We start from the raw sequence: 43486 nt of genomic DNA, 5'->3' as shown, positions 1-43486 counted from the left end.
TCATGCCGGGCATGCCCCAGGTGGTGCTCCATCTCAGCTTCAAGGGCACGCTCAACCAATGCCTTCGTCAGTTGTTTGAGAAGTCCATTTTCGCCAATCAGGTCTTCCGGCTTTTTATAGTCGGATAGCAGCTCATCCAACAGTTCGGTGGGTAATTTTGAAACGGTCATACTCTCTCCTTTGAGTAGGGCGGAAGACTCCGCCGGTTTGACCGTTTACACAAAATTCAGGACACCCTCGGTTTGGGACTTGATCTAAATCTGTCCCACATAATAATCCGTAGTACAAACGATAATGAAGGCGAATACCCACAACCAGGTAATCACCCCCCATGAATCTGGATAAAGCTGCAACAGAATCCCTAATAAAAATCCGAAAGCCACATACGAATATACAGCCCAAACATACCACTCTCTTGTTTTTCTTTTCTGCACTTGAAAGTCCCAGAAATACAAACAAGCTGATAATAAAGTGAGTGCCAACAAGGCATCTATCCATTCACCTTTGATTGGAAACGTTGCGGGAAGCATTATCAGAGCGAATGAAAGTAAATGCTGTCTGTTTTTTGAATATTTTGTCATATGTTTTAGCTTATTGAGGAGGCAGGCAAAAACCCCCAGGCCATCGCTTACTCAGAAGTATGACCAAAGTGCCCCCCTCCGGAAGAAAGGTATACTCAATTTTGGGCAAAGGGTCGAACTGGCGGAGCCAGCATCCGCGATAATAAACGGACAAGCTGCATTTTATGGCAATATATCATCGTCAAAATACACACCCGATTAGATACCGTTACTGCTATCCATTTTTTAGATACCTGCTTTATAACCAAAGAGTATCGTAATCATAAAAACGCGCAATGCCGCTCTTTGCCCGGCCACCTCTTTCCCGCAGGGAAGAGTCATACCCCATGGTTGCGGGCTGCATTCACCAGCGCGCGGCAGAATCTGCTTACCCAAGACATCATAATCGAAGCTCCAGCTGTCCTGTGCCTCTACCGGAACAAACCACCCTCAACGTTTGCACACAGAGTTTTTCCTAATCGCATCATCAATAATGACCTTGCCGGGTTATTGCGCCAGTATGGCGGCCACACTACGCCGGATGCAGGAGTTCATATGGTCCAGATCAAATCAGCTGCGGATATCGAGGCAATGAAACCTGCATGCAGACATGCAGCTGATACGCTGGTCATGATTGAACCCTATATTCGTCCGGGCATCACCACGGATGAGATCAATGACCTTGTCCATGATTTTACCATCAAGGCCGGTGCCACACCTGCACCTCTGAATTATCACGGATTCCCGAAATCGGTCTGCACATCGGTGAACCATGTGGTCTGCCATGGCATCCCCTGCGACAAAAAGATTCAGGACGGGGATATCATCAACGTTGATGTCACCAGCATCATGAACGGCTGGCATGGCGATACCAGTAAAACATTTTATGTTGGCACTCCCAGGATTCAGGCCAGAAAGGTCACCGAGGTTGCCAGACAGGCACTGGAAATCGGCATTCAGGCCGTCCGTCCCGGTGCCACTCTCGGCGACATTGGCTATGCCATTCAAAGCTATGTCGAGAGTGAAAAATGTTCTGTTGTTCGTGAATACTGCGGCCATGGCATTGGCCGTGTATTCCATGAAGACCCGCAGGTCCTGCACTATGGCAAACCCGGCACAGGACTGGTGCTCAAGCCAGGCATGGTCTTTACCATTGAACCGATGGTGAATTTAGGTAAAGCCGCAGTAAAACTGTTATCTGATCGCTGGACTGTCGTTACCCGGGATAAATCCCTCTCGGCCCAGTTCGAGCATACCCTGGCTGTCACCGAAACCGGTTATGAAATACTGACACTGCCGAGCCGCTGATACATCCCCTCTTGATGGCTTGCGCCTGTCAGCGCAGACCATCCGGGCCGATATCATCAACCGGTTCAGCGGCATAGAAACCGGAGAGCATGTTCCATGCCTCGCTGACACACCTCCGTCCGGCTTTGTCACTTGCTCAGTCTCACTGTTCGGCACCCGCTTCATGCTGCAGGATTGTGGCGGCCGTCCATGGCTCGCCCGGAAGCACCGACACATCAGCGCTTCCCTTATTAAAAGCGCAGTAAAATCATTGATTACTCATCGACGACAGACTCCATTTGACCATTTGCATACAACATCCCGACGCTTGTATCAAGCAATCCGATGCCCTCTGCCGACAAACAATCCACCGCCACCCCCATAATGGCGTGACATCAGCACTCTGGCAGCCACGGCAACAATCAACATTAACCATATGGTATAACATAATGATTTATATCGATAAAATAATATGGCTAAAATTAAGGCAAAATACACTTTCGGCTCAACAGACCAATAAAACATTACCTTCTCACAGGTTTATCCACCGGGTTATCCACAGGCTTTGTGAAATTCAGCCGACAGCATTGAACAAGTCGCAGAAAATCATTCTCCCCGGCACGATATCCACAAAGCGATTGCTGCAGCCTTCCCTGATAATTAAGGATAGAGTTGGCCGATGAGCCGCACCTCCTCCACCTCCGGCATTGATCCGGCCATGCTGATCACAGCAAAGCCACGCTTTCGACCTGACCTTACGGCAGCAGAACAACTGCCGATGAGCCGGGCAGAAATGGACGCGCTCGGCTGGGATAGCTGCGATATCATTATCGTCACCGGTGATGCCTATGTAGACCACCCGAGCTTCGGTATGGCCGTAATCGGCAGGGTTCTGGAAGCACAGGGATTCCGGGTGGGGATTATCGCACAGCCGGACTGGCGATCGGCAGATGCGTTCCGCACACTTGGCAAACCGAATCTCTTTTTCGGCGTGACAGCCGGGAATATGGATTCGATGGTGAATCACTACACCTCCGAGCGCAGAATCCGCTCTGACGATGCCTATACACCGGATGGTGTTGCCGGCAAACGCCCGGATCGTGCCGTCACCGTCTATGCCCAGCGCTGCCGGGAAGCATTCAAGGGTGTTGCTGTTGTCATCGGCAGTATTGAGGCATCGCTGCGTCGCATCGCCCAGTACGACTACTGGTCGGACACCGTACGCCGCTCGGTTCTGCCCGACTCAAAGGCTGACATTCTGGTTTTTGGCAATGGTGAACGGCAGATCATTGATATTGCCCACCGCCTGGCAGCCGGCGAGCCCATCAAAAACATGACCGATATTCGCGGTACGGCCATCATGCGTAACGATATACCGGATGGCTGGCATGAAATTGATTCCACCGAGCTGGATACACCCGGCCAGCTGATCGAACACCCTGATCCATACGCCATCAAAACAAAACTTGCCGAGTCATGCGAAAGCAGCAGTCAAAACCCAGCTCCGGATCAGCCACAACCGGTGCGCCTGATGTCGCGCAGTCTGAATGCATCCCGTACGGTGATTCGCCTGCCCTCATTTGAAGCAGTCAAGGATGACCCGGTGCTCTACGCCCATGCCTCCCGCCTGCTGCATCTGGAAACCAATCCCGGCAATGCACGCGCTCTGGTGCAGCGCCATGGTAACCGGGAGGTGTGGCTTAATCCGCCGGCACAACCACTGACCATGGCCGAAATGGATGCGGTATTCGGACTTCCCTACTCGCGGATTCCGCACCGCAGCTACGGTAGCCGCCGCATCCCCGCCTACGACATGATCAAACATTCGGTGAACATCATGCGGGGCTGTTTTGGCGGCTGCACCTTCTGCTCAATCACCGAGCATGAAGGGCGCATCATTCAAAGCCGTTCAGAAAACTCGATTATTCATGAAATCGAACAGATCCGTGACAAAACCCCCGGCTTTGCCGGCATCATCTCGGACCTTGGCGGCCCGACTGCCAACATGTATCGGTTGTCCTGCAAATCAGCAGCCATTGAAGCGGCCTGCCGCAAACCATCCTGCGTATTTCCCGATATATGCAAAAACCTGAACACCGACCACACCCCGCTGATCCGGCTCTACCGCAGAGCCAGGGCCCTGCGCGGCATCAAACGCATTTTTATCGCATCGGGACTGCGCTATGACCTGGCTGTCACATCACCGGAATATATTGAGGAGCTGGCCACCTACCATGTCGGCGGCTACCTGAAAATTGCCCCTGAACATACGGAAACCGGCCCGCTCAATAAAATGATGAAACCGGGAATCGGCAGCTTCGACCGTTTCCGGAAGATGTTTGATGCAGCGTCGAAAAAAGCGGGCAAGAAACAGTACCTGATCCCCTACTTTATCGCTGCCCACCCGGGCACAACCGATGAGGATATGCTGCAGCTGGCCCTGTGGCTGAAAGCCAACAGCTTCAAGCCCGATCAGGTGCAGGCATTCCTGCCATCACCAATGGCTACAGCCTCGGCGATGTACTATTCGGGTAAAAACCCCCTGAAAAAAATCAGCCGCAAAAGTGAAACCGTGTTTACTCCGCTAAGGAAGAAACAGCGCGAACTGCATAAGGCTTTTTTACGCTATCACGATCCGGCCAACTGGCCGGTGTTGCGCGATGCACTGAAACAGATGGGCAGAAATGATCTGATCGGCAACACGCCCGAATGCCTCGTACCGGCTGCCCGTGGCGGCAGTACTCCCCATCAGAAACCGGCGATTGCCCGCCACCGGTCGAGCAAAGAAAAACGGAAGCGACCAGACAGAAAGTAAACGGATCGAGCCGCTGCCTTTATAACCACTCCTGAGAAGAGCGATCCGCTTCCGCCTGATCAGCACGGCAATAAGGGCAATAGGGAAACTCCGGAGCAATGGCTCTGCCGCACTCATGGCACTTCACACCATGGTGAATGGCACGGGCCACCTTGACCGACACCACTCCCGTCACGGCCGCAAACATACAGATGCCCACCACCATCAGACAAATCGCAATCGCCCGACCGGCAAGGGTATGAGGGACCATGTCGCCGTAACCAACTGTCGTCATCGTCACAATTCCCCACCATGCACCGTCATAAGCACTGGTAAAGGTTTCAGGCTCAAGCGAATAGATGACATTACCGGCCAGAATCGCTCCCAGCGCGATACTGCCAATCACCATCACCAGAATCTCCAGGGTATCCCTCATCGAGGCGATAAACAGCCGCATGGCCCTCAGGTAACGAACCAGCTTCAGCAAACGCACAATCCTGAGCAGCCGGATCGCCAGGTTCGGGTCACCGACCAGCAACATCGGCACAACCGCCAGCAGATCGACCATGCCATAAAAGCTGAACAGATATGCACGCATGCTGCGGGCAGCATAACAGCGACCTATCAGCTCAATGGTAAACAGGATGGTCACCCACATCTCCAGCGTCGAGATACGCCTGACCCACAGCTCATCCAGTCCTTTTAATGTGCCAGCCATCGATATCAGCACACTGATAATGATCATTGCTGTGATCGTCAGATTGGTGCGTCTGCCAAGCGGATCAGCAATATCAAACAGCATTCTGTTTAATTGCTGCTGCAACCGGCTGCGAAAAGCATAGCCGGCAAATGCATCTTCAACCCTGTGTCTGTCAGGCTCCATCCCCTGCCCCTTATGCCCAAAATCATGGTGGCGATACAAACCACCGCCGCTGCTGATTCACGATTCCTCAAGCAACTCCCGTGCCCCGTCATGGGCACTGTCAGCAACAGCGAATCGCATTCCGCATCAGCCTTTGTTATGGTTCGCTGATCAGAAAAGATACTGATCGGCCTGGCGATTTCAGCTGCTCTCCGGACGGGGCTCAGTTGATTGCCAGTATAGCAATAAACCAGCGAGCACTGAATACATCAGTGCTGCCTTCATCGTTTCAACAAGGGGTTCGAGTGAGTACGACAGATCATTCACAGGGTAAAGCCAAGCGTATTCTTTCCGGCATGCGGCCAACCGGCAAACTGCATCTGGGACATTACAAGGGTGTGCTTGAAAACTGGCTGAAGCTGCAGCAGGAGCATCAGTGCTATTTTTTTGCCGCTGACTGGCACGCACTGACCACCGATTATGCCAACCCGTCTATTGTGCAGGATACCATCTGGGACATGCTCATCGACTGGCTGGCCGTCGGTATCGACCCGGAAAAGGCTGTCGTTTTTATCCAGTCGGAAGTGCCCGAACATGCCGAGCTGCATCTGCTGTTTTCATTCATGACACCGCTCTCCTGGCTCGAGCGTGTGCCCACCTATAAAGATCAGATTGAACAACTGCGTGAAAAAGATCTCGGCACCTACGGTTTTCTCGGTTACCCGCTCCTGCAGTCGGCCGATATCCTGATTTACCGGGCCGATGGCGTACCGGTTGGTGAGGATCAGGTCCCGCATGTCGAACTGACCCGCGAAGTTGCCCGCCGCTTTAATCACCTCTATCGCCAGGGGATCCCGCCACTGTTTCCGGAACCTGAGTCGATGTTGATGCCGGCTTCAAAACTGCCCGGGCTTGATGGCCGCAAAATGAGCAAATCCTACGGCAACACCATCGAACTGGGTGAGGAGTGGAAAACAACGGACAAAAAAGTGCGTCAGATGCCAACCGATCCTGCTCGCGTACGCCGCACGGATCCGGGTACACCGGAAAACTGTCCGGTATGGGACTTCCACAAGGTCTATTCGACAGAAGAAGAGCGCAACTGGGTACGTGAAGGCTGCACGACTGCCTCCATCGGTTGTATCGAATGCAAACTGTGCATGCTCAAGCATCTTGAGGAGGAGTTGCAACCGATTCGCCAGCGCCGTATGGAAATCGCTTCCCGGCCGGATGATCTGCGTGATATCGTCAGACAGGGTAATGAGCGGGCACGCCATGAAGCATCCCGGACCATGGAGAAGGTACGTAAAACCCTGAAAATGGGCTATCGCGTCTAAAACTACGGGCCGGCAACAGATCTCAACCGTATCACCCGCCAAGGAAGCGCTGATTCATTCGGCGCTTCCGAGCGAGCCATGGACGGGCGCCACAATCCGGCAGGATAGCCGGATTGGACGGCTTTGCCGCCGCCAGGTAAGCTGCAGGATGCAGCGAGTCAAATCAGACGCGTAAATGCCTGATTTGTAAGCAAAGACAAAACCACGCTTTTGTCTTTGCGAACTGATTTCTGCCAGGATGGCAATAAATCAGCATCTCCCTAACAAGGCACTCCGGATGCCGGTCACATTCCGGCATACCCAGCCTGACAGGAATGAAGCATGAAGCAGGAACAGAAGAAGAAACCTCAGCAGAAAAGGGCTGCAAAAAAGCCGCCGCTAAAAGGGAAACCGGTCAAAAAGGCAAAGCCGGAGGCCACTCCGGCCGAGCCGGGCAGCTCGGAGCGTATCAATCGCTATCTGGCGCGCTGCGGACTCTGCTCACGGCGCGAGGCCGACCGCTGGATCCATGCCGGCCGGGTCACCATCAATGGTAAACTGATTGAAACACCGGGTGTCCCCGTAAGCCCCGGCGACACGGTGAAGGTTGACGGAAAACTCGCCGAGGCGCAGGAAGGACACACCTACATCCTCTATAACAAGCCAAAAGGACAGCTGTGCTCACGCAGTGACAAGCGGGGACGACCGCTTATTTATGACTTTATCGATGTCGCGGCAAATGTGCACTCAATCGGCCGTCTGGACATGGATACCGAGGGATTATTGCTGCTGACCGACGATGGTGCGCTGACTCGCGCCCTGACCCATCCGGCAGCCAAGGTGCCACGCGAATACCGGGCCCGGGTAGCCGGACAGGTTGCTCTGGAAACGCTGGAGAAGCTGCGTCGTGGCGGCATGGATATCGGGCGGGGAGACCTTAGCGATGCATGGGAGGTTTCGGTTGATTCCGAAAGTGCCGGCCATACCTGGCTGACGATCGTGATTCTGCGCGGCCGCTGGCGCGAGGTTCGCCGTACGCTTGAGAAATGCGGCCATCCTGTACGGCGACTGATGCGCACCCGATTTGGTCCGATGAAGCTGGATGAGGAGATGCCAAAGGGAAGCTACCGGAAACTTAACCGGGGCGAGATCCGCAAACTTCGTGACCGGGTTCAGGATCCGGAGGCAACGAATCAGCCCGATTGAAATTTACCAACAGCTGCTGAGGGCCTATGGCCCTCAGCACTGGTGGCCGGCAGACACCCCGTTTGAGATGATGGTCGGAGCTATCCTGACCCAGAATACCAGCTGGACTCAGGTTGAAGCGGCGATCACGCAACTGAAGAGGGCTGACCTGCTGGATGCAAAAGCGATGCTCGCCTGCCCGACGGATCAGCTGGAAATGATGATTCGAAGCACCGGTTTTTTTCGCCAGAAAGCACTGCGACTGCAAAGTTTCTGCCATTTCTACCTTTGCCATGGCGGCATCGATGCACTGCAGAAGCGGCCGGATGACGCCTTGCGAGCCCTGCTGCTGGCAGAGAAAGGAGTGGGGCCGGAGACGGCTGATTCGATCATGTTATACGCATTCGGACGGGCAATCTTTGTTGTGGATGCCTATACCCGGCGGATTTTTTCACGGCTGGGTCTGGTTTCAGATGCCATCAGCTACGCCCGGCTGCAATCCCTGTTTCATACACAACTTGAACACGATCCGGCTCTGTTCAATGAATATCATGCCCTGATCGTCTTCCACGCCAAACACCACTGCCGAACAAAACCGGATTGTCTGGCCTGCCCACTGCAGGAGGCTTGCCCTGCAGCTGTTGTGAATAAGGCCCCCGCCCCGTCACCATGTGGATAGAAGCGCCGCTTGATCTGACTACCCTGCCCCGTGAACCGGGGGTATACCGGATGCTCGACGGCAACCGCAAGGTGCTCTATGTCGGCAAGGCACGTAACCTGCGCAAACGGGTATCAAGCTACTTCCAGCGACGCCCCGAATCCTCGCGCACTATCGCCATGGTTCAGCAGATCAGGGATATTGCCTTCAGTATCACGGCATCCGAAGCTGAGGCACTGGTACTGGAACATAACCTGATCAAGCAACTCAAGCCTCGCTACAACGTGCTGATGAAGGACTCCAAAACCTATCCCTACATTCTGCTGACCATGGAAACGTGGCCACGCCTGCATATGTACCGGGGTAAACGTCATCTGCCGGGCGAATATTTCGGTCCCTTCCCCAATGCCGGTGCAGTCCATGCCACATTGCATGTGATGCAGTCGGCATTCCGCCTGCGCGACTGTGAAAATGCCGTGTTCAACAATCGCTCACGGCCATGTATGCAGTATCAGATCGGACGCTGCTCCGCCCCCTGCTGTCACGTGGTGTCACAGCAGGAGTACAATCAGCAGGTTGAAGAGGTGCGCAGCTTTTTAAAGGGGCGGGACGACGAACTGCTGAAAGAGTGGCAACAACAGATGCAACAGGCATCGGATGCGATGCGTTTCGAACAGGCTGCCATGTTGCGTGATCGTATTCGTGCCTTGCGCACCGTACTTGCCGGCTCTGAAAACAGTGAACTTCCCGATCATGCCGATGGCATTGTCCTGCTCCGCCATACCACTGCTGTGATGGCATGCATCGGCGTCCGCCGAAGCGGGCGCAATCTCGGCACCCACAATATCCGCATTGAGCAGGCGATTGATGCCGATGATCTTGAGATTCTGCAATCCCTGCTAACCGAGCGTTACAGCAATGAGCAACCACCGGCAGAGATCAGCCTGTCGACATCAGCTGAAAATATCGAAGAGCTCAACCGGCTGATCCGCATCATTGCGCCGGATAGTAAAACAATCATACATGCACCTAAACGGGGCCCGAAACTGCAATGGCTGCAGCAAATTGCCCATTCGGGTGAACAGATGATTGCCAGCCGCAAACATGACAATCAACAGCCGGCCTATGAGGCACTGGCGGAGCTGCTTTCACTGCCCGATACGCCTGAGAGAATTGCTGCTGTTGATAATGCTCACCTGGGCGGCAAACAAATGGTGGCAGCCATTACCTACGCCGGCTGGCAGGGCGCTGAAAAAGATTATTACCGCCGCTATAAACTCGATGGTATCGGCAGCAATATCACCGAGGGTGATGATTATGCAGCCATGCGGGCGGTACTGGATCGCTTTTTCCGGGCCATTCGGGAAAACAGTATCCCCTGCCCTGACCTCATGCTGATCGATGGCGGACGCGGCCAGCTGACCATCGCCCTGCAGTGCGCGGATGATGCCGGATTGCATGAGCTGAAACTGTTGGGCGTTGCCAAAGGAGATGGGCGCAGAATTGGCGAAGAGACGCTATGGCCGGGCTGGCTTGAACATGGCGGTGCCGGTATCGGCCAGCCGCTCAAGCCGGGGCGTCACTCGGCAGCGCTGCTGCTGATTGCCCGCGTCCGCGATGAGGCGCACCGTTTTGCCGGCTCCTATATGCGCAAACGCAAAAAACAGAGCATGTTCCAGTCGGCGCTGGACAGCATCGATGGCATCGGGCCGGCCAAACGCATGGCCCTGCTCACCCACTTCGGTGGCATTGAAGGGGTCAAAAAAGCAAGTCGGCAACAGCTGGAGCAAATTCCCGGCATCTCGGCCACCCTGGCGGAAAAAATCTTCACCTCATTGCACCGTTAAGAAGCCCCTGATTTATTGTCACCCTGGCAGAAATCACTCCGCTGCAGCGCTCCTGTGGCAAGAAATCAGCAACGCATGTAAGCGACCTCCGCCGCGACTCACATCCGCTGCTGTACAATCCACTGCAGCAGTTCTGTATGAATCTCGCTATAGAATGCCTGCCTGTGCTGTAGCAGGAAAAACTGACGCTCAAGCTGTACGTCGCGCATATGGACTACCTTCAGTTCGCCTCTGGCAATTTCGCCGGCAACGGTGAGTGCAGACAAGCAGGCAAGCATATCACCACTGGCGACCAGCTGCTTGATCGACGGCACATGTTTCAAGGTGGCCACAATATGAAAGGACGCCAGCACAGTGCGGAACACATGCTCAAAAATGGCCCGTGTACCGGAACCCTCTTCCCGCATCACCCAACGGCTATGGGACAGCTGCTGCACCGACAATGGCGTCTCCTGTGATTGCAGCACCAGCGGATGAGCCGGATGTGCAACAATGAGCAGCTGGTCGGTAAACCATGGCCTTGCAAGAATACGAGGGTGCTGACAGACACCTTCAACCAGCCCTATCTCGATCCTGCGAGCCAGCAAATGGTCAATAATCACACTGCTGTTACCTGTCTCCAGATAGAGTTCAAGATCCGGACACACACTGTACAAATGCATGGACATCGACGGGAACAGGGCATCTGCAATCGTGGTACTGGCACCTATGGCACACATTTTACGACCACTGCTGCCAAACTCACCGGCAATCGCCTCAACCTGAGCAAGCACATACTGTGCTCTTGGCAACAGCCAGTTTCCCTGCTGGTTCATGACCATCCGCTTGCCAACCCTGTCAAACAGGGTGGCTCCCAGCTGCTCCTCAAGTGCGGCAAGAGCCATACTGACTGCCGACTGACTCAGTGACATCTCCGCAGCAGCGTGTGAGACGTGCTCTCTGCGCGCAACAGCCACAAAAATTCGCAGCTGCTTCAATGTAACGTTCACACCCATATCAATTTTATCAATATATAAAATGTATTATATGAATTTCCATGATGCATTTGAGCATCCTAAGGTGCGTTCTTCTTTTGCCAACAGGAGACCACCGTGCCAAACCATACATGTACAGCAATGCTCCATGGTACCGGGCTCATCGCCGCCATCGTCATGACCGCCACTTATAGCTGCCGGATATTCTCGCTGGATCAATATGGCATCAGCACACTCTCCCTCTCCCTGCTTCTCGGCATCACACTCTCCAACATCTGTTCGCTACCGGGCAGCATCCAACCCGCCATCCATTTTTCACAACAAAAGCTGTTACGTGGCGGTGTGATACTGTTCGGCCTTCATATCAGCATACAGCAACTGCTGCACGTTGGAGCCGAGGCTGTTGCCATCGACCTGATCGTCATGGCAACCCTGCTGATTGGGGGCACCTGGCTTGGAATCAGCGTATTCGGACTCAAACGGGATCTGGCGGTGATGATTGCTTCCGGTAGTGCTATCTGTGGTGCCGCGGCAGTGATTGCAACCGAACCTGTCGTGCGCGGAGAGAGTGCCCATACAAGCATGGCTGTAGCCAGTGTCGTCATCTTCGGAAGCCTGGCCATGCTGATCTACCCGTTACTTTACCACCTGACGGGTGCAACCCCGGAATCCTTCGCCATTTATACCGGCTCAACGGTACATGAGGTCGCCCAGGTCATTGCCATTGGTCATGGCGTTGATGATAACGCAGCGCAAACAGCGGTCATTGTGAAAATGATTCGGGTCATGCTGCTGGCGCCTGCATTGCTGTTGATCAGCATATGGTGGCACAGAAACGGTCATGCGGATAAAAACAACGCATCACCCTCGCCCATCCCCCTCTTTGCGGTCGGATTTATTGCAGTTGTGATCATCAACTCAATATGGACCATGCCAGAGACACTACACCGGAATCTGTCGATGACTGGCTCGCAAATGCTTGCCGCCGGCATGGCTGCACTGGGGCTCGGCACCGACATCGGGCAATTGAAAAGCCTGGGGACACAACCATTGTGGTTTGCCGCAACCCTTTTTTTCCTGCTTATGGCAGGAGGTGCGATGCTGACTCTCATTTAGGTAGATGCTGATTTATTGCCCTCCTGGCAAAAATCAGTTCGCAAAGGCAAAAGCGCGGTTTTTCCTTTGCTTACAAATCAAACACTTACGCGTTTGATTTGGCGGCCCGTCCATGGCCCGCACGGAAGCACTGACACATCAGCACTTCCTTAGGGAGATGCTGATTTATTGCCCTCCTGGCAAAAATCAGTTCGCAAAGGCAAAAGCACGACAAAGAGGCAGGAAGCCGGCTGGACGGCCAACGGCCGCCCGCAGGGGCATGATGCCCGAGTCATTTTATCCTTACTTATAAATCAAGCACTTACGCGCCTGATCTGGCGAGCCATGAACGGACACCAGCATCCGGCAACGCAGCGGACGTATCTCAGCCCAGTCCGAGAATTTTGCGCATGGCAGCCATGTGATCTGCCGCTTCCTCCTTGGCTTCCTCGCTGTCGACCTCTTTATCGACCCAGCGCAACACCGATTGGTCCGGCTCTTTTAAAAATGGTGAGGGGGAACTCTTTTCCGTCGTACCAAAACGCTTGCGGGAGCGCGCATAACTTAGCGTCAAACGGAAACGGGCCCGGGTCATCGCCACATACATCAGGCGACGCTCCTCTTCCATTCTGTTTTCATCGAGTGCGTTTCGATGTGGAAAAATACCCTCTTCCATCCCGATCACATACACATTGTCGAATTCGAGTCCTTTAGCGGCATGCACCGTCATCAGACGCACCTGACCGGATGGATCATCATCCTGCTTTTCAGCCAGCAGGAAGATATGCTGCAAAAACTCATCCAGGTTACCGCCCCGCTCGGAGTGAATCATCCACCAGCGCCGCAACTCCAGCACGTTGCCCATCCGTCTTTCGGCAATCTCGGCATCATCCGCTTCAGCCCGGATCGCAGCCTCAAGACGGGTGATATCGAGCACCGCATCAAAAGCCTCATCCGGTTCACCATGTTTAAACTGATGCTCCAGCCCCACGATCATATCACCGAACTCGCGCAAGGCTTCGCCACGCTTGTGGTCCAGCCCTTCATGCAGGCAGGCCTCGAGCAATGAGCACCCCTCTGCCATGGCAAAAAAGCCGAGATCACCAAGCGCCTTGCTGCCGATTCCCCGTCGCGGACGGGCAACGGCGCGCATAAATGCCAGATCATCATTAAAGTTGGAGATCAAACGCAGGTAAGCGAGCGTGTCCTGAATTTCAGCCCGGTCAAAAAACGAGAGCCCCCCGCTGACATGATAGGGAATACCGGCCTCGCGCATGGCAAGCTCAACCGAACGCGCCTGAAATGAGGCACGATATAGTACGCAATAGCCATCCCACTGACTGTTGGATGAGGCATGATGGGAGCGGATATCGCCGGCAACGCGCCGAGCCTCCTCATCGGAATCGGCATTTTCCCAGACACGAACCGGCTTGCCCGGCCCCAGACTGGAGCGCAGCGTTTTGCCCAGTCGTTCGGCATTCCTGGCGATCAGAGTGTTGGATGCCTTGAGAATCGAACCGGTCGAGCGATAGTTCTCCTCCAGCCGGATCACTGTCAGGTCGGTATAGTCCCGCTCCAGCTGAAACAGGTTTTTCACCTCGGCACCACGCCAGCCGTAGATGGACTGATCATCATCACCCACCACCGTCAGGTTACCGTTTTCAGCCACCAGCAGACGCACAAGCTGATACTGCAGGCGACTGGAGTCCTGATACTCATCGACCAGAAAATGGCGCGCGCGCTCACGCCAAATGGCGCGCACCTCGGCATGATCACTCAACAACCGCACCGGTAAGACCAGCAGGTCATCAAAATCCACCGCATTCATTTTCTCAAGCAAGGCATCGTAACTGTCACGAATCATGGCCAGCTTGTTTTCATGCACCTCAACCAGGCCGCTCTTTAACGCGGATATACGCGCCACCATCCGGTCAACCTGATCAGTGTCGGCAGCAAGCTTCAGCTCCGTCAACACCGAACGCATCACTGTCTTCTGCTCGGAGCCGGCAAACACGGACACGTTGGCCTTGCGCCCGACCAGCTCGGCATGCTCACGTACCATGGCCAGTCCAAGCGCATGAAAGGTACAGATACGAAGCCCTTTGGCCCGATCCCCCAAACGCTGATGCAGACGCTCACGCATCTCCTTGGCAGCCTTGTTGGTAAAGGTCACCGCTGTAATCGCATGCTCAGGCACATCACGTTCCACCAAAGCAGCAATACGTTCGGTAATGACCCGGGTTTTGCCGGAGCCTGCACCTGCCAGCACCAGCAATGGTCCCTTGCGGTGGAATACCGCCTGATATTGTGCATCGTTCAATCCGGATGTCGTCGAGTTTGCCATAGCGTGGCAAGCTAAGTCCCGCCTTTCGTATCGCAAGCAGCGTGTTTATACTCGCCCACAGTCAAAAGCACTTTACCGCAAGGCAAACGAGCAATAACCCGGCAAACATTAAACCACCCAACAGGCTCAGCGGATATGTTTATGGCACAGAAAAGGGCTGATCACTCTTTTCTTTGAGCCGTTGCCGACCTGCTCAGCATCGCTGTGCGGTAAAAGATTATATAAGGGGTAGCTTTTGAAGCAGTTCCCACATCATGTATTTCGCGAATATGACATCCGTGGTATCGCAGACAGCGAAATCACCCCTGAATTCGCCTACCGCCTGGGCATGGCCTTTGCTGCCGCCATTCTGCCCGAAAATGAACAGCGTCCGGTTGTTGTCGGACGCGATGTCCGCTTAAGTGGCCCGGCTTTACAGCAGGCCGTCATGGAAGGACTGAATGATGCCGGTATCGATGTGCTTGATCTGGATATGGCGCCAACCCCGCTGGCATATTATGCGGTCTATCACTACAACGCTTCCGGCTGCATCCATGTGACGGCCAGCCATAATCCGGCCGGTTACAACGGTTTCAAGATGATGTGCGGCAGAAGCAGTCTGCATGGTCATGAGATCCAGACGCTGAAGAACACGATGTTGCAGCCACTTTCATCGGCATGGCCCAGTGGTCACCTCAAACATGCATCGGTACGCGATATATATCAGCGCTTTGTCGTAGCCGACTGCCCGATTGACCGCCCGTTAAAGGTCGTCATTGATGCCGGCAACGGACCGGCAGGTATCATTGCCGCTCCTATCTACCGCAGCCTGGGATGCGAGGTCATTGAGCTCTACTGTGAACCTGATGGTCATTTCCCCAACCATCATCCCGACCCCACCATCGAGGAAAACATGCGCGATCTCTCTGCCGCTGTACGCGCACACAAGGCCGATCTTGGCATCGGCTTCGATGGCGACGGGGACCGGATCGGCCTGGTCGATGAGCGGGGCACGATGGTTGCAGGCGATATGCTGCTGCTGTTGCTGGCCAGACGCCTGCTCATTCAGCACCCCGGTGCAACCATTATCTCTGAGGTTAAATCATCTCAGCACCTGTATGACAGTATTGCTACCGCAGGTGGCAAAGCCATTATGTGGCGTACAGGCCACTCTCTGATCAAGGCAAAAATGAAAGAAACCGGTGCACTGCTGGCCGGCGAGATGAACGGTCATCTTTTCTTTGCCGATCGTTTTTACGGTTTTGACGATGCCGTGTATGCCGGCGCGCGCATCATGCAGATGATTGCCGAAAACAACTGCCCGCTATCGGAGCTGGTGGCGGAGTTGCCGCCATCGGTGGTGACTCCCGAGATCAGAATCGAATATCCTGATGAGACAAAGTTCGGCCTGATTGAAGCGGCCCAACTTCACTTTGAGCAATATGGTTATGATATCAATACGGTAGATGGCCTGCGCATTCAGTTCAGGAATGGTCCGGAGGGCTATGGCTGGGGATTATTACGCGCCTCCAACACCCAACCGGCCATCGTCATGCGATTTGAGGCCAGCAATGAAATGCTGTTGCAACAGATCCGGGGCGAAATCGAGGGGTGGCTGCTCAGCCAGGCGGTAACTGTCGGTTAAATATTGAATCGGCCAGCTCCCGGCTACGCTTCAATGTTTTCTGCCCCGCCTCAAGACTGGCAATATCTTCGCTGACCGCCTTCATATGTCGAGCAAGCTGCCGCATGCAACGACGACGAAGAATATCCAGCTGAGCGAGTTCATCACGAATCAGCGGGGCTTCTTCACTGGCTGCAAGTGTTGCAAACAGTGCCGAGTATTCCGTGGCAATACCGGAGATTTTTTGCCACTGCCCCCGCTGAATCGCCTTACTGAAATCGCTCAGACGGGCGCGGCATGCAGCAACTGCATCCACTGCGTTTGATTCTGCATGCCGCCCCATTGATTCCATCATGCCATCGCATAGCGCAGGCGGCTTACCTGCTGCTCGGGCCTTTTTTGCTGCTGGACGGATAACTGCATCCATCCCTCGCGCAGCTCCTGAACCAGGCGCATCACCTCATCCACATGCTCGGTGGAACCTGAGCAAAGCCCTTCAGAAATACGATTCATCATATACATATACAAACTGGCAAGGCTCTGGGCAATATCACCACCAGCCTGCATATTCAAACTGCTGTTAAGCTCAATCAAAGCTTCCATCGCCCGACACGTGTGCGTTGCTTCAGCTGACATATCACCGGCCTGTATCGCCAGGCGCGATCGTCCCAGCGCCTTAAAGAGCGCTTCATATGTCAATAACACAAGACCCAGTGGTCCTGCCCCGTCTACCTGATTTCCCTGATAAGCCTGATATCTAGTCATGGCTGCCTCCGTGCAGTGTGATTATTGAGCGATCATCGCCCTGTGGTGTTAATATATTCTATCGGTTGAGAATCGGCGAACTTAAAGAAAAATTGAACTCAATTTATCCTGTTCGCACTCATTCAAATCATCAGAAGCATGAGTGCAAGCAAATACACGCTTCTGTTTATCAGGACCTCTGTAGCGTGCGCCTCTTTGACTGTACCCGCGTTGAAAACCTTGCTTCAATCGTCACTTACAGCCGGTAAACTCCGGTTGCAGCCTGATTTTTGCCAGGAGGGCAATGAATCAGCATCTCAATAATCAAAAAAAAGCCCTGAAAAAACAAGCCGTCAGCTCAACGGCCATACCTGTGATCAGGCGGTACGGGCGCTGGCCAGGCCATCCGCCTGACTGATAAAGCTGCTGGAGTGCTGAATCGTCGCCATGGCCTGTTGCATACTGGTGAACTGCTTGATCAGCGAAGTCCGCTGCTGCTCCATTAATACATTCAGGCTGTCAATTTTGGTCGTCATACTATCATAGGTGGTCTGTTCGGACGCGATACTGCCCTGAATCAGGCCGGTCATCGGATTTGCATACAGATTCAGCAAACCATCAAAGGCTGCCGCAATACCGATACCCACAGTCATATCACCGACTGCACCGGTCGCCGTGCCTGAATAGAGCATAGCCAGGCCATCCACATTGCCGGATGAACCGATCAGCATCTGACCTGTGCCAGTGGCCGAAAGTCCATTGATCGTACCGGCCACATCCGTACCCGTAAGCGTTTGATTGGCAATACCAAGTCCATCGGCACTCTGGGCAATCGTAAAACCGTTGTTGGCACCATAAGAGTTTGATTCGATGGCGATGCCGTTTCCTGACATCACAGCCTGAACCGGCAAGGCAAAACGCCCCTCGGTGACAATGGTATCGCTACCAAAGGCGAGTGTACCACCACCCTGATTGTTGGCAGTCAGATTGACTGTCAGCTGGCTGTCGCCGGTTTTGGTATCTGTGACCGTAATTTTTCCGTTTGCATCAATGCTCGCTGACACCTCCTGATTGAAGGTGGACTGAATGGCGGAAAGGAGTCCGGAGATCGTATCCGATCCCGGATTAAGTACCGAATAGGTACCGGCAACCGAAAGACCGGAGCGCAATGTACCCGAAATAGAGACCGTATCGCCCACAGCAATACCAAGCCCGAGAGCCGAAAGCGTGGTTGAGCCTGTGGCGGGAGATCCACCTGCAGTCAGTGCCGTGGAAAGCTGATGCTGCTCGGTATAACTTGCTGACAACTCATTGTTCAGTGCCGTAATCATAGCACTCTGCGACTGACCGGCGGTAAGGTTCACCACCGCCTGGCGAGCACTGGCACTATCGGTGATCGTCACCGTCTCGTTGGCGGCCAGTCCGGTTGAAAGATCCGTGGTACCGGTCACCGTCGCCTTGCTGGCAGCCTGGGTAAGATTGACACTATAGGTGCCCGACGGGGTGCCGAGACCATTGGTCAGAAACTGTAAACTGTTATTGGCACTGCTGCCCTGAGCCACAAACACATCCCGGATCGCCGTCGGATCATTGGCCAGAAAATTGCCAAAGAGATTTTCATTGATGGTTAGCTGCCCCTTTGCATCCGGCTCCACGCCAATCAGCACAAGACTGTTACGGTCTGCTGCAAGACCCGGCACGGTTTTAAGCAGACTACTGGACATACTGCTCTGAATGGTGGTCAGCAAAGGCTCGCCGGCCAGTACACCGCCGGTTCCCGTTTTAGCATCAAATTTAAACTGATCATTGATCATCGTCTGGACGCTGTTATAGGCATCCACAAAACTCTGTACATTGGCGCGCAATGCCTGCTGATCGACACCAATGGTCATATTCACCGTCACGGCGGGATCGGCCTGCTTCAAACTCAGCGTCACCCCGGACAATGCATCGGTAATGGTGTTGGTGCTGCGTGTCATGCTCAGGCCATCGATCGATATCTGTGCATCCTGAGCCGTCTGAAGTGACTGAAATGCATTTGCCTGACCGGTTGCACCCAGCTGTAACGAGGCAAGGGAGCCGGCGGCATCGAGGGCTGCGCCGCTCAATGTGAAACCAGTTGCTCCCGTCTGATCGGCCGCCAGCACCAGACGAAAGTCATTCGTACCCACCTTCATCACCGAGGCACTTACACCTGTAGCCGAAGCACCGGTGTTAAGCTGGTTGATACTGGCGGCAATACTGTTAAGGGAATCGGATGTGGAAACCGATACGGTCATACCTGCAATCTGAAAGCTGCCACTGATATTCAGGGCCGCGGTCGCACTGCTCACAGCCGCACCTGTGCCATCGAGAACCGCTGAAGAGGAAGAGAGGCGTTCTGCCTGTGCTATTTTTGAAACGACAATACTATGTTGGCCGGCAGTCACGCCGGATGTTCCGTTCACATCCAGCAGCGTCGAAGCGTTCACCGTTGAGGAGCTGCTGGCAAGGCTGGCTGTGTACCCGAAGAATGCAGCACTATCGGCCATATTAAGCGCCGTTGTACGCAGACTGCTCACTGCAGTATTAACCTGCACCAACGCATCCTGCCTGGCTGTCACCGCTGCCTGTTTTGCCTGCAGCTGGCTGATTTCAAACTTCCGGACACTCAGTAGCCCGTCAACAGCTCCCTGGACGTCAAAACCGGCAACCTGACCTGACACCAGCGTCGAAATCGGACTGGTTGTCGTGGTCGGTGTTGCCGGAGTTGTGATTGCGCCAGTTGCCATGATTCAAGCCTGCTTATCCAACAGAAGACCGATCATCTCGCGCATAAACACGCGATGCTGAAGGAATTCCTTGGAGGGAATTTCGCGAATGACTTCGCCACTATTCTTGTCGGTAACCTGAACAAACAACTGACCGAGCTTCTCTTCATATCCGAACGCAATCGACTCATTGGAACCGGGAAGCGCACTATTGGCCTGTTGAACGGCCCGTTGTACATCCTGCTCCGATATATTGCGCTCGGGATTACGCTGTACTGACTGTTCAGCCGAGACGGGGGGTGTTGCCTGTTGCTGATTCCCCGACCTGACTACAGCTGCCCCCATATTCGGCGAAGAAAGCACAGGGCTGGATTGCATTGCATCAATGACAGCCATGATGTTTAACCTCCTTTGCCTTTATTGGGACTTAACCCTCCCCCGTTACCGGGAGAGGGTTCAGCCTGTCTCTTACCTGAACAGGGTCAATACGTTTTGTGCAGCCTGGTTAGCCTGAGCCAGCATGGAGGTACCGGCCTGAGTCAGAATCTTGTTCTTGGTGAAGTTAGCCATTTCCATAGCCATATCTGCATCGCGAATGGAAGATACTGAAGCACTGGTCTGCTCGATACTGGTTGCCAGGTTAGCCTGTACAAAGCCCAACTGGTTCTGGGTAGCACCGAGATCTGCACGCTGAGTAATCAGGGTATTCAGAGCGAAGCTGGCCTTATCCATGTAAGCCTGAGCATTTGAAGCAGTTGTAAGATCTGCTGCTGCAGGAGCACCGGTATAAAGAGCAGCGGTGGTGTAGCTGTTATTCAGGTTAATCGCAACGCGGTTGGTAGCAGCATTATCAGCACCTACCTGGAAGCTGGCAGCAGCACCGGCAGTCACTGTGAAGGTACCGGAACCACCTGTGACCAGGTTGTTATCAACCGTGATTGACAGACCGATATCGTTGAATGAGAGAGATGCGGTTGTACCAGCGGCTGGAACTGCAGTGTTGAGTGTCTGGGCAGTACCGGCTGCGTTGGTCAGGGTGATATCAATACCACCGCCTGCGTTGGTCAGGGTACTGATGGTTACCGCACCTGCTGCTGCACCTGTTACAGTAGCTGAAGCAGACACACCGGCCACAGCTGCACCAAGAGCGGCAGTTGCACCAGCTGTACCATTCAACAACGAAACACCGTTATAGTTGGTACCATTGGCAATATTGTCGATCTGGGTTTCAAGCTTGATTCTTTCTGCGTCCAGCTTCTGCAGTTCGCCCGCATTGTTACCGGAGGCTGCCTGGGTAGCCAGGGTTTGAATACGATTGAACATGTTCTGAATTTCGTTCACACCGGCGTCAGCCATTTTTACCATCGCAGTAGCCTGGATAGCGTTTTGACTTGCAGCCTTCAGACGGCCCGCCTGGGCATCCAGCTTGGATGCGACAGCAAAGCCTGATGCATCATCCGCCGCATTGTTAATACGGAAGCCGGATGACAGACGGTTCAGCGATTGATCCTGAGCCAGACTGTTGGTATTAAGGTTCTTCAGAGCGGTTACTGCCGCGTTATTTGTTTGGACTGTTAGCATTTTAATCTCTCCTTAGTTTGTGTTAACGTGAACGACTTCCTGCCCTGTCACGGTGGGGATCATCCCCCAGAGTACTGTTCCTCAGCCCCTGTGTTTAAGAGTATCGGAGAGTTGAAACCGGACTTTAGAAAAACTTGCAACTTTTTTTCAAACCCGTTTCACCTTCTGCCTGACACCCTTATTTTTATCGCCATCCCGATCACACTCTTTAATACGACATCACACTTTTTTCCAGAATGCCTTATATATCTATATAATGAATCGGGATCTATCAAAAGGAATGGCCTGGATCAGAGGTCTCCGCCAATCACCCCGCATGGCCAGATCGTGCACAACCAACGCCCGTTCTGTTGCCTTGCTATCCGATGCCCGGGCAATGCACACATTTATTTAAAGTTGAGCTTAGCTGCCGCGATATATTCACACAGACAACCAGAATCGGCGGTACATGGACTCCTCCGTATTAATATACAGTCCCTATGGCATGATGTCAGAACAGGACTGGAAAGGAGAAAACTGTGGTCATTTCACCTACCATTACCCCGGTTGCCGTTGCCGACTTCAGCAACCTCAATCAAACACAACAACAACATATCAATCAGTCCGAACAATCGCGGAAAGCTACCGATACGGTACAACTGTCGGCACAGGCTCGCCAACTGGCCAGCGCCGAATTGCACAACAAACCGGCTGCCAACACTGAACAGGTCGCACCACATCAGGCAGCAGATAATGAGGCTGCAGAAAAGGTCGCAGATAATGAAGCGGCCGAACAGGCAAGACCCAGCAATCCGGTCACACGGCAACCTGAAACAACCAAGATAGACCTGCTCGCATAGCGACAGAAACAACCCTGCAGAAGATCCCTCTCTTCTGCAGGGTTAACACTGATAAGTCCTGATTTATCAGCACAATAGAAACATCATCAGGCCAAGACCAACGCCTCGCGCTGCCAGCATTCACATGGCGATGATCGGAGCACCGGATTCAACGGACTCCGAACTCAAATCACACGGCTGACAATCCCGCCGCCCAGCAACTCATCACCGGCGTAGAGTGCAGCCACCTGTCCCGGTGCACTCGGTTTCTGTGGCTGCTCGAACGTCAATCGCAGACCACCTTCTGCCTGCTCAAGCTGGCAAATAGCCGGCTGCATTTGATAACGCACCTTGGCAGTCAACACCTCACCCTCTTCAGGCAGCCGCAGCCAGGTAAAATCTGTCACCTCAACGGCTCGAATCATCGCATCTTCAGGATGAGCCACCACCACACGAGCGGTGGTACCATCGAGCCCCACCACATGCCATGGCCCATCAGGCAACCCGAGCCCCTTACGCTGCCCCAGTGTATAGTGGGCAATGCCCTGGTGGCGTCCGAGCATACGCCCTTCACCATCGACAATATCGCCGGGACGGAAACCGGCCGATGCCCCTTCCCGCTTGAGAAATGCAATCCGGTCACCTGCCGGAATAAAACATATATCCTGACTCTCGTGCTTCTCTGCGGTCGGAATATGATAGTAGCGAGCCAGTCTGCGCGTATCGTCTTTCTCCAGACCACCAACCGGAAACAGAATGCGCCCGGCCTGCGCCCTGCTGGTCGTTGCCAGAAAATAACTCTGATCCTTGCGTGCATCACTTCCCTTAAACAGATGCAAGCCCTGCTCATCATCTGCGCGCCGGACATAGTGTCCGGTTGCGACATAGTCCGCCTGCAGCCGATCGGCAGCATCAAGCAATGCCCCGAATTTCACAAAGCGATTGCAGCGCTCACACGGGTTGGGCGTACGTCCTGTTTCATAATCAGCAATAAACGGATCAATGACACTGCGACGAAACTCTTCGCGCATATCCATGGCATAAAAAGGTATTCCGATATGATCAGCCACACGGCGTGCATCATAGGAGTCATCGAGCGAGCAGCATGAGCCATGACCTGCGACCTCATCACGAGAATAGTCCCAGACATTGAGGAAGACGCCGACCACATCACAGCCCGCCTCTTTAAGCAGGGCGGCCATCACAGATGAATCCACACCACCACTCATTGCGGCAATAACGCGCACACCTTTCAACGGCTGTAATCCGTCGACAATATGTTTCGCCAGATTCGCTATCTCATCACTCATAGCCGCACGCTAGCCTGCATCTTATGACAAATACATCCGCTTGACAGGCCATGCGCGGATGACAATGCTTCGCGCCGTCTTCAGATCATCTGCTGCTCATGCCGGAGTGATGGAATTGGTAGACGTGATGGACTCAAAATCCATTGCCCGCGAGGGCGTGCCGGTTCGAGTCCGGCCTCCGGTACCAGTCAATATAAAAGGAGTGATATTTGTATCGCTCCTTTTTTTGTTTATGGGCAAACCTTTCAATCGGTGATTGAGTGCTTTTGCATGCATTTCCACATATCAGATCGTCACCGTATCGGCATCGTATCCACGATCGACCAGCCTGCGCTGTAACTTGCCGAGATGACCGCCCCCTTCTATCCTCTGCATTGAATTCAAAACGGGGAGCTCTCATGGAAGTATCCGAACTACTTGCCTTTACAGTAAAAAACAAAGCATCCGATCTGCATCTGTCGGCCGGTGAGCCGGCCATGATTCGAATCAACGGCGATATGACCCGTATCAAAATGCCACCGATTGATCGTCGCGAGATTCAGGCGATGGTCTATGACATCATGAATGACGGTCAGCGCAAACATTTTGAAGAGCATATGGAGATCGACTTCTCCTTCTCACTCGGTGACATTGCCCGCTTCCGTGTCAATGCATTTGAACAGCAGCGTGGTATGGCTGCCGTATTTCGTGTGATCCCAACTGAAGTACTGACACTGGACCAGCTGAACAGCCCTCAGATTTTTCGCGAAATCGCCATGACCCCGCGCGGCATCTGCCTGGTGACCGGCCCCACCGGTTCCGGTAAATCAACGACGCTGGCTGCCATGATCAACCACCGCAATGAGCAGGAACGCGGTCATATTCTGACCATTGAGGATCCGATCGAGTTCGTTCACCACTCGAAAAACTCACTGATTTCGCAACGTGAGCTCGGCCCGCACACCCACTCTTTTGCCAATGCACTGCGCAGTGCACTGCGTGAGGATCCCGATGTGATCCTGGTCGGTGAGTTACGTGACCTTGAAACCATCCGCCTCGCCCTGACAGCAGCAGAAACCGGCCATATGGTCTTCGGCACACTGCATACGTCGTCAGCACCGAAAACCATCGACCGTATTATTGACGTATTCCCGGCCGCCGAAAAAGAGATGGTGCGTGCCATGCTTTCAGAATCCTTGCGTGCAGTGATATCCCAGTCACTGATCAAAACGGCCGATGACAGCGGACGTGTCGCTGCTTTTGAGATCATGCTGGGTACACCGGCCATCCGTAACCTGATCCGTGAAAACAAGGTTGCCCAGATGGTTTCTGTGATGCAGACAGGCATGCGCGAAGGCATGCAGACGCTCGATTCCCACCTGCAACTGCTGGTCAAATCACACAAGATCACCATGCAGGCCGCCATGGAAAAGGCCAACAACAAGAAGCTGTTCGGAGCGCCATAATACGGCACAACCGATCCAAAGCGCTGCGGGACAGACCACACATACGCCCCGCAGCGCCTATGTTCCGTTTACACTCACAGGAGAGACCGCACCATGACCGGCAGTGAACCAAAACAGCCATCGATCAAACAACTGCTTGCCCTGATGGATAAGCACGAGGCATCCGACCTATATATTACAGCCGGTATGGCCCCCTCCTACCGCGTCAATGGCTCCATCCTGCCCCTGAAGCAACCACCGTTAACGGCAACCGAATGCGAAAAGCTGGCCAACAGCGCCATGACCGAACGCCAGAAAGCAGCCTTTTCGGCCGAATATGAGATGAATCTGGCCCTCTCTTTTCCCGATATCGGCCGCTACCGCGTCAACATCTTCCGCCAGCGCGGACAGGTTGGCATGGTCATACGCCGGGTTAAAACAAAGGTCCCCACCATTGATGAAATGGGGTTACCACAAATCTTCAAGGACATTGTCATGGCACCGCGCGGACTGGTATTGATGGTCGGTGCAACCAGTTCAGGCAAATCCACTTCACTTGCCGCCATGATTGACTGGCGTAACTCCCAATCAGCAGGCCACATTATCTCCATTGAAGATCCGATCGAGTTTGTGCATGAGCACAAACGTTCGGTCATCACCCAGAGAGAGGTCGGCACGGACACCCATGAGTTCAAGGCTGCCCTGAAGAATACGCTCCGCCAGGCACCGGATGTCATCCTGATTGGTGAAATACGTGATCGTGAAACCATGGAACATGCGCTGGAATTCGCTGAAACCGGCCATCTGTGCATGGCAACGTTGCATGCCAACAATGCCAACCAGGCACTTGAGCGCGTGATCAACTTTTTTCCTGAAGAGATGCATACACAGGTATGCCTCAACCTTGCCATGAATATGAAAGCGATTCTGTCACAGCGACTGGTGAAAACACCGGAAGAGACGCGCATGCCGGCCGTTGAGATTCTGATTAATACGCCGCGCATTGCCGACCTGATCGGTAAATGGGATATCAACGAAATCAAGGCCGCCATGGCGGCCGGAAAAAATTACGGCATGCAAACATTCGATCAGGCACTGCTGCAGCTGTGGATGGATGGCTATATCAGTGAGGATGAAGCACTGCGCCACGCCGATTCGGTCAACAATCTCCGTCTGCAAATCAAAATGGTCGATCTCAAGGATGCCGGCGGCAATGGCGATGATCTGGACAAGCTTTCCGGCAGCGGTAGCGGCATTCAGCTGCGCATCTGATACCAAAGCAGTGAGCAGGAGCAGCCCTGATGTCTTCGCATAGCCATCTGATCGATGAACTGTTAATGATTGCGCACAAAAATAGCGCCTCCGATCTGATTGTTCGCACCGGAGACCGGATACGTATGCGCATTCAGGGAAGCATTGTCACGGTTCCACCGGAACGGGTCGCTGAACCTGACCGTGGCATCACCATCGACATGATTCGCCATCTGGCACGCAGCCTGCCCGCACAGCCGGACATCGAAGCGGCTCAAAACCTTGATTTTCATTATACGCTGGCCGGCATTGCCCACTTCCGCATCCACGTACTGCGCACCCACAACAACTTCGGCATTGTGGCTCGTCTCATCCCGCAACAGATTCCTGATTTCCAGACTCTCAGGTTACCAGCCGTCTTTGAAGATATTGCCCAATATCGCAACGGGCTGATTCTGATGGCAGGAGCTGCAGGCTCCGGCAAATCGACCTCCATGGCATCGATTCTCAATCACATGATTCGCCACCGCCCGATTCATGTCGTCACACTCGAGGATCCGGTCGAATTTCGCTATGACAACAACCTCCGGGGCACTGTCAGCCAGCGTGAAATCGGTACAGATGTTGCAAGTTATCGCCAGGGACTCACCGATGCACTGCGCGAAACTCCGGATGTCATTGTCGCAGGCGAAGTGCGCGGCCGCGAAGAGATACAGCTGGCCCTGCAGGCGGCAGAGACCGGTCACCTGGTGATGGCCACGGTACACGCCACCACAGCCATTGGCACCATGCAACGGATCATCACCTCATTTCCGCAAGAGGAGCAGGCAGGCATCCGTCAACGACTATCAGAAAACCTGCGCGCAATTATTGTACAAAAGTTACTGCCGATGAAAGCCGGCAAGGGGCGCATCGTCGCCCAGGAGATTATGATTGCCAACTCGGTGATTCGCCACTTCATTCTTGATCCGGATCACTGGAACGATATCGAGCGAGCCATGGAAGAGGGCCATCACCTTTACGGGTCGCAAAGCTTTGATCAGCACCTGCGCCGACTGGTTGAGGAGGAGCAGGTCAGCTATGAGCATGCACTGCCGCATACGGTTCACCGCGAAGATTTTGCCATGTATTTCGGAAAATCATAACGACTGCTGATTAAGGAGATGCTGATTTATTGCCCTCCTGGCAAAAATCAGTCCGTAAAGGCAAAAGCGTGACAAAGAGGCAGGAAGCCGATTGGACGGCCAACGGCCGCCCGCAGGGCGAGGGCATGATGCCCGAGTCATTTTACCTTTACTTACAAATCAAGCACTTATGTGTCTGGTTTGGCGAGCCGTCCATGGCCCGCACGGAATCGCTGGATTAATCAGCGATTCCTTAACCGGCCTGCGCTGCAGATCAGCAGAATAAATATTCAGCCGGCTTACCATGTTTCAAACATTCATATGATGCCCGATTGGGCGGGGCGGCTAATCCGCTATATCAAAACGGGCCAACGCATGAATAGCATGGCGAATCAGGCGGGTATCCTGACGAATGGCTTCGCGTGCATCACCGTCATCTGCGGCAGGCGGCAAGCAAACCGGCTCTCCGATCACAATCCGTGCATGTGAACGCCGATAAAATGGCTTCCACAGGTGGACATGATCGAATGGCAATACACCCGATACCCTGAATGGAACCAGTGGCGCCCCGCTCTGTCGCGCAATCAGAGCAGCACCGGGAAGAATACGATGCAACGGAATCGGCGGATTGGCCGCCCCTTCCGGAAACAGGCAAAGTGCATGCCCTGCCCTGACCACATCGATTGCCTCACGCACTGCATGGCGGTTCGCCCCCCCAGGACTAACCGGAATGGCCCCCACCAGATCAAATCCCCAGCGCAGATACCACATTTTACGATAGTAATCCCGCGCCATCAAAAAGCTGAGTGGACGATTGACCGAGGCCTGAATCAGTAGAGGATCAAGGCCGCACAAGTGGTTGCCTACAAGAATGACCGGACCATCGGGCAAACGCTGCCCGACACTGGAGAGGCGATGCCAGCCGCGACAGAAGGCACGATTTATACCACGCAGCAACAGGCCCGGACCACGCCTGCCACGATGACCACCGATGTTTGAGGATGCACTCACGACCGGCAGATTACTACAGCGAAAAACTTTCGCCATATGAGAAAACGAGGCCGGACAGAGTCAGAATGCATGGATGTCATGACAAAAAATAGCAAATCGAGACCTGACCCCGGAGGGGGCACATGAAAGAATGGATCGAGCTTGCAGGTTCATCGATAGCTGCTATAATCGGGTTCAATTAAATCCTGAAAGCAGGATGCTTTCCTTATGAGGAACTGAAATCATGAAAAAAATATCAATCTTGCTCGTCGCCCTTTTCCTGGGCGCAGGCGTTGCCAATGCCGAAGTTGATATCAACCAGGCCCTGGCAGAAGGCCAGACCATTGAGCAGGTGATGGCCGCCCTGACTGGTGAAGGAAAAAGCGCAGCTGAAGCTGTCGCCGCCATGGTAGCAGCCAGCCCTGACAAGGCAGCCTCGATCACAGCCGCTGCTGTTAAAGCAGCAGGCAATGATGCAACTGCCGTTGCTGCAGTCACCGCCGCTGCGGTTAAATCTGCACCTGCAGCAGCTGCGGATATCACCAAAGCAGCAGTAGAAGCTGCACCGGCGCAAGCAGTCACTATTACCGCCGCAGCCGTCAGCAGTGCACCGACACAGGCCGCAGCAATCACTACAGCTGCAGTGACAGCTGCACCGACACAGGCTGCCACCATTACTGCTGCAGCGGTCACTGCGGCTCCAACCCAGGCGGCTGCGATTACTGCTGCAGCCACTACGGCTGCCCCGACCCAGGCTGCAGCCATCACAGCTGCTGCAAATACAGCTGCTGACCCAACCGCAGCCCAGGCTGCGACTGCAGCCGGTACAGCTGTAGGTAACGCCGTCACTGCAGCAAAAGCTGCAACCACCACCGCAGCTGCAACCTCCGGCGGCGGCGGCGGCAACGCGGTTAGCTGAACAGATGCGAACGAATAAAAAAAAGCCCCGGTCGTCCGGGGCTTTTTTTTATTCGCCGTTAAGTCATATCAACTCATGGAGCCATTGATTGATGCTGAACCAGCGCATTGAGTCAGCCATATTCATACTTTATGGCAGCCTGTTTTTCTGGCTGCCGATTCCCCTGGGTGGAAAATTTCCATGGGCGACATCCGCCATGGAGATCTGGATATTCCTGCTAACCATAGCCACAATCTGGATGATAGCGACCCGGCGCATGGCCATGCCAGCCACCTTCTCTCATAACCACACCGCACTCATCCTGATCAGCAGCACAACACTTTGGATTCTTATTCAGATTGTACCCTTACCATCATCGCTGCTGTCGCTGCTCTCCCCGGTGGCGGCCTCCATTCCGGGTCAAGACACCATTGCGCTGGATCCAAATATCACCGTATTACAGCTTCAGAAATCACTGGCACTTGTGCTGTTATTCGCATTAACACTGCTACTCGTGCATACACGCGAACGACTGAAATGGCTTGCCTATATCATCACCGCTTCTGCCTTTTTGCATGCACTGTTTGCGATTGTTCTCGAACTATCCGGCATTCAGTACACCGTTCATCTCTACGGCTATTCCGATCTCGACAAACCGGTCATACCAACAGGGCGCGCCAAGGGCTTTCACTCCAATCCCGACCATCTTGCCGGCATGCTGGAGATCTCTCTCGCCATTGGTATAGGCCTGCTGATCTCCATGCTGCACAGCCATCAATTTTCCGGCTGGCGACAGCGCATCCGCCATATCAGTCAAACCATTCTCGGGCCCAAGGCACGCCTGCGCATCATTCTGATGATCCTGTGCATTGCCCTCGTCATGACCCACTCGCGCATGGGCAATTCGGCATTCTTTATCAGCCTGATGATCAGCGGCGTTCTGTTCCTGCTCCTCTCCAGACATGCATCCAGGGCCGTATCCATCTTTATCGTCAGTCTGATCGTACTGGATATCGTGATTATCGGTTCATGGGTGGGTTTGCAGAAGGTGGTCGATCGTATCGAGCAGACTACCACCACCAGTGAAGCACAACGGGGCGATGTCTACGCCGATACACTGGCGATGACATCCGACTTCCGCCTGAGTGGCATCGGTGCCGGTAATTTTTTCAGCGCCTTTCCGGGCTATAAACAGGATGGGCCGACCTATTACATCGACCATGTACACAATGACTATCTTGAACTGTTGCTTGAACTTGGGCTTGCTGGTTTTACACCACTTGCACTGCTGCTCATCTATGCCCTGATTCGCACCCTGATCACCCTCAAACAGCGACGATCAGGACTGATACTGGGCATGAGCTTTGCCAGCCTGATGGGCATCATCTCGATCCTCATCCACTCAACCGTAGATTTTAATTTACAGGTTCCATCCAATGCCGCCCTGTTCACCGTACTGGTCGCAATACCATTTATATGCGCAAGACTCCACTCAGAGGCGCACGGCCGGGACACGTGAAAAACAGCACATTTAAACTGATCCAACAGATCACGGTGGTGGCCCGCTTGGGAAGACCGGATTATGTGCCGCAAATGCGTTCGTAAGCCTTTGGATGCCCCATCTGCTGCAAACGCCAGCACATGGCAGGCTTGTTATGCAACTGCCCGCCAACCATCGGACCAGCACCATCGGCAACCCGGTCTATATATGCCGAGATAAACTGCCGGCTCACGCCATCCATGTTCGGATAGACCAGCAACCCGATCTCGACCAGCACAGGCATCGCGGCCAGTTCCCATGGCCCCAGCATCACCGCCTTCCGGTATGCCTGAAAAAACTCCTGATCCCACTGCCCGAGCTTCATTTTGATCAGGGCAAGATTCATCCAGGGATACACCAGCATGGGGCTGTCATGAGTGGCCAGCCTGTACATTGCCGCTGCTTTTTCGGCATACTGCATACGCAATGCAGTGGACTGCGGCGAAAACTGATAAGCCCGATACTCATACAACCGGCCGGCCGTATTTTTAATCGATGCATTGCGCCCCTGAAGCGCGATAGCCCGGAGGATCAGGGCTTCCTGAGCCTGCCACTCCTCCTCACCGGGCATCTGATGGCTTGCATACCAGGATTGAAAACTCATATAAACACGGTGCTCATAAGAAAAGGCTTTAGCCGAATCGAGGGAAAGGCTGATCTGCCAGCCCAACAGCAACGTTGCCACCACCGCAAACAGATAAACTGCTGCACGCTTTATCATCACAGACTCAGACAGCAGTCTTCATGACTGCGAAGGCACCTCAAACATACCGCCAACAATCGCCCATGGCCCCGTCGTCACCATCGCCCTGGCCGCGTCTTCTCCGATCTCTGCGGCTGCTGCCAGACTCCCTGCCTTTAGTTGCGGAGGCCTGTGGCTGGCATTATGAGCATCTGTCGCTAACAGATCGACCCAGCCTCGCTCCAGCAGCTTCATGGCAGCGACCCTTGGCGGCTCGCCAAAGCGACCGGCTACAGAAGCGGCCGTCACCTGCAGTTTACAGCCCATATTGAGAAACGGCTGCAACTTATCAATATTGCGCATCAGCTCTTTATTGCGCTCAGGATGAGCAATCAGGCAACGAACCCCCTTCCCTCTCAACCAGTAGATCATCTTGTCGCTACCCGGTGGTATATGACTGTGCGGAAACTCCAGCAGCAGCGTCTTCTTGCCATCAGGAGCGGTAAAAAACGGGATACTGCCATCGGCAATCATCGGCAGAATTTCAGGACAGATGCGCACCTCGGCAGCCATCGCCAACTGCAGTGGAATACCCTGCTCTGCTACGGCCGCCTTAAATGCTTCAAACACCTGTTCAATGGAGTGACGGTTATTGTTGTAGGTGCCCGGTTGAATATGGGGAGTAAGAACCATATGGGTAATACCATCAGCCACAGCCAGACGAGCCAGTGCCAGCGCCTGATCCATATCACCCGCTCCATCATCGATGCCGGGCAACAGGTGACAATGGATATCAATCATCAGAGAGTCGGTGATTAGTGACGGGTGACTTGAGACCAGTTCCTACTTTTGAATGCAAATAGCTCACGACTACGCCCTGGTCACCGCCCACTGCCTTATTCATACCAGTCACTCATTACTAATAACAAATCACGAGTCACAGCTTTTTCCTCACTTCTCACTGGTGCTATAGCCATAATGATCGTAATAACCACCATACTCGTAGCCATATTTTTCAGCCCTGGCAATATCAACCTTGTTCAGGACAATACCGGCAATCGGTGCATCGTGCTGCATCAGGCGCTTCAGACCATTCCTGACGATCTGCTCATGCGTTTTATCCGCCTCAATCACATAGACCACAGCCTTGGCATATTTCGATAGTACCAGTGCATCGCTGACTGCCTGTACCGGTGGCGAATCGATCACGATACGGTCATAAAACTTTTCGAATACGCCGATCGCCTTGGCAAAGCGGTCGGATGAGAGCAGCTCCAACGGGTTCGGTGGAATCATGCCACCGGGGAGAATATGCAACCCGGTCGCTTCATCCACCTGAATAATATCCTTAAAATTCACCTCGCCCGCCACCACCTCGGACAAGCCGGGCAGATCGGGTGACAGGCCACAGGCTCTGGCCAGTGACGGCCTGCGCATATCCGCCCCCACCAGCAGGGTTTTTTCAACCTGAGCCATGGCAACGGCCAGATTACTCGATACGGTTGTTTTTCCTTCCCCGGGAACCGATGAGGTCACCAGAATAATCTTGTGCGGATTATCCAGGCCGGATAACACCAGACCCGTACGGATGGTTCTGATCGATTCGGCAAAGCCGGTAAATTGAGGGTCCAGAATCGGAAAGACAGGGCGCCCGGCCCCTTTTGCCTGCTTCATCTTCGGCAGCAGACCAAGATTTGCCTGCCCCAGCTTTTGCTCGACGTCATCACTGGTTTTGATCGTACGATCGAGCGACTCGTTCAGGAATGCCAGCAGTACCCCCAGAAACAGACCGCCGATAAAGGCAAGCAGAATAAAGCGCTTCTTGTTCGGCTTAAAGGGTGTCGCCGGCACCAGCGCCGTATCAAGAATACGGGCATTGGCCTGCTTGTAGTCCACCGCCTGACTGGACTCCTTCATGCGCTTGAGAAAAAGATCATACAGCTGCCGGTCACTGTCTACCTGACGCTGCAGCTCGCGCAACCGCACCTCTTTACGGCCGATCGTGCGCACCTCGCTTCTGCCACTGCTCAGGGCATTCTCCGCCGCAGTCAGCTCTGAGCGGGCCTGAATATACTTCGGATGCTTCGGACCATACTGCTTCTGAATCTGGGCAAATGCCGCCTGAGCAGCCGTCACCCTCTCTGAAGCGCTTTTAAGCCCCTCACCGGCCAGGGTTGCAACCCCCTTGACGTCGACCAGGCTCTGACTGTCCATATACTGTTGCAGGGCCTGCTCCGACTTTTGCAGGCTCTCCTTCAACACATTCAGACGATCAAACAGCCAGCTGGTTCCCTGCTGGGTCATCTCGATACGCGACTCCAGCTGATCCTCGATATAGGCCTGTGCAAAGGCATTAGCCGCTTTGGCTGCCATTTCAGGACTTGAGGAAACATAGGAGATATCGACAATCTGCGTACGCATCACCGGCTGCACCGTCACGCTGGACAACAGCTGCTGAATGCGCTCATCAAGCGGATCCACCGGCTTGAGTGACTGCTCCTCCATGCCCAGCTCGGTACGCAACTGCGACAACCAGCCCTGCTGCTCAGTCTGGCCCGCACCGGAGCCGGCTGCTACCGGGGTTGCCACTGCAAGTTCCGGATAGAGTTTATGCACCACCATTGAAGCCAGGTGACGGGACTGGATAATCTCCAGCTGGGTCTGCTGATACTGCTGATTCTGCCCATCCACACCGTAAAGATCCTCAATACTGGATATCTTCGGCATCTGCGACTCAATCAACAGCTTGGTCGTGGCCTTGTACATCGGCGTCATCGAGTAAACGATCACGCCGACCAGCACCGTCATCAGCAGCGCCAGGGCCAGAATACTCCACTTGTAGCGATTGATAATTTTCAGGTAGTGGCTGATATCCATTTCCTGCATGGTGTCAGCGTTTACGCCGAAACGATTGTTATGCTCCACGTTGAACCTCATGAGATGTTAGATGCAAGATGTGAAAGGCACGCGAATAGCAAGTGATAAGTGAATAAGATAAAAAAGTGGTTCGTTTGCACATGATGCCTGACATCTCGCCCTTTACGCCCACCATATTACACCTTACCTCCGTCATCGTGCGTTTAAAAGAAACTCTGCTTGACTGTCACGATATCGCCGGACTCGACACTGCCATCCAGCTCCGACTCTTTCCTGGAACCGTTTTTATCGCCTTCATGGCGCACCTGCACCGTATCGGTTGAGGCACGTTCGGTAAAACCACCCGCAAGCGAAATCGCCATCCTGAACGTCAGGCCACCGGTCAGAGGATATTTACCCGGTGATTTCACTTCGCCGTAGATATAAAAATAACTCTTCTCAACACTGACAATATCGCCCGGATAAACCGGTGCATCCATATCGATACGCTGCTTTTTCTGGGTTTTGTCCTGCTCACGCACGACAAACACCTTGCCGGGGTCAGCACTCTCATTCAAGCCACCGGCCAGTGACAAAGCCTTGCGCAGTGTCAATCCCTGCGAGTAAGGAAATCCGCCCGGATTTCTCACCTCGCCATTGACGAAAAAGGGGCGGAACTCATCGATGCGTACCCTTACCTGCGGATTGACCAGATAACCATCGCGCAGGCCGGCCTCGATCAGTGACTCAAGCTCCCCGGTCGTTTTTCCCCTGGCGGTAATATTACCCAGAAACGGATAACGAATCACACCCGATGCCCCGAGTGTGGCGGAGACATCCATACTCTCTTCACCATACACCTGAATCGATATTTTATCTCCTGCATCAAGGCGGTAATCGGTGCCACTCCAGGCACTATTGGCACCTGCCATCAGCAGCAACAAGGACCATATAGCCAACCATCGAACGCTCATAACACTCCACATCATCATTTTCTAAACGCCGCCATCAGCACGATGTGCTGATGTTAGAGCGCAGCGCAACCCATCCGGATCCAACCACGCTTGTTCAAGCTTCCAGAGCCAATCTTGCCGTGAAAAAAAGAGTGGCGCAAAGCAACAATGCTTTGCGCCACTGCCGTAGCCGGACCGGCGCGCCCGCAATCATTCAGATCGATTGACAGGTGCTCTGCCCGAATCCCCCCGATTCACCTTACAATGTTCCGGTCAGATTAATCGAGTAGATATTGCTGTTATAACTTGAGTTGGCGGCATTGGAGCGGCGGGTTGAGTGATCATAAGCCAGATCGATACCAAGCCAGCGCACGATCTGATAATCCACTCCGAAACCGACCGTTGACAATTTGTCCTTACGCCCGAGCGCCGTTCCCACATATTTATTCTCGGTATAGGAGGCGGAGGCGTGATGGCCGAACTTCTCACTCCACTCATGCTGCCAGCTGAGCGAACCACCCTGCGTTTTCAGGAATGAACCGGTACCATCGGTTTCAGTGAACCCGCCTTTCGTCTGCAGCGTAACAGTGGAGTAGGTTTTCGGTGCCCAGTCCATACCCAGCTCCCAGGAGAAGCCATTACCCCCGGTCATCCTGGCACTGTTGAAGCGCTTTTTCATATATCCCAGACGGAGACTACCGCTGGTCTTGGCCGTGGCCTGCCAGTCCAGACCACCGTAGTAGGTCTGCTCATTACTGTCCAGGTTGGTGGTTGCCGTCAGATATTTATAATCAAAGCGCTTGTAACGCGCCTCGATTACGGCATCGGTTTTAGGGGCAATCGGATAGGCAAAGGTAAAATCGCCGCCCATCGTATCCAGATCACGTGTGATGGTGGTAACCCGGTTATTCTCATAACGCTTGTTGCTGTAATCTCCGATCAGCGTGATACGACCATTCACACCATAACCGATGGTCGTCGACACACCTGTCTCATGGTAGCGGTCCGGATTCGGATTGGTGATCGCCAGACCGGTAAAGGTCGAACCACGCGCATCATGACTCTTTTTATAGTAGGCAGCCAGCCCCGCCTGCAAACGCCGGGTGAACTCCTTGTTGGCATCAAACTTCACATTATGATCGGTATAATCATCACGGCGACTGTTATGGTAAATACCCCGACTGATATCGTACGACAGCGCCAGATTATTGATATCATCCCCTGCCTGCAGTGCCAGTGAGGGATCAAACACGGTGATATTACTGCTCTTGCGATTCGTCGTGGACGAAAAGATATTATCATTGTGTTTATAGCTGACACCGAGGGTCGGAGTCAGCTGCAATCCGCCGCCAAGATCAATGCTGCGCGCCTCACCGGCAGCCTGGGCATTATAAGAGGCAAGCAGCATGCCCATGCACACCGTGAGTGTCGCGGTCGCTTTCTGAGTGATATTTCTATTTGTCATAGGTCCAGTTTTCATCATTCCCCCTGCTTCATTTAAAACAACATCCATTTTTCTTTTCACACCCATCCTCAATACAGGGTTAAACCCCTGTGATTGCCTCACGTCGAACATCCCCATGCACCGACGCGTGAGCACCACCAAGGCACAACTTGCCAACAAGCAGCAATGGTATCGCATATACACAAATAACACGAATATCTTCTCCTGACAGCGGGGCAAAATTGACCATTGGCATGATCAGAAAAAAGAACAACCATGAGATCAGAATCAGCAAAATCTCAAAGGAGTGCAAGGCCAGCATGCGCCGGGTATGGCTGACCAGCAGGGTCAGCACAATCCACCCCGTCGACAAAGAGACCAACACCGACCAGTAGGTCGCCCAGAAGCTCTGCTGCAGTGCAGTATGACAGACGTAAAGCAGGAATAAAATCAGCAGATACAGTACCCCCTGCCAAACAGCCCGCACACGGGGGTTATGACGACGCGCCAACAGCACCAGCGTCAGCACTATGATCGCCACCAATACAAGCCCGTCCACTTTCGATTCCAGAAAAAACAGCGGCAACAGCGCCAGCAACGCCAAACTGCGGGAAATGAAGCGACTATAGTGCTGGCTGACATCAAACAGCGACACCTGCAGCATTGATTCAATCCGCAGCAAGACCTTAGCCAGGGGGGCAATCACTCCGACAGCCAGCGACATCTGCTTACGCCCCAGCCAGCCGAGTAGACTATAGAACAGTGCTGTCACAATAATGGCGGTATAAAACTGCCAGTAGGCAGGCGCATGAAATGCCAGCAGTGCCAGCGCCCCATACAAAAACATCAACACATACATAATCGATACGGCCTGATTCTGGTTTAACCCCAATGCCATCAGACGATGATGCAGATGCGTTTTATCCGGCTTAAACGGACTGATCCCCTTCACTATTCTCGCCCCCATGACAACCAGGGTATCGAGTAAGGGGACGGCAAGAATCAATGCAATGGTGATCGGCTGCACCGAAAAATGATCCACCGATACATTAACCATCTGCACGGCCAGCACGGCACAGGTATAGCCGATCATCAGACTACCGACATCGCCCATAAACAGGCGGGCTGGAAAGCCGTTATACAGTAAAAAACCGAGCAGCGCTCCGGCCAGGGCCAGCGCAATCATCATCACATTCGGCTGCCCCGCCTTATAGGCGAAAAAGGCAAAAAACAGAGCGGCAATAATCGCCAGTCCGCCGGCCAGCCCATCCAGACCATCGGACAGATTCATGGCATTGATCAGTCCAACCATACAGAACACCGTGGCCACAAACGCAAATGGCCCGAAAACAAGCTCGCCGAAACCGAACAGGTTACCGACACCGGAGAGTTCCGAGCCGCTGATACCGATAAATGCCACCGAGGCCAGAATCTCACCGGCAAATTTAAAACGGTGGGACAGCGGCCTGATATCGTCAAGCAGGCCGGTCAGCACAATCACCAGCAGCCCTGCCAGAAAACCGAATGAGAAGGCATCAACATTCAGATAGAAGGCGACGGCACAGGCCATACTGAGAAAAATGCCTACACCACCCAGGCGCGGGACCGCCACCACATGGACCGAACGACTGCAGGGCACGTCCACCGCACCGATACGCCGGGCAAGATGCATGGAGAACGGCGTCAGCAGAATCGAAAATACCAGCGCCAGTGATAAAACCATCCAGGCTGCAGAGAGTGTTTCCATACGATGTGGTTAACCTGCCCGTTTCAAAGTGAATCTGATTTTAGACGACAATCGCGAATATGCAAAGTAAACGGGAAAGAGATTGCAGTGACGGGTGATTCGTGATCAGCGGAAATACCGAAAGAATGACATAAAAAATGACAGTCGCACATCCCGCTATCAGCAGAGCCGGTGAGAAAAGTGGCAAACTGACAGACGGGAAAAAATCATGTTCTTACGCGCTCCTGTGACTTAAGGAACCATTGATAGGCATGTGCAAGGCCGTCGCGAAGAGAGATCGAGGCTTGCCAGCCCATATCGGCAAGGCGGGAACTGTCCATCAGCTTGCGCGGCGCACCATCGGGTTTATCGGCATCAAACACGATACGACCGGTAAAACCAGTGACTTCAGCCACTAAACGGGCAAGCCCGGCGATGCTCACCTCCTGACTGCTACCGACATTGATATGGGAGATCATCGGCTCGGTATTGGCCTTGTACTGATCCGCCGGCACATTCAGCACAAACAGTGAAGCCTCTGCCATATCATCGACATGCAGAAATTCGCGATATGCGTTGCCACTGCCCCAGATCTTAACGGTGACTGGGAGTCGGTGACTAGTAACTAGTGACAAATCACCATTCACTCTTTCCAGACCAAGGTCTGGAAGCGCTCCATCGGGAATGGGAGTTTGTTGATCAATGGCGTGAAGTGCAGCGAGATCACCCTGCTCGGCCAGCTTGGCCAGATGGAAGCGACGAATCAGCGCCGGCACCACATGCGAGTTTTCAGGATGGAAATTGTCACCCGGTCCATACAGGTTGGTCGGCATGACGGAGCGGTAATCGACGCCATACTGGCGGTTATAGCTCTCGCATAGCTTGATGCCGGCAATCTTGGCCACGGCATAGGGCTCGTTGGTCGGCTCCAGTGTCCCGGTAAGCAGTGCATCTTCGCGCATGGGTTGTGCAGCCAGGCGCGGATAGATACAGGAGGAGCCAAGAAACAGCAGTTTTTGCACTCCGCACGCATAGGACTCATGGATCAGGTTACACTCGATCATCAGGTTATCATAGATAAACTCGGCCGGATAGGTGTTGTTGGCATAAATGCCTCCCACCTTCGCCGCTGCCACGATCACCACGTCCGGTTTCTCTGTCTGCATAAAGGCACGGACGGCGGACTGGTCTCGCAAATCGAGCTCGCTCGAAGTGCGAAGGAATAAGGACTCGGGAGTATGACCATCTGCAAGCAGCTTACGCACGATTGCGGAGCCCACCATTCCTCTGTGTCCGGCTACGTAAATCTTGCTGCTTAATGTGAGATGTGAGATGTGAGATGTCATAGGGTCACCGTTGGATGTGAGATGTAAGATGTGAGATAGAAAAGATGCATCATTTAGCGCCTCTAGCGCGAATTGAAGTCATCAACGCATTCAGCTTTGCATAAGTTTCATTGATCAAATCCAACACCTCTTTTTCTTCACGCACATAACCCAGTTCATGGCTAATCATCAATTGCGTTTCTAACTCGCAGAGCGAACCACGAGCAATCGACAAAAATTGCAGAAACTCCTTTTCACCGTTTCTGCCGGCACCTTCAGCAATATTTGATGGGATGCTCACCGAAGCACGCTGCATCTGACTGCACAACCCAAAACGCTCACTTTCGGGAAAGGTTCTGGTGACCGAATAGACTTCTTTCACCAATCGCATCCCCAACTGCCACACCTGCAGATCATGATGCTTGCGTCTCATTTGCCTGCTACGCTGGCGTGAGCTGTCGCATGCGAGACGAAAGATGTAAAAGCTAAAGCATTAAACCTGTGGAAACTTTCCACCAGTTCACTTGCCCCCAACGCCACGGTGAAAACTTTGCGGTGGAAAAATTCAACCGCAAAGGGCCCATCACATCTTGCAAACCTCGTCTCACATCTCACGTCTAACATCTCACACAGTCGCCCTTATTCATGCGCGACAGGGATACCATAGCCGTGCTTCTTCAGCAGCGCGTGGCGCTTGGCTACATGCAAATCCTCGGCGATCATCTCGGCACACATCTGTTGAGCGGTAATCTGAGGGGTCCAGCCGAGCTTCTGTTTGGCCTTGGTCGGATCACCAAGCAGAGTATCCACCTCGGCAGGACGGAAGTAGCGCGGATCGATGCGAACGATGGTGTCGCCCACTGCAAGTGACTTGTGACTGGCTGCCCGTGACTCATCGAGTGCGGCAATGGTCCCGACCTCTGCGGCGCCCTCACCCTGCCAGCTCAGCGTAATACCCAGCTCTGCAGCGGACCACTCGATAAACTGACGCACCGAATATTGAACGCCGGTCGCAATGACAAAGTCCTCGGCCTGCTCCTGCTGCAGCATCATCCACTGCATGCGCACATAATCCTTTGCATGGCCCCAGTCACGCAGAGAGTCGAGATTACCCATATACAGGCAATCCTCCAGCCCCTGAGCGATGTTGGCCAGACCACGGGTGATCTTGCGGGTTACAAAGGTTTCACCACGGCGTGGCGACTCGTGATTGAACAGAATGCCGTTGCAGGCATACATGCCGTAGGCCTCACGATAATTGACCACAATCCAGTAGGCATAAAGCTTGGCAACGCCATAGGGGGAACGGGGGTGAAACGGCGTGGTCTCTTTCTGGGGAATCTCCTGCACCAGACCATAGAGCTCGGAAGTGGATGCCTGATAAAAGCGGACCTTCTTCTCCATACCAAGCAGACGGATCGCTTCAAGCAACCTGAGTGTGCCAATACCATCGACATCGGCCGTATACTCCGGTGCCTCAAATGAGACGGCCACATGCGATTGCGCCCCCAGATTATACACCTCATCCGGCTGCACCTCCTGCAAGATACGGGTCAAATTCGATGTATCGCTTAAATCACCGTAATGCAGGACAAAGTTTTTATTTTCTACATGAGGATCCTGATAGATGTGATCCACCCTCTGGGTATTAAATGAAGAGGCACGACGTTTGATGCCATGCACCTCATACCCCTTGGCCAGCAAAAACTCCGCCAGATAGGATCCATCCTGCCCGGTCACCCCGGTAATCAATGCCTTTTTCACATCTATCTCCTAAAACAAAAATAAACATGAAGGAGGGGGCTGGTAGCCAATCACTAGTCACCATTCACAAATCACTTCACGATTTCATAATAAACTGCGGCAACTTGCTCAGATTCTTCCAGCACAAGGCCAAAACACCACCGACACCGTTTTTTTTCAGTGCCCGGTAATCCTCTTTCGACTTACGGATAATATTGTTTAAAGAGCGATTGCTCTCCCCCCCCAGGCGCATCTTCACCAGCACATGAGGAATATAGGCACACTGCACGCCAACCTCACCCAACATGCGCAGCATACAATCATAATCGGCGGCAATCCGGAACGAGGTATCGAATGCCCCATGTGTTTCATACAACTGCCGACGCATATAAAACGTCGGGTGAGGAGGCATCCAGCCATGTTTCAGCTTCGCAGCTGAATACGCTCCTGACTTCCAGTAACGAATCACCCTGTCCGGCTCAGCCTTGCTGACATAAACAAGATCTCCGTAAACTGCTTCCACTGAATCATCGGCAAACACCTCTGCCACCCTGGACAAAACATCAGTGCTGGCGAAAAGATCATCTGCATGAAGGAAACCAATCACATCTCCCGTTGCATGCCTGATCCCTTTGTTCAGCGCATCGTAGATTCCCTTATCCGGCTCACTGATAAAGATATTAATCCGATCACGGAAGGCTTCCAGCAACGCTGTCGTGCCATCCGTAGAGGCACCGTCAACCACCACCAGTTCAACATTGGGGTAATCCTGAGCCAAAGTAGACTCGATCGCATCGGCTATGGTCTTTTCGGCATTATAAACAGCCGTAATAACAGATATTTTCATGCATTCCTCAAGAACAGACCACGGAAAGCACGAAACACACGGAAGATGAGTCGAACAGAGCGATTGTCAACTGCCCTGGGTGGATCACAGCCCCTCATCGAAGCATAATTATTCATTGCTCACACCTATAACTTTTTCCGTGTATTCTGTGTATTCCGTGGTAAATAAATCACAGAATGATCCGTTCAATTTCCACCTTAGGATGATGACCAAAATTTGCCAACATCCCAAGTTCAAACCCTGTCGCTCTCAAGTAGTTATAAACCTGTGCTCGGTGCTCATTACACAATTCTTTTACAGCCTTGATTTCAATAATGATTTGTCCGAAACAAATAAAATCAGGTCGGTAAATCTGATTTAACAGCTCCCCTTTATAGCTCAGATGCAAATCAGCCTGAGCGTGAAACGGTATACCTTGCGCATACAGCTCCCTCTCCATGCATTCCTGATAAACAGCTTCGAGAAACCCGCAGCCCATCTCGCGGTATACTTCGAAAATCGCGCCACGAATCTGAAAACTCTCATCCTCGTATTTCAACATCCATAATAACCTTTCACCACGGAATATACGGACCACACGGAAGTGAAGCTCCAACTAAGAGATTATCCACACCCTTGGATACTTCTGCTCCCCTCAATGTAGAGCCCTGACGGCATCATACCGCGTTCATTCTTCTCTTTTTCTCTGTATTCTGTGTATTCCGTGATCAACCCTGCCTCTCGATAAACCAGTCGCCCAGCACTAAGACATCCATCTTTGTGCGCAAAAAGCAGGCCAGTGCCTCTTCTGGCTTGCAGACTACCGGTTCGTTCTCATTAAAAGAGGTATTAAGAACCATTGGCACCCCGGTAAGCTCATTAAAAGCAGAGATCAGCCCGTGATAACGAGGGTTGGTATGAGAGTATACAGTCTGTAAACGCCCTGAACCATCGACATGCGTCACTGCAGGTATTT

General features: G+C 53.4%; 38 protein-coding genes, 1 tRNA gene and 1 pseudogene (1 of these 40 only partly in view). 16 read left to right on the top strand and 24 right to left on the bottom strand.

Annotated elements, in window-relative coordinates; genetic code table 11:
- Positions 1-170: pseudogene (locus FEF65_RS09710) on the bottom strand (IS256 family transposase); the annotation flags it as partial.
- Between the two features lie 84 nt (positions 171-254).
- The gene (locus tag FEF65_RS09705) at positions 255-581 is read right to left on the bottom strand and encodes a hypothetical protein (protein WP_138239611.1); all 327 of its coding nucleotides are present in this window, start codon (positions 579-581) and stop codon (positions 255-257) included.
- 534 nt (positions 582-1115) lie between these two features.
- Between FEF65_RS09705 and map the strand changes: the two genes are divergently transcribed.
- Positions 1116-1868: a type I methionyl aminopeptidase gene (gene map / locus FEF65_RS09700; protein ID WP_138239610.1), complete on the top strand. Its 753-nt coding sequence runs from the start codon at positions 1116-1118 to the stop codon at positions 1866-1868.
- Positions 1869-2565: 697 nt separating this feature from the next.
- Positions 2566-4662 (top strand): YgiQ family radical SAM protein, encoded by a 2097-nt coding sequence (locus tag FEF65_RS09695; RefSeq protein WP_138239623.1) that lies wholly within the window; start codon positions 2566-2568, stop codon positions 4660-4662.
- 19 nt (positions 4663-4681) lie between these two features.
- Here the strand turns inward: FEF65_RS09695 and FEF65_RS09690 are convergent, their stop codons facing one another.
- Positions 4682-5524, bottom strand: coding sequence for an ion transporter (locus FEF65_RS09690; RefSeq protein WP_138239609.1), 843 nt, complete (start codon positions 5522-5524; stop codon positions 4682-4684).
- Between the two features lie 284 nt (positions 5525-5808).
- On the opposite strand from FEF65_RS09690, the gene trpS reads away from it, so the two are divergent.
- The 4 genes from trpS to uvrC all read left to right on the top strand — a co-directional run bounded on the left by trpS (position 5809) and on the right by uvrC (position 10509).
- Positions 5809-6840 carry a tryptophan--tRNA ligase gene (gene trpS, locus FEF65_RS09685; protein ID WP_138239608.1) on the top strand — a complete coding sequence of 344 codons (1032 nt, stop codon included), beginning with the start codon at positions 5809-5811 and terminating at the stop codon, positions 6838-6840.
- A 321-nt stretch (positions 6841-7161) separates the two neighbouring features.
- Complete coding sequence (locus tag FEF65_RS09680) at positions 7162-8025, top strand: pseudouridine synthase (RefSeq protein WP_138239607.1); 864 nt, start codon at positions 7162-7164, stop codon at positions 8023-8025.
- Between the two features lie 70 nt (positions 8026-8095).
- Positions 8096-8683, top strand: coding sequence for an endonuclease III domain-containing protein (locus FEF65_RS09675; RefSeq protein WP_238701320.1), 588 nt, complete (start codon positions 8096-8098; stop codon positions 8681-8683).
- A complete protein-coding gene (gene uvrC, locus FEF65_RS09670) occupies positions 8674-10509 on the top strand; it encodes an excinuclease ABC subunit UvrC (protein WP_138239605.1) in 1836 nt (611 codons plus the stop codon). The genes FEF65_RS09675 and uvrC overlap by 10 nt, the downstream gene beginning before the upstream one ends.
- Before the next feature lie 98 nt (positions 10510-10607).
- Here the strand turns inward: uvrC and FEF65_RS09665 are convergent, their stop codons facing one another.
- A complete protein-coding gene (locus tag FEF65_RS09665) occupies positions 10608-11498 on the bottom strand; it encodes a LysR substrate-binding domain-containing protein (protein ID WP_161595225.1) in 891 nt (296 codons plus the stop codon).
- Positions 11499-11600: 102 nt separating this feature from the next.
- Here FEF65_RS09665 and FEF65_RS09660 point away from each other — a divergent pair, with 102 nt between their 5' ends.
- Positions 11601-12599 (top strand): YeiH family protein, encoded by a 999-nt coding sequence (locus FEF65_RS09660; protein ID WP_138239603.1) that lies wholly within the window; start codon positions 11601-11603, stop codon positions 12597-12599.
- A gap of 364 nt (positions 12600-12963) precedes the next feature.
- Here the strand turns inward: FEF65_RS09660 and FEF65_RS09655 are convergent, their stop codons facing one another.
- Positions 12964-14922: an ATP-dependent helicase gene (locus FEF65_RS09655; protein WP_138239602.1), complete on the bottom strand. Its 1959-nt coding sequence runs from the start codon at positions 14920-14922 to the stop codon at positions 12964-12966.
- Positions 14923-15157: 235 nt separating this feature from the next.
- Here FEF65_RS09655 and FEF65_RS09650 point away from each other — a divergent pair, with 235 nt between their 5' ends.
- A complete protein-coding gene (locus FEF65_RS09650) occupies positions 15158-16546 on the top strand; it encodes a phosphomannomutase/phosphoglucomutase (protein ID WP_138239601.1) in 1389 nt (462 codons plus the stop codon).
- On the opposite strand, the gene FEF65_RS09645 is transcribed toward FEF65_RS09650, so the two are convergent.
- The 5 genes from FEF65_RS09645 to FEF65_RS09625 all read right to left on the bottom strand — a co-directional run bounded on the left by FEF65_RS09645 (position 16521) and on the right by FEF65_RS09625 (position 21600).
- Positions 16521-16868, bottom strand: coding sequence for a hypothetical protein (locus FEF65_RS09645; protein ID WP_161595224.1), 348 nt, complete (start codon positions 16866-16868; stop codon positions 16521-16523). The genes FEF65_RS09650 and FEF65_RS09645 overlap by 26 nt on opposite strands.
- An 8-nt stretch (positions 16869-16876) precedes the next feature.
- A complete protein-coding gene (fliS, locus tag FEF65_RS09640; RefSeq protein ID WP_138239599.1) occupies positions 16877-17290 on the bottom strand; it encodes a flagellar export chaperone FliS in 414 nt (137 codons plus the stop codon).
- Between the two features lie 356 nt (positions 17291-17646).
- The gene (gene fliD, locus FEF65_RS09635; protein WP_138239598.1) at positions 17647-20040 is read right to left on the bottom strand and encodes a flagellar filament capping protein FliD; all 2394 of its coding nucleotides are present in this window, start codon (positions 20038-20040) and stop codon (positions 17647-17649) included.
- 3 nt (positions 20041-20043) lie between these two features.
- A complete protein-coding gene (locus tag FEF65_RS09630; protein WP_238701319.1) occupies positions 20044-20415 on the bottom strand; it encodes a flagellar protein FlaG in 372 nt (123 codons plus the stop codon).
- 72 nt (positions 20416-20487) lie between these two features.
- Positions 20488-21600: a flagellin N-terminal helical domain-containing protein gene (locus FEF65_RS09625; RefSeq protein WP_138239597.1), complete on the bottom strand. Its 1113-nt coding sequence runs from the start codon at positions 21598-21600 to the stop codon at positions 20488-20490.
- A gap of 518 nt (positions 21601-22118) precedes the next feature.
- Between FEF65_RS09625 and FEF65_RS09620 the strand changes: the two genes are divergently transcribed.
- Complete coding sequence (locus tag FEF65_RS09620; RefSeq protein ID WP_138239596.1) at positions 22119-22439, top strand: hypothetical protein; 321 nt, start codon at positions 22119-22121, stop codon at positions 22437-22439.
- A gap of 164 nt (positions 22440-22603) precedes the next feature.
- Here FEF65_RS09620 and mnmA read toward each other — a convergent pair whose 3' ends face one another.
- Positions 22604-23728: a tRNA 2-thiouridine(34) synthase MnmA gene (mnmA, locus tag FEF65_RS09615; RefSeq protein WP_138239595.1), complete on the bottom strand. Its 1125-nt coding sequence runs from the start codon at positions 23726-23728 to the stop codon at positions 22604-22606.
- 100 nt (positions 23729-23828) lie between these two features.
- Between mnmA and FEF65_RS09610 the strand changes: the two genes are divergently transcribed.
- The 4 genes from FEF65_RS09610 to FEF65_RS09595 all read left to right on the top strand — a co-directional run bounded on the left by FEF65_RS09610 (position 23829) and on the right by FEF65_RS09595 (position 27548).
- Positions 23829-23915, top strand: a tRNA-Leu gene (locus FEF65_RS09610).
- A 211-nt stretch (positions 23916-24126) separates the two neighbouring features.
- On the top strand, positions 24127-25173 hold the full coding sequence (locus tag FEF65_RS09605) for a type IV pilus twitching motility protein PilT (protein ID WP_138239594.1): 1047 nt from the start codon (positions 24127-24129) through the stop codon (positions 25171-25173).
- Positions 25174-25266: 93 nt separating this feature from the next.
- Positions 25267-26424 carry a PilT/PilU family type 4a pilus ATPase gene (locus FEF65_RS09600; RefSeq protein ID WP_138239593.1) on the top strand — a complete coding sequence of 386 codons (1158 nt, stop codon included), beginning with the start codon at positions 25267-25269 and terminating at the stop codon, positions 26422-26424.
- Positions 26425-26453: 29 nt separating this feature from the next.
- Entirely contained in the window at positions 26454-27548 is a 1095-nt protein-coding gene (locus FEF65_RS09595) for a type IV pilus twitching motility protein PilT (RefSeq protein ID WP_138239592.1), read from the top strand.
- A 324-nt stretch (positions 27549-27872) separates the two neighbouring features.
- Here FEF65_RS09595 and FEF65_RS09590 read toward each other — a convergent pair whose 3' ends face one another.
- On the bottom strand, positions 27873-28538 hold the full coding sequence (locus tag FEF65_RS09590) for a lysophospholipid acyltransferase family protein (protein WP_238701318.1): 666 nt from the start codon (positions 28536-28538) through the stop codon (positions 27873-27875).
- A gap of 223 nt (positions 28539-28761) precedes the next feature.
- Here FEF65_RS09590 and FEF65_RS09585 point away from each other — a divergent pair, with 223 nt between their 5' ends.
- Both FEF65_RS09585 and FEF65_RS09580 read left to right on the top strand, forming a co-directional pair.
- On the top strand, positions 28762-29436 hold the full coding sequence (locus tag FEF65_RS09585; RefSeq protein ID WP_138239590.1) for a hypothetical protein: 675 nt from the start codon (positions 28762-28764) through the stop codon (positions 29434-29436).
- 91 nt (positions 29437-29527) lie between these two features.
- Entirely contained in the window at positions 29528-30934 is a 1407-nt protein-coding gene (locus FEF65_RS09580) for an O-antigen ligase family protein (RefSeq protein ID WP_238701326.1), read from the top strand.
- A 61-nt stretch (positions 30935-30995) separates the two neighbouring features.
- On the opposite strand, the gene FEF65_RS09575 is transcribed toward FEF65_RS09580, so the two are convergent.
- The 4 genes from FEF65_RS09575 to FEF65_RS09560 all read right to left on the bottom strand — a co-directional run bounded on the left by FEF65_RS09575 (position 30996) and on the right by FEF65_RS09560 (position 35467).
- On the bottom strand, positions 30996-31676 hold the full coding sequence (locus tag FEF65_RS09575; protein WP_138239588.1) for a tetratricopeptide repeat protein: 681 nt from the start codon (positions 31674-31676) through the stop codon (positions 30996-30998).
- A 21-nt stretch (positions 31677-31697) separates the two neighbouring features.
- A complete protein-coding gene (locus FEF65_RS09570) occupies positions 31698-32438 on the bottom strand; it encodes a tyrosine-protein phosphatase (RefSeq protein WP_138239587.1) in 741 nt (246 codons plus the stop codon).
- 150 nt (positions 32439-32588) lie between these two features.
- Complete coding sequence (locus FEF65_RS09565; protein ID WP_161595223.1) at positions 32589-34562, bottom strand: GumC family protein; 1974 nt, start codon at positions 34560-34562, stop codon at positions 32589-32591.
- A gap of 155 nt (positions 34563-34717) precedes the next feature.
- Positions 34718-35467, bottom strand: a complete 750-nt coding sequence (locus tag FEF65_RS09560; RefSeq protein ID WP_161595222.1) for an SLBB domain-containing protein — start codon at positions 35465-35467, stop codon at positions 34718-34720.
- A gap of 50 nt (positions 35468-35517) precedes the next feature.
- On the opposite strand from FEF65_RS09560, the gene FEF65_RS13410 reads away from it, so the two are divergent.
- Positions 35518-35673, top strand: a complete 156-nt coding sequence (locus tag FEF65_RS13410) for a hypothetical protein (protein ID WP_161595221.1) — start codon at positions 35518-35520, stop codon at positions 35671-35673.
- A gap of 32 nt (positions 35674-35705) precedes the next feature.
- Here the strand turns inward: FEF65_RS13410 and FEF65_RS09555 are convergent, their stop codons facing one another.
- The 8 genes from FEF65_RS09555 to FEF65_RS09520 form a co-directional block, all read right to left on the bottom strand.
- Positions 35706-36911: an outer membrane beta-barrel protein gene (locus tag FEF65_RS09555; protein ID WP_161595220.1), complete on the bottom strand. Its 1206-nt coding sequence runs from the start codon at positions 36909-36911 to the stop codon at positions 35706-35708.
- Positions 36912-36990: 79 nt separating this feature from the next.
- Positions 36991-38637 (bottom strand): glycosyltransferase family 4 protein, encoded by a 1647-nt coding sequence (locus tag FEF65_RS09550; protein ID WP_138239583.1) that lies wholly within the window; start codon positions 38635-38637, stop codon positions 36991-36993.
- A 206-nt stretch (positions 38638-38843) separates the two neighbouring features.
- The gene (locus FEF65_RS09545; protein ID WP_138239582.1) at positions 38844-39962 is read right to left on the bottom strand and encodes a GDP-L-fucose synthase family protein; all 1119 of its coding nucleotides are present in this window, start codon (positions 39960-39962) and stop codon (positions 38844-38846) included.
- 49 nt (positions 39963-40011) lie between these two features.
- Entirely contained in the window at positions 40012-40374 is a 363-nt protein-coding gene (locus FEF65_RS09540) for a four helix bundle protein (protein ID WP_138239581.1), read from the bottom strand.
- 206 nt (positions 40375-40580) lie between these two features.
- Positions 40581-41711 (bottom strand): GDP-mannose 4,6-dehydratase, encoded by a 1131-nt coding sequence (gmd, locus tag FEF65_RS09535; RefSeq protein ID WP_138239580.1) that lies wholly within the window; start codon positions 41709-41711, stop codon positions 40581-40583.
- Between the two features lie 70 nt (positions 41712-41781).
- Entirely contained in the window at positions 41782-42531 is a 750-nt protein-coding gene (locus FEF65_RS09530; protein ID WP_138239579.1) for a glycosyltransferase family 2 protein, read from the bottom strand.
- A gap of 169 nt (positions 42532-42700) precedes the next feature.
- A complete protein-coding gene (locus FEF65_RS09525) occupies positions 42701-43072 on the bottom strand; it encodes a GxxExxY protein (RefSeq protein ID WP_138239578.1) in 372 nt (123 codons plus the stop codon).
- A gap of 166 nt (positions 43073-43238) precedes the next feature.
- Positions 43239-43486, bottom strand: the end of a protein-coding gene (locus FEF65_RS09520) for a carbamoyltransferase family protein (protein ID WP_138239577.1). The gene runs 1504 nt beyond the window's last position; only the last 248 of its 1752 coding nucleotides appear in the window; the start codon falls outside the window, past its right edge; the stop codon is at positions 43239-43241.

It is taken from the genome of Mariprofundus erugo, from assembly GCF_005818865.1.
Lineage (GTDB): Bacteria > Pseudomonadota > Zetaproteobacteria > Mariprofundales > Mariprofundaceae > Mariprofundus > Mariprofundus erugo.
The sequence above is the reverse complement of the archived record's forward strand: the minus strand, read 5'-3'. Positions and strand labels throughout refer to the sequence as shown.

Excerpts from the sequence above, each read along its gene's own strand:
- FEF65_RS09705 (WP_138239611.1), bottom strand. The coding sequence starts at position 581 with ATGACAAAATATTCAAAAAACAGACAGCATTTACTTTCATTCGCTCTG.
- map (WP_138239610.1), top strand. The coding sequence starts at position 1,116 with ATGGTCCAGATCAAATCAGCTGCGGATATCGAGGCAATGAAACCTGCA.
- FEF65_RS09695 (WP_138239623.1), top strand. The coding sequence starts at position 2,566 with ATGCTGATCACAGCAAAGCCACGCTTTCGACCTGACCTTACGGCAGCA.
- FEF65_RS09690 (WP_138239609.1), bottom strand. The coding sequence starts at position 5,524 with ATGGAGCCTGACAGACACAGGGTTGAAGATGCATTTGCCGGCTATGCT.
- FEF65_RS09680 (WP_138239607.1), top strand. The coding sequence starts at position 7,162 with ATGAAGCAGGAACAGAAGAAGAAACCTCAGCAGAAAAGGGCTGCAAAA.
- FEF65_RS09675 (WP_238701320.1), top strand. The coding sequence starts at position 8,096 with ATGGTCGGAGCTATCCTGACCCAGAATACCAGCTGGACTCAGGTTGAA.
- uvrC (WP_138239605.1), top strand. The coding sequence starts at position 8,674 with ATGTGGATAGAAGCGCCGCTTGATCTGACTACCCTGCCCCGTGAACCG.
- FEF65_RS09655 (WP_138239602.1), bottom strand. The coding sequence starts at position 14,922 with ATGGCAAACTCGACGACATCCGGATTGAACGATGCACAATATCAGGCG.
- FEF65_RS09645 (WP_161595224.1), bottom strand. The coding sequence starts at position 16,868 with ATGGGGCGGCATGCAGAATCAAACGCAGTGGATGCAGTTGCTGCATGC.
- fliS (WP_138239599.1), bottom strand. The coding sequence starts at position 17,290 with ATGACTAGATATCAGGCTTATCAGGGAAATCAGGTAGACGGGGCAGGA.
- fliD (WP_138239598.1), bottom strand. The coding sequence starts at position 20,040 with ATGGCAACTGGCGCAATCACAACTCCGGCAACACCGACCACGACAACC.
- FEF65_RS09630 (WP_238701319.1), bottom strand. The coding sequence starts at position 20,415 with ATGGCTGTCATTGATGCAATGCAATCCAGCCCTGTGCTTTCTTCGCCG.
- FEF65_RS09625 (WP_138239597.1), bottom strand. The coding sequence starts at position 21,600 with ATGCTAACAGTCCAAACAAATAACGCGGCAGTAACCGCTCTGAAGAAC.
- mnmA (WP_138239595.1), bottom strand. The coding sequence starts at position 23,728 with ATGAGTGATGAGATAGCGAATCTGGCGAAACATATTGTCGACGGATTA.
- FEF65_RS09605 (WP_138239594.1), top strand. The coding sequence starts at position 24,127 with ATGGAAGTATCCGAACTACTTGCCTTTACAGTAAAAAACAAAGCATCC.
- FEF65_RS09600 (WP_138239593.1), top strand. The coding sequence starts at position 25,267 with ATGACCGGCAGTGAACCAAAACAGCCATCGATCAAACAACTGCTTGCC.
- FEF65_RS09595 (WP_138239592.1), top strand. The coding sequence starts at position 26,454 with ATGTCTTCGCATAGCCATCTGATCGATGAACTGTTAATGATTGCGCAC.
- FEF65_RS09585 (WP_138239590.1), top strand. The coding sequence starts at position 28,762 with ATGAAAAAAATATCAATCTTGCTCGTCGCCCTTTTCCTGGGCGCAGGC.
- FEF65_RS09580 (WP_238701326.1), top strand. The coding sequence starts at position 29,528 with ATGCTGAACCAGCGCATTGAGTCAGCCATATTCATACTTTATGGCAGC.
- FEF65_RS09575 (WP_138239588.1), bottom strand. The coding sequence starts at position 31,676 with ATGATAAAGCGTGCAGCAGTTTATCTGTTTGCGGTGGTGGCAACGTTG.
- FEF65_RS09570 (WP_138239587.1), bottom strand. The coding sequence starts at position 32,438 with ATGATTGATATCCATTGTCACCTGTTGCCCGGCATCGATGATGGAGCG.
- FEF65_RS09560 (WP_161595222.1), bottom strand. The coding sequence starts at position 35,467 with ATGAGCGTTCGATGGTTGGCTATATGGTCCTTGTTGCTGCTGATGGCA.
- FEF65_RS13410 (WP_161595221.1), top strand. The coding sequence starts at position 35,518 with ATGTTAGAGCGCAGCGCAACCCATCCGGATCCAACCACGCTTGTTCAA.
- FEF65_RS09555 (WP_161595220.1), bottom strand. The coding sequence starts at position 36,911 with ATGACAAATAGAAATATCACTCAGAAAGCGACCGCGACACTCACGGTG.
- FEF65_RS09550 (WP_138239583.1), bottom strand. The coding sequence starts at position 38,637 with ATGGAAACACTCTCTGCAGCCTGGATGGTTTTATCACTGGCGCTGGTA.
- FEF65_RS09545 (WP_138239582.1), bottom strand. The coding sequence starts at position 39,962 with ATGACATCTCACATCTCACATCTCACATTAAGCAGCAAGATTTACGTA.
- FEF65_RS09540 (WP_138239581.1), bottom strand. The coding sequence starts at position 40,374 with ATGAGACGCAAGCATCATGATCTGCAGGTGTGGCAGTTGGGGATGCGA.
- FEF65_RS09530 (WP_138239579.1), bottom strand. The coding sequence starts at position 42,531 with ATGAAAATATCTGTTATTACGGCTGTTTATAATGCCGAAAAGACCATA.
- FEF65_RS09525 (WP_138239578.1), bottom strand. The coding sequence starts at position 43,072 with ATGTTGAAATACGAGGATGAGAGTTTTCAGATTCGTGGCGCGATTTTC.